This is a genomic window from Winogradskyella jejuensis (assembly GCF_900129745.1).
GTDB classification, from domain to species: domain Bacteria; phylum Bacteroidota; class Bacteroidia; order Flavobacteriales; family Flavobacteriaceae; genus Winogradskyella; species Winogradskyella jejuensis.
Map to the genome: position 1 here is coordinate 1614802 of NZ_FQWS01000001.1, position 47779 is coordinate 1662580.

42 protein-coding genes (1 of these 42 cut by a window edge) are annotated in these 47779 nt (G+C 35.1%); 25 read left to right on the plus strand and 17 right to left on the minus strand.

The window, feature by feature from the left end:
* The 7 genes in view from BUB95_RS07510 to BUB95_RS07540 are tightly spaced (at most 8 nt apart) and all read left to right on the plus strand, a layout consistent with a single transcriptional unit that may run on beyond the window.
* On the plus strand, positions 1 to 206 hold the 3' portion of the coding sequence (locus tag BUB95_RS07510; protein ID WP_073084884.1) for a 3-hydroxyacyl-CoA dehydrogenase NAD-binding domain-containing protein. Its footprint begins 949 nt before the window's first position; the window shows 206 of its 1155 coding nt (coding positions 950-1155); its start codon lies beyond the left edge, outside the window; its stop codon occupies positions 204 to 206.
* Entirely contained in the window at positions 207 to 614 is a 408-nt protein-coding gene (locus tag BUB95_RS07515; protein WP_073084886.1) for a PaaI family thioesterase, read from the plus strand. It begins immediately after the preceding gene.
* A gap of 8 nt (positions 615 to 622) precedes the next feature.
* Positions 623 to 1831 (plus strand): 3-oxoadipyl-CoA thiolase, encoded by a 1209-nt coding sequence (gene pcaF, locus BUB95_RS07520; protein ID WP_073085150.1) that lies wholly within the window; start codon positions 623 to 625, stop codon positions 1829 to 1831.
* 2 nt (positions 1832 to 1833) lie between these two features.
* A complete protein-coding gene (paaZ, locus tag BUB95_RS07525; protein ID WP_073084888.1) occupies positions 1834 to 4371 on the plus strand; it encodes a phenylacetic acid degradation bifunctional protein PaaZ in 2538 nt (845 codons plus the stop codon).
* Between the two features lie 2 nt (positions 4372 to 4373).
* The gene (locus tag BUB95_RS07530) at positions 4374 to 5132 is read left to right on the plus strand and encodes an enoyl-CoA hydratase/isomerase family protein (RefSeq protein ID WP_073084890.1); all 759 of its coding nucleotides are present in this window, start codon (positions 4374 to 4376) and stop codon (positions 5130 to 5132) included.
* A gap of 3 nt (positions 5133 to 5135) precedes the next feature.
* Positions 5136 to 5732, plus strand: a complete 597-nt coding sequence (locus BUB95_RS07535; RefSeq protein ID WP_073084893.1) for an acyltransferase — start codon at positions 5136 to 5138, stop codon at positions 5730 to 5732.
* Between the two features lie 7 nt (positions 5733 to 5739).
* Positions 5740 to 6438, plus strand: coding sequence for a hypothetical protein (locus tag BUB95_RS07540; protein WP_073084895.1), 699 nt, complete (start codon positions 5740 to 5742; stop codon positions 6436 to 6438).
* On the opposite strand, the gene BUB95_RS07545 is transcribed toward BUB95_RS07540, so the two are convergent.
* The gene (locus tag BUB95_RS07545; protein ID WP_073084897.1) at positions 6435 to 6908 is read right to left on the minus strand and encodes an Lrp/AsnC family transcriptional regulator; all 474 of its coding nucleotides are present in this window, start codon (positions 6906 to 6908) and stop codon (positions 6435 to 6437) included. The two genes, BUB95_RS07540 and BUB95_RS07545, sit on opposite strands and share 4 nt — an antisense overlap.
* Before the next feature lie 202 nt (positions 6909 to 7110).
* Here BUB95_RS07545 and BUB95_RS07550 point away from each other — a divergent pair, with 202 nt between their 5' ends.
* The 4 genes from BUB95_RS07550 to BUB95_RS07565 all read left to right on the plus strand — a co-directional run bounded on the left by BUB95_RS07550 (position 7111) and on the right by BUB95_RS07565 (position 12881).
* Complete coding sequence (locus BUB95_RS07550; protein WP_083573331.1) at positions 7111 to 8412, plus strand: dihydrolipoamide acetyltransferase family protein; 1302 nt, start codon at positions 7111 to 7113, stop codon at positions 8410 to 8412.
* 234 nt (positions 8413 to 8646) lie between these two features.
* The gene (locus tag BUB95_RS07555; protein ID WP_073084901.1) at positions 8647 to 9714 is read left to right on the plus strand and encodes a branched-chain amino acid aminotransferase; all 1068 of its coding nucleotides are present in this window, start codon (positions 8647 to 8649) and stop codon (positions 9712 to 9714) included.
* Positions 9715 to 11763: an alpha-ketoacid dehydrogenase subunit alpha/beta gene (locus BUB95_RS07560; RefSeq protein ID WP_073084903.1), complete on the plus strand. Its 2049-nt coding sequence runs from the start codon at positions 9715 to 9717 to the stop codon at positions 11761 to 11763.
* 56 nt (positions 11764 to 11819) lie between these two features.
* Positions 11820 to 12881: a bestrophin family protein gene (locus BUB95_RS07565; RefSeq protein ID WP_073084905.1), complete on the plus strand. Its 1062-nt coding sequence runs from the start codon at positions 11820 to 11822 to the stop codon at positions 12879 to 12881.
* Positions 12882 to 12942: 61 nt separating this feature from the next.
* Here the strand turns inward: BUB95_RS07565 and BUB95_RS07570 are convergent, their stop codons facing one another.
* The 5 genes from BUB95_RS07570 to BUB95_RS14290 form a co-directional block, all read right to left on the minus strand.
* A complete protein-coding gene (locus BUB95_RS07570; RefSeq protein WP_073084907.1) occupies positions 12943 to 13134 on the minus strand; it encodes a cold-shock protein in 192 nt (63 codons plus the stop codon).
* A gap of 136 nt (positions 13135 to 13270) precedes the next feature.
* Entirely contained in the window at positions 13271 to 14914 is a 1644-nt protein-coding gene (locus BUB95_RS07575; RefSeq protein WP_073084909.1) for a SulP family inorganic anion transporter, read from the minus strand.
* 120 nt (positions 14915 to 15034) lie between these two features.
* Positions 15035 to 15619, minus strand: coding sequence for a DUF4136 domain-containing protein (locus tag BUB95_RS07580; protein WP_073084911.1), 585 nt, complete (start codon positions 15617 to 15619; stop codon positions 15035 to 15037).
* Between the two features lie 8 nt (positions 15620 to 15627).
* Entirely contained in the window at positions 15628 to 17631 is a 2004-nt protein-coding gene (locus BUB95_RS07585) for a urocanate hydratase (protein ID WP_073085152.1), read from the minus strand.
* Between the two features lie 14 nt (positions 17632 to 17645).
* Positions 17646 to 17807 (minus strand): C1orf53 family protein, encoded by a 162-nt coding sequence (locus BUB95_RS14290; RefSeq protein ID WP_158281916.1) that lies wholly within the window; start codon positions 17805 to 17807, stop codon positions 17646 to 17648.
* 49 nt (positions 17808 to 17856) lie between these two features.
* Between BUB95_RS14290 and BUB95_RS07590 the strand changes: the two genes are divergently transcribed.
* From BUB95_RS07590 to hemL, 4 genes are read left to right on the plus strand one after another with little or no spacing between them, the layout of a single operon-like run.
* A complete protein-coding gene (locus tag BUB95_RS07590) occupies positions 17857 to 18180 on the plus strand; it encodes a hypothetical protein (RefSeq protein ID WP_073084913.1) in 324 nt (107 codons plus the stop codon).
* Between the two features lie 7 nt (positions 18181 to 18187).
* Positions 18188 to 19087, plus strand: coding sequence for a 1-aminocyclopropane-1-carboxylate deaminase/D-cysteine desulfhydrase (locus tag BUB95_RS07595; RefSeq protein ID WP_073084915.1), 900 nt, complete (start codon positions 18188 to 18190; stop codon positions 19085 to 19087).
* Positions 19088 to 19888 carry a glucosaminidase domain-containing protein gene (locus tag BUB95_RS07600; RefSeq protein ID WP_073084918.1) on the plus strand — a complete coding sequence of 267 codons (801 nt, stop codon included), beginning with the start codon at positions 19088 to 19090 and terminating at the stop codon, positions 19886 to 19888. It abuts the gene before it with no gap.
* A 9-nt stretch (positions 19889 to 19897) separates the two neighbouring features.
* Positions 19898 to 21184, plus strand: a complete 1287-nt coding sequence (gene hemL, locus BUB95_RS07605; protein ID WP_073084920.1) for a glutamate-1-semialdehyde 2,1-aminomutase — start codon at positions 19898 to 19900, stop codon at positions 21182 to 21184.
* Positions 21185 to 21233: 49 nt separating this feature from the next.
* Here hemL and BUB95_RS07610 read toward each other — a convergent pair whose 3' ends face one another.
* Positions 21234 to 21671 carry a magnesium transporter CorA family protein gene (locus BUB95_RS07610; RefSeq protein WP_073084922.1) on the minus strand — a complete coding sequence of 146 codons (438 nt, stop codon included), beginning with the start codon at positions 21669 to 21671 and terminating at the stop codon, positions 21234 to 21236.
* A 235-nt stretch (positions 21672 to 21906) separates the two neighbouring features.
* On the opposite strand from BUB95_RS07610, the gene BUB95_RS07615 reads away from it, so the two are divergent.
* Together BUB95_RS07615 and BUB95_RS07620 are read left to right on the plus strand one after the other, a co-directional pair.
* Positions 21907 to 22785, plus strand: a complete 879-nt coding sequence (locus BUB95_RS07615; protein ID WP_073084924.1) for an alpha/beta hydrolase — start codon at positions 21907 to 21909, stop codon at positions 22783 to 22785.
* 34 nt (positions 22786 to 22819) lie between these two features.
* The gene (locus BUB95_RS07620; RefSeq protein WP_073084926.1) at positions 22820 to 23566 is read left to right on the plus strand and encodes an alpha/beta hydrolase; all 747 of its coding nucleotides are present in this window, start codon (positions 22820 to 22822) and stop codon (positions 23564 to 23566) included.
* A gap of 6 nt (positions 23567 to 23572) precedes the next feature.
* Here the strand turns inward: BUB95_RS07620 and BUB95_RS07625 are convergent, their stop codons facing one another.
* The 5 genes from BUB95_RS07625 to BUB95_RS07645 form a co-directional block, all read right to left on the minus strand.
* Positions 23573 to 24790, minus strand: coding sequence for a hypothetical protein (locus BUB95_RS07625; protein WP_143185568.1), 1218 nt, complete (start codon positions 24788 to 24790; stop codon positions 23573 to 23575).
* Between the two features lie 90 nt (positions 24791 to 24880).
* Complete coding sequence (locus BUB95_RS07630; RefSeq protein ID WP_394333621.1) at positions 24881 to 27328, minus strand: zinc-dependent metalloprotease; 2448 nt, start codon at positions 27326 to 27328, stop codon at positions 24881 to 24883.
* Between the two features lie 212 nt (positions 27329 to 27540).
* Positions 27541 to 29232: a lysine--tRNA ligase gene (lysS, locus tag BUB95_RS07635; RefSeq protein ID WP_073084933.1), complete on the minus strand. Its 1692-nt coding sequence runs from the start codon at positions 29230 to 29232 to the stop codon at positions 27541 to 27543.
* A 77-nt stretch (positions 29233 to 29309) separates the two neighbouring features.
* Entirely contained in the window at positions 29310 to 29885 is a 576-nt protein-coding gene (locus BUB95_RS07640; RefSeq protein ID WP_073084936.1) for a thioredoxin family protein, read from the minus strand.
* A 105-nt stretch (positions 29886 to 29990) separates the two neighbouring features.
* Complete coding sequence (locus BUB95_RS07645; RefSeq protein WP_073084938.1) at positions 29991 to 31049, minus strand: helix-turn-helix domain-containing protein; 1059 nt, start codon at positions 31047 to 31049, stop codon at positions 29991 to 29993.
* A 102-nt stretch (positions 31050 to 31151) separates the two neighbouring features.
* On the opposite strand from BUB95_RS07645, the gene BUB95_RS07650 reads away from it, so the two are divergent.
* The 4 genes from BUB95_RS07650 (at position 31152) to lipB (ending at position 33302) form a co-directional block, all read left to right on the plus strand.
* Complete coding sequence (locus BUB95_RS07650; RefSeq protein ID WP_073084941.1) at positions 31152 to 31310, plus strand: YqaE/Pmp3 family membrane protein; 159 nt, start codon at positions 31152 to 31154, stop codon at positions 31308 to 31310.
* A gap of 51 nt (positions 31311 to 31361) precedes the next feature.
* Positions 31362 to 31724 (plus strand): nuclear transport factor 2 family protein, encoded by a 363-nt coding sequence (locus BUB95_RS07655; RefSeq protein WP_073084943.1) that lies wholly within the window; start codon positions 31362 to 31364, stop codon positions 31722 to 31724.
* A gap of 95 nt (positions 31725 to 31819) precedes the next feature.
* Positions 31820 to 32611: a hypothetical protein gene (locus tag BUB95_RS07660; RefSeq protein ID WP_073084945.1), complete on the plus strand. Its 792-nt coding sequence runs from the start codon at positions 31820 to 31822 to the stop codon at positions 32609 to 32611.
* Entirely contained in the window at positions 32604 to 33302 is a 699-nt protein-coding gene (gene lipB, locus BUB95_RS07665; RefSeq protein WP_073084947.1) for a lipoyl(octanoyl) transferase LipB, read from the plus strand. Before BUB95_RS07660 ends, lipB begins: the two co-directional genes overlap by 8 nt.
* Positions 33303 to 33311: 9 nt before the next feature.
* On the opposite strand, the gene BUB95_RS07670 is transcribed toward lipB, so the two are convergent.
* The 5 genes from BUB95_RS07670 to BUB95_RS07690 form a co-directional block, all read right to left on the minus strand.
* Positions 33312 to 33896 (minus strand): hypothetical protein, encoded by a 585-nt coding sequence (locus BUB95_RS07670; protein ID WP_073084950.1) that lies wholly within the window; start codon positions 33894 to 33896, stop codon positions 33312 to 33314.
* Between the two features lie 221 nt (positions 33897 to 34117).
* Positions 34118 to 35167 carry a nucleoid-associated protein gene (locus tag BUB95_RS07675; protein ID WP_073084952.1) on the minus strand — a complete coding sequence of 350 codons (1050 nt, stop codon included), beginning with the start codon at positions 35165 to 35167 and terminating at the stop codon, positions 34118 to 34120.
* Between the two features lie 95 nt (positions 35168 to 35262).
* Complete coding sequence (locus tag BUB95_RS07680; protein ID WP_073084954.1) at positions 35263 to 36816, minus strand: OmpA family protein; 1554 nt, start codon at positions 36814 to 36816, stop codon at positions 35263 to 35265.
* A gap of 80 nt (positions 36817 to 36896) precedes the next feature.
* Complete coding sequence (locus BUB95_RS07685; protein ID WP_073084956.1) at positions 36897 to 39239, minus strand: hypothetical protein; 2343 nt, start codon at positions 39237 to 39239, stop codon at positions 36897 to 36899.
* A gap of 31 nt (positions 39240 to 39270) precedes the next feature.
* A complete protein-coding gene (locus BUB95_RS07690; protein WP_073084958.1) occupies positions 39271 to 39873 on the minus strand; it encodes a ribonuclease HII in 603 nt (200 codons plus the stop codon).
* A gap of 204 nt (positions 39874 to 40077) precedes the next feature.
* Here BUB95_RS07690 and BUB95_RS07695 point away from each other — a divergent pair, with 204 nt between their 5' ends.
* The 4 genes from BUB95_RS07695 (at position 40078) to BUB95_RS07710 (ending at position 47492) form a co-directional block, all read left to right on the plus strand.
* On the plus strand, positions 40078 to 43155 hold the full coding sequence (locus BUB95_RS07695; RefSeq protein ID WP_073084961.1) for a SusC/RagA family TonB-linked outer membrane protein: 3078 nt from the start codon (positions 40078 to 40080) through the stop codon (positions 43153 to 43155).
* A gap of 13 nt (positions 43156 to 43168) precedes the next feature.
* Positions 43169 to 44686: a RagB/SusD family nutrient uptake outer membrane protein gene (locus tag BUB95_RS07700; protein WP_083573332.1), complete on the plus strand. Its 1518-nt coding sequence runs from the start codon at positions 43169 to 43171 to the stop codon at positions 44684 to 44686.
* Positions 44687 to 44704: 18 nt separating this feature from the next.
* Positions 44705 to 45427, plus strand: coding sequence for a hypothetical protein (locus BUB95_RS07705; RefSeq protein ID WP_073084965.1), 723 nt, complete (start codon positions 44705 to 44707; stop codon positions 45425 to 45427).
* 166 nt (positions 45428 to 45593) lie between these two features.
* Complete coding sequence (locus BUB95_RS07710) at positions 45594 to 47492, plus strand: putative porin (RefSeq protein WP_234969244.1); 1899 nt, start codon at positions 45594 to 45596, stop codon at positions 47490 to 47492.
* Positions 47493 to 47779 lie beyond the last annotated feature (287 nt).

Consider the following 47779-nt stretch of genomic DNA (forward strand, 5'->3'; position numbering starts at 1 on the left):
TAAATATTGCCTCAGCTCAAGATATTGATAATGCTATGACCAAGGGCGTGAATTACCCTAAAGGCTTATTAGCTTGGGCAGACGAAAAAGGAATCGATTGGTGCGTTTCAGAATTAGACGCATTATATAACGACTATCATGAAGATAGATACCGATGCAGTCCGTTATTGCGTAAAATGAATAGAGAACATAAAACATTCTTTTAATTGAAAGACGAAGAAATTCCATATAAAATGCTATCACAAGATGCCTTTAGCCAATGGTTGGGTATTGAGATTTTAGAATGTGAAATCGGGCGTTGTAAACTTGGTATGACCATAAGAAAGGATATGCTTAACAGTATGAACAAAGCTCATGGCGGAATAAGCTATGCGTTAGCAGATACAGCGTTTGGTTTTGCCGCAAATACACATGGTAAATATGCAGTTTCCATTGAAACTAGTATTAACCATATCGAAGCATTAAATGAAGGTGATGAGTTGGTGGCGGAATCTGTAATTGAAAAAGTAAATAATAAACTCGGCTTCAATATCATTGAAGTCAAAAGAGGTGAAGAATTAGTGGCGCTTTTTAAAGGTGTCGTATATAGAACACAAAAAGATTGGGAACAATAAAACAAGAAATGAAAGAAGCATATATCATAGACGGCATAAGAACTCCAATAGGAAATTACAAAGGCACCTTATCTGCAGTTCGCACAGACGATTTGGGAGCATTGGTGATTGCAGAAGTTGTGAAGCGAAATCCAAACATCCCAAAAGATGCCTATGACGATGTGATTATGGGTTGCGCTAATCAAGCCGGTGAAGATAATCGTAACGTAGCACGTATGTCATCATTATTGGCAGGATTGCCATTTACGGTGCCAGGAGAAACTGTAAACCGTCTATGTAGTTCAGGATTATCAGCAATCATTCATGCCAATCGCGCTATAAAAGCAGGAGATGGTGATATTTTTATTTCAGGTGGTGTGGAGAATATGACGCGCGGACCGTATGTTATGGCAAAACCAAGTTCAGCATATGGAGGAGATTCTAAACTATATGATTCTACTTTTGGATGGCGTTTTATCAATCCGAAAATGCATGAGATGTATGGAACCGATGGTATGGGAAATACTGCTGAAAACTTAGTGGAGAAGTATAATATTTCAAGAGAAGACCAAGACAAGTTTGCCTATTGGAGCCAGATGAAAGCATCCAAAGCACAAGAAAATGGACGTTTAGCAAAGGAGATTGTAACGGTAGAAATTCAGCAACGTAAAAAAGACCCAATTCAGTTTTCGAAAGACGAATTTGTAAAACCAAATACCTCACTTGAAGTATTAGGAAAACTTCGTCCAGCATTCAAAAAAGAAGGTGGAAGTGTTACTGCAGGGAATTCTTCTGGATTAAACGATGGAGCTGCGGCGACAATAATTGCATCTGAAGATGCAGTGAAAAAATATAGTTTAAAGCCATTAGCACGAATTGTAAGTTCTGCAGTGGTTGGAGTAGAACCAAGAATCATGGGAATTGGTCCAGTTAAAGCCTCAAACAAAGCATTAGAAAAAGCAGGATTGACCATGAACAATATGGATGTTATTGAGCTTAATGAAGCTTTTGCGGCGCAGGCTTTGGCTTGCACAAGAGCTTGGGGATTGGCAGATGATGACCCAAGATTAAATCCAAATGGAGGTTCAATTGCAATTGGTCATCCTTTAGGAGTGACAGGAGCAAGAATAGCCTATTCCGCAGCCTTGGAATTACAAGAACAGAAGAAGAGATATGCATTAATTACCATGTGCATTGGCGTTGGTCAAGGTTATGCTGCGATAATTGAACGCGTTTAATTATGGAAAAAATACAACATTACGTCCAAGGATACTGGACAACAGGAAAAGAAGAAGGAACGCCAATCCTTGACGCGGTTACAGGTGAAGCATTCACAAGCGTCGCTGTCGAAGGCTTAGATATCCCCGAAATTCTTAATTACGGAAGAACTAAAGGAGGCGAAGTACTTCGTAAAATGACGTTTCAAGAGCGTGGGAATATGCTTAAAAAATTAGCATTATACCTCACAAAACGAAAAGATGCGTTTTATGAATTAAGCTATAGAACAGGAGCCACCAAAGTCGATAGTTGGATAGATATCGAAGGAGGGTTCGGAAACTTATTCGCCAATGCATCTTTAAGAAAGCTATTTCCTAATCAGTCTTACCATGTGGAAGGAGATCCCATTGATTTATCTCGTGGCGGACGCTTTATGGCACATCATATCATGGTACCTAAAAAAGGAGTAGCAGTGCATATTAATGCGTTTAATTTCCCGGTTTGGGGAATGTTAGAAAAGTGTGCTGTTAATTGGATGGCAGGTGTTCCAGCAGTGGTATTACCAGCGCCTTCATCATCCTATTTAGCAGAGGCCGTAGCTAGAACAATAATTGATTCTGGTATTTTACCTGAAGGTGCACTACAGATAATCAATGGAACAGTTAAGACTATTTTGGATACCGTAGAATCTCAAGATGTAGTGACCTTTACAGGTTCGGCGCAAACAGGCCGATTGCTAAAGGCACATCCACGATTGATTCAAGAATCTGTGCCATTCACCATGGAAGCGGATTCATTAAACGCTTCTATTTTAGGAGAAGATGCTGTTCCTGGAACACCAGAATTCGACCTGTTTATCAAAGAGGTCCGTAAAGAAATGACGGTTAAAGCTGGACAAAAATGTACAGCGATAAGGCGGATTATTGTTCCAGAGAATTTAGTTGAAGATGTTCAAATGGCTTTAGGCAAAGCACTAGACAAGGTCACTATTGGGGACCCAAGACTCAAAGAAGTTAGAATGGGTTCTCTGGTAAGTAAACAGCAAGTTCAGGCTGTCAAAGATTCAGTAAATGATTTAGCTAAAGAAGCTCAAATTGTTTATGGTGATTTAGATAAAATTGAGACGATAGGAGCAGATGCCAAAAAAGGCGCTTTTATAAGTCCAATCGTATTACGAGCAGACCATCCATTTCAAAATTCAATCATTCACGAGCGTGAAGCCTTTGGTCCAGTAAGTACCATTATGCCTTATAAAAATTTAGATGAAGCGATTACATTGGCTCAAATGGGTAAAGGTTCATTAGTGTCTTCAATTGCGACTAATGACGATAAAATTGCTAAAGAGTATGTGGTAAATGCAGCATCTCATCATGGACGTATTTTAGTATTAAATAGAGAAAGTGCCAAAGAAAGTACAGGTCACGGTTCACCGTTACCTTATTTGGTACATGGTGGACCAGGACGTGCAGGCGGTGGCGAAGAAATGGGCGGCATGCGCGGCATCAAACATTATTTGCAGCGTACAGCCATTCAAGGTTCGCCAACAACAATTACGGAGATTACGGGTATTTATCAGCAAAATGCAAAATATACCGTAGCCGAACAGCATCCATTCAAATACCACTGGGAAGACATCCATCCAGGTATGTCACTTAAAACCCATAACCGTACAATTACGGATACGGATATCATGAATTTCGCCAATCTAACGTGGGACCATTTCTACGCACATACCGACATTACGTCTTTAGATGGAAGTATTTTCGAGAAAAGAACTGCTCACGGTTATTTCATTATATCTGCAGCGGCGGGCTTATTTGTATATCCTAACAAAGGGCCAGTTGCGGCTAATTACGGTTTAGATAGTATCCGTTTTTTACGACCATTATATCATAATGACACCATTAATGTACGCTTAACGTGTAAAGAAAAAGTAGATAGAGATGTAGCTTCTGCCGAACATCCGAGTGGCATCGTAAAATGGCACGTTGAGGTGTTTGATGCTAATTTTGAAAATCGACCAAAAAGTCAAAAAACAGATAAGGATAGTCCGCTAGTTGCAGTAGCAACCATATTAACTATGGTTGAGAAAAAGCAAGAAACTTTCGTGGAGATGACAGATGAAATGATAGATGAATGTTTATCAAAACTTTCTGAGGATACAAAGCCAAAATGGGGAATCATGAGACCACAACACATGATTGAGCATTTGGAATACACCTATAAAATTGCGGCTGGCGAAATTCAAGATTTTGAAATTTCAACACCAGAAAAGATTTTAGAAAAGGTGAAAAACAGTCTTTGGAATTATGATAAATTCCCAAAAAACAGTCAATTTCCATTACTGGAAAAGGACACGCTTGATGATTTAAAATATGAAAATTTAGCAACGGCAATCGGAAAGTTTAAGTCACAACGTGAGAAATATTTAGAATACTTCAAAGAAAATCCAGATGCCACGTTACGTAACATGGTATTTGGAGAATTAAATAGATACGAGTGGTATTTATTAGAGCGTAAGCATTTAAATCATCATTTTGAACAATTTGGATTAATATAATTATGGCAGAGCAACAACCATACGTAAAACAAACCATAGAAAACGAAGTAGGATATATCGAATTTTTTCATCCTGCGCACAACTCACTTCCTGGAGATGTTTTAACTGAATTAGCAAATACAATTACAGAAGCTGGGAAAAACGATGCCATTAAAGTAATCGTTCTTAAAAGCGGAGGTGACCGTACCTTTTGTGCTGGAGCAAGCTTTAATGAGTTGATTAACATTAATGATGCGGCGACAGGAAAAGTATTCTTTTCAGGTTTTGCCAATGTCATCAATGCCATGCGTAAATGTCCCAAATTTATTATTGGACGTATTCAAGGTAAAACCGTTGGCGGAGGTGTGGGTCTTGCGGCCTCAACGGATTACTGTATGGCTACTAAATTTGCCGCTATAAAGTTGAGTGAACTCAATATTGGTATTGGACCTTTTGTCGTTGGCCCAGCTATTGAGCGTAAGATAGGATTAAGCGCAATGTCACAAATTGCAATTGATGCCAATTCATTTTATCCCGCAGAATGGGCAAAACAAAAAGGCTTATTTACACATGTTTTTGAAAGTACAGAAGCACTAGATGAAGCGGTTAAGAAAACAGCTGAACATTTATGCACTTATAACACCGAGGCCATGCTAGAAATGAAAAAAGTATTCTGGAAGGGCACAGATGATTGGGATGAACTATTGGCAGAACGTGCAGCAACTAGTGGTCGATTAGTCTTATCGGATTTTACAAAAGAGAAATTAAAAGAATTTAAATAAAAAATGATTTATTCATTTAAAGGCTTCACACCGGTCGTTCATGAATCTAGTTTTGTGCATCCTTTGGCGGCTGTGACAGGTAACGTTATCATTGGTAAAAACTGTTATATAGGCCCAGGAGCTGCTATTCGTGGTGATTGGGGGCAAATTATTTTAGAAGATGGTGTCAATGTACAAGAAAACTGTACCGTGCATATGTTTCCTGGTAAGTCAATTACCCTAAAAGAAAGTGCTCATGTTGGCCATGGTGCCATTATACATGGTGCGAATTTGGGGAGGAATTGTTTAATTGGTATGAATGCTGTGATTATGGATGATGCCGAAATAGGCGATGAATCTATTGTAGGTGCAATGGCATTTGTAAAGGCCGAAACTATAATTCCTAAACGAAGCTTGGTCGTCGGAAATCCTGCAAAAGTAATTAAGCAAGTTTCTGATGAAATGATAGCTTGGAAAACAAAAGGCACGGAACTTTATCAGCAATTACCAACGGATTGTCATGAGTCTTTAAAAGAAGTTGAGCCACTTCGAGAAGTGGCTAAAGATTTACCGACTCAGGAAGAAGCGTACAAGACTTTACGTGAAGCTTTTAAGAAATGATTAAAGTTTGAAACACGAGGAAAATATTGCAAAAGACTTTTTTGAGTTTATAGGATATGATGACATTAAATTCGAGCCTAAAGGTAATAGGACACCAGATTTTGTTTTGGATGGTAAAATAGCTGTTGAGGTCAGAAGGCTAAATAGATTCTATAATAATGAACCTTTGGAAAAAGTAGCCTTTAATTTTTTTCCCAAGATTTTAAATCAAATTGAAAATTTCAAAACAGAAAAAATAACAAATATTTCATCTTTTGTAAGTGTTAGTTATATTAGACCAATAAAGTATAACAAGGATATCAAGAAAAGAATTAACGATGTATTAGAAACTCATCTAGAAGAAATAGGTGAGTCAAAAAAATATATTATTAATGAAAGTTTAACCCTAGACTTCATCCCATCTGAAAAGTGGCTTGGTAAAATTTATAATTTCGGAATGTATTCGGATTTAAATGATTTTGGATTTATAGTTTCGGATATCGTCGAAAGTTTAAAAATCATTATCCCTGAAAAAACAGCAAAAGTTGAAAATTACAAATCAGAATATAAAGTTTGGTGGCTGGCACTTATTGACAATGTTGGATATGGTTTGAGTAAAAATGAAATTATACAGTTAAAATCTTTAATCGACTTTGATTTATATTTTGATGATATAGTTTTTATTTCTCCCTTGAATTTTGAAAATGGAAAATTTCTTAAAACTTAGACTCTACTCAAATCAATCTCATTGGTTTCTTTCCCTGTAGATAGTGTAATCAAACTTTGCACATTGCCTAAGTAGGGAAGTAATGTCAATTTTGAAATTATAAAATGCTCATAAGCTTCAATATCTTCAACGACAAGCTTCAATAAATAATCAAAGTTACCGCTTACCCGATGACATTCTACAATTTCTGGAAAGTTATTGATTTCTGTAACAAACTTTTCAAGATAACTTCTGGTATGGCCTTGAAGCGTGATTCCGATAAAAACAGTAAGTTTTAAGCCTATTTTTTTATTATCTAAAACAGCCACATATTTTTTAATGTAGCCTTCTTTTTCAAGTTTTTTAATGCGTTCAAAAATAGGAGATGTGGTCATTCCAAGTTCGTCTGCAATGCTTTTTGTAGTGCGGTTACTATTGTTTTGAAGCATTGCTAATATTTGTGTGTCGATATGGTCTAAAGTGTACGCCATCAGAAAAAAAATAGAATATTTTATTGTTTTTACTATTGTAAAAGTATAAAATTCTTATTTAATATCTATTTTAAGAATATAATTCTGTTTAATTATAATTTAAAAGTTTTTAACATCTTAAAAAGGTGTTTGTATTTATATTTAATACTTTAAAAAATATAAATATTTTCTATTGGAAAAGTTTGATTTAAAAATGCCCAAAATGGGTGAAAGCATCACCGAAGGAACCATTATTAATTGGTTGGTCAACGAGGGCGACTCTTTTGATGAAGGTGATATTTTATTAGAAGTTGCCACAGATAAAGTTGATAACGAAGTTCCAGCTCCAGCTTCAGGAACATTAGTGAAAACGTTGTTTGCGCCAAAGGATGTTGTTCCAGTTGGCGAGGTTATAGCAATTTTAGAAGTTTCTGAAGAGAAGAAATTGAATTCGAACTCGAACCTTAAATCGAAAGAAAATTTCACACTGAGCGCAGTCGAAGTACCACAAAAAGAAAAATTAAGGAATAAAAATAAAAACCAATCTGCTCCACAATATTCAGTACCGAGTTTTTCTTCCCCTTTGGGGAAGACAGATGGGGCTTCTTTTTTTTCACCATTAATCATTTCCATAGCCAAAGAACATCATATCAGTTTTGAAGAACTAGCGCGAATTCCTGCAACAGGAAATGAGGGGCGATTACGCAAAAGCGATTTGTTTCGATATATCGAAGATGGAAGACCGTACAAATTTGCGCAACCTGTTCAACAAGACTCAACGGCGTATAGAATTCCACAATTATCTTTCGACAAAGGCAAAGGTAAAATCATTGAGATGGATCGCATGCGTCAGATGATTGCAGACCACATGGTTTATTCCAAGCATACGTCGCCACACGTAACTGCTTATGTTGAGGCGGACATGACTAACATGGTGAATTGGCGTAATGCTAATAAAAAAGCCTTTCAAGAAAAGTACGGTGAGCGTTTAACCTTTACACCATTATTTGTCGAAGCAGTTGCAAAAGCAATAAAAGACTTTCCGAATATTAATGCTTCGGTTGATGGTAATAATATTATTGTAAAAGAGGATATAAACATTGGTATGGCAACGGCATTACCTAGTGGAAATCTTATCGTTCCTGTGGTCAAAAATGCGGACACAAAAGATTTAAAGGTTTTAGCTTCTAACGTTAATGAATTGGCTGCAAAGGCAAGAGATAATAAACTTGGTGGAGATGATATTAAGGGAAGTACGTTTACAATTTCTAACGTAGGAACCTTTGGCAGTGTTATGGGAACACCTATCATTAATCAGCCAGAAGTCGCCATACTCGCACTTGGCATCATAAAAAAACGTCCTGAAGTCATTGAGACGGAAAGCGGTGATGAAATCGCGATTAGAAGCATGATGTATCTGTCGCTGTCATTCGACCATCGCGTAGTTGATGGCTTCTTGGGCGGAAGTTTTGTACGTCGCGTGGCAGATTATTTTGAACAGTTTGATATTAATAGAGACATCTAGAATATAGAGATTAGACCGCTTCGCTTTTAGATATAATCAATGCGAAGCATTGAAATAAATGTTGAAATGCCGAATATAAAAATCAAATCGTTAAGAATTCAGGAAGCCTTGGACTGAATTTAGATTTTATTTTTGGTTTTCAATCTGTGAAACAAGATTGAAAAATTCCTTATTTCAACTTGAATTTTTGGTTCGTTTTGTTTCAAGACAAAATGAACTATAAAACAAAAGATTATGAACTACAACATATCAATTACAAAAGTTGAAAAATCGCAAGTCGACGACTTAGATTTCAACAACATCCCTTTAGGAACCACTTTCACAGACCACATGTTTATCTGTGACTATGAAAATGGAGAATGGACTAACCCAAGAATTGAACCTCTAAAGCCTATTCCAACGCATCCTGCAGCAATGGCATTACATTATGGCCAAGCTATTTTTGAAGGTATGAAAGCCTACAAAGACGCAGATGGCGAGCCAATGTTGTTTAGACCTGCTCAAAATGCATCTCGATTAAACAAAAGTGCTGACCGTATGGGCATGCCTCACGTACCGGAAGATTTATTTGTTCAGGGATTAAAAGAGTTAGTGAGTTTAGAGCATAATTGGATTCCGCCACAGCAAGGCAGTGCGTTATACTTAAGACCATTTATGTATGCCGATGAGCCTTTTATAGGCATGCGTGCAGCCACCCACTATAAGTTTATTATTATGGCTTCACCTGCAGGTCCATTTTTTAGTAAGCGTATTAAACTTTGGGCAGAGAAGCAATATATTAGGGCAGCTCATGGCGGAACAGGAGAAGCAAAGGCAGCTGGAAATTATGCCGCAGCAATTAGACCTACGGAACTGGCAAAAGCCAAAGGATATGATCAAGTCTTGTGGTTAGATGCAGTGGAGCATAAATATATTCAGGAAGTTGGGACTATGAATATTTTCTTTAAAATCAATGGTGAATTTATTACACCAGAATTAGATGGTTCCGTGCTACATGGTATTACTCGAGCTAGTGTTATAGATATGCTTCGTGCGATGAATTATTCAGTTACAGAACGAAAAATTACTATCGACGAAATTATTGAAGCTTCCAAAAACGGAACACTCGAAGAAGCTTTCGGAACAGGAACAGCCGTTGGCATAGCCTACATTCAAGAGATTGGACTAAAAGGCGAAACAATTCATGTTTCAGACGAAAGTCCTGTAGGACTGGAAGTTAACGATACATTAAATGCAATCAAAACAGGACAACTCGAAGATAGATTTGGTTGGATGGTTAAAACAAGAAAGCAATTCGCTTAGATGAAAAAAGATATACTTAAAAAAGGATTTTCTAAACTCTGCACCGCTAAGGCTATGGCTGAGTTGTATGAAGAGAATTTCAAGCAAGTTTCAAAATACGTACATGCAACTTCTAGAGGTCATGAGGCTATTCAAGTGGCTATAGGCATACAATTATTACCTCAAGATTATGCATTTCCTTATTATAGAGATGATGCGATGTTATTGTCATTTGGTTTAGAGCCTTATGATTTAATGCTGCAGCTTTTAGCTAAAAAGGATGATCCATTTTCTGGTGGTAGAACCTACTATTCGCATCCAAGTTTAAAAGATGATGATAAACCAAAAATTCCACATCAATCTTCAGCAACAGGAATGCAGGCGATTCCGGCAACAGGTGTTGCTATGGGAATGCAATATAAAGAATTACAAGGTCTGAATGATTCGTCTATTGAGAATCCAATTTCAGTATGCTCTTTAGGAGATGCCTCAGTCACCGAAGGTGAAATAGCCGAAGCGTTTCAAATGGCAGCATTAAAGCAAATGCCAATCCTGTATTTAGTACAGGATAATGGATGGGATATTTCTGCAAATGAAGCCGAAACCAGAGCGCAAAACGCAGCAGAATATGCAGCAGGATTTCATGGTTTAGAAGCTATTAGTATAGACGGCGCTAACTTTATTGAAAGCTACGAAGCTATTGAAAAAGTCATTGCGACTATCCGAAAAGAGCGTCGTCCGTTTTTGGTTCATGCTAAAGTTCCGTTATTAAATCACCACACATCAGGTGTACGTATGGAATGGTACCGAGATGATTTAGACGAAGCGCGTTCGCGTGACCCTTATCCGGTATTAAGACAGCAACTTTTGGATAATGGTTTTACAGAAAAGGAAGTCGATGAGATTGAGAATAAAGCAAAAGAGAAAGTGGCTTCAGATTTTCAAAAAGCATTGAAGGCTGAAGACCCAAAACCAGAAGATTTATTTACTAACGATTTTGTGCCAACTCCAATCACTGAAGAAAAAGGAACACGTTCTCCCGAAGGCGCAGATAAAGTAGTGATGGTTGATTGTGCCTTGTTTGCAGTTGAAGAACTCATGAGAGAACACAAAGAGTGTTTATTGTACGGGCAAGATGTTGGCGGAAGACTTGGCGGCGTATTTAGGGAAGCTGCGACATTAGCTCAGAAGTTCGGAGACGACAGAGTCTTTAATACTCCAATCCAAGAAGCCTTTATTGTGGGTTCAACAGTAGGTATGTCTGCGGTTGGCTTAAAGCCAATTGTTGAGGTCCAGTTTGCAGACTATATTTGGCCAGGACTCAATCAGCTCTTTACAGAAGTAAGCCGCAGTTGTTACTTGTCTAATGGAAAATGGCCAGTGAGTATGATACTTCGCGTTCCTATCGGCGCTTATGGTAGTGGCGGTCCTTATCATTCATCTTCTGTGGAAAGTGTAATAACTAACATTCGTGGAATTAAAATTGCTTATCCGAGTAATGGGGCTGATTTAAAAGGGTTGATGAAAGCCGCTTATCACGACCCAAACCCAGTTGTGATTTTAGAACACAAAGGTTTGTATTGGTCTAAGGTGCCTGGAACTCAAGGCGCAACTTCTGTCGAGCCAAGTGAAGATTATATTTTACCATTCGGAAAGGCTTGGGTGCTTCAAGAAATTTGGAAACAAGAATCGGTTGAGACGCTGACTATAGTCACTTACGGAATGGGTGTGCATTGGGCAATGAATGCTTCAGAAGAATTAGGAATGCAAGATCAAATTGAAGTCATTGATTTACGAACGCTCTATCCTTTGGATGAAGATACTGTAATGAAATCGGTCAAAAAAACAGGCAAGTGTTTAGTAGTCACAGAGGAGCCTTCAAACAACAGTTTTGCAAGAGCTTTAGCTGGAAAAATTCAAGAAGAATGTTTTAAATATTTAGATGCGCCCGTTATGACTATTGGGAGTGAGAACATGCCTGCAATTCCTTTAAATTCAACTCTAGAGCAAACCATGATTCCGTCAACTGAAAAAGTGAAAGCTAAAATTGAAGAGCTTCTTGATTATTAATCGAATTAGTTTGGTGTAAGATTTTCTGTATCTTAGGTTCAACTAAACGCAATTAAATGCTTACCAAAAAAAGATACTCGGTCAAAGACATGGTCTTATGGACTAGAGGAGAAACCTTAATCTATCTGCTCTATGCAGGAATCATCACTGTTCTTTACAAGGTATTTGGATTTACTTTTTTAAATGTTCCATGGACTCCAGTAGCTTTAATTGGTACTGCGGTTGCATTTTTGGTGGGTTTTCAAAACAATTCAGCATATGGTCGTATTTGGGAAGCCCGAATGATTTGGGGAGCTATAGTAAATACATCGAGAACTTGGGGCATGAAGGTGCAAGATATGGTAACTAATGACCATAGAGAAAATCCAGTATCCAAAGAAGAACTTAAAAAAGAAAAAAAGATTTTAATATACAGGCACATTGCATGGATGACTGCTTTAAGATATGCTATGCGAACTAGAAAATCTTGGGAAACACAGCATACGTCTAGAACCAATAGGGAATGGCGGAATATGATTCATATTCCAGAAGAAGTCTCTTCGTTAGACGATAATCTTAAATGTTATTTATCGGATGAAGAACGGCATTACGTAATGAGTAAATCTAATAAACAAACAGCTTTACTTTATCTTCAATCTGCACATATACGCAAATTAAAAGAAGTTGGATTAATTTGGGAATTTGCTTTCTTAGAGTTGGAAAATGTTTTAGAAACTTTGTTCACACATCAAGGTAAATCTGAACGAATAAAGAATTTTCCTTATCCACGACAGTATGCAAGTTTATCGCTCTACCTCACAAGAGTATTCGCTATTTTATTGCCATTTGGCTTAATACCAGAATTTGCAGATATAGGAGAATCTATGGTTGATAGCTTTTATTTAGTTGGTAAATATTTCATCTGGGTAGCAGTACCGTTTTGCGCTGTGGTATCTTGGGCGTTTCATACTATGGAGCGGATGGCAAGAGTTGGCGAAAACCCTTTTGAAGGCAATCCAAACGATGTTCCCATTTCTACAATTTCTAGAAGTATAGAGATTAATTTACGAGAGATGTTAGACGAAAATCCTGATGATATTCCGACTCAGTTTCCTGAAGATAAAAATGTACAGATGTAAATAAAAAAGCCTATCGTAATTACGATAGGCTCTGTCTTTAAAAAGATTGTAAGGTATATAATTATATAACTTTTACATTAACTGCGTTTAACCCTTTTTTTCCTTCGGCTAAATCGAATTCTACATTATCTCCTTCTCTAATCTCATCGACTAAACCAGAAACGTGTACAAAATGCTCTTTCTCTTGTCCTTCTTCTGTTATGAATCCAAAACCTTTAGAGTCATTAAAAAATTTTACTGTACCAGTACTCATATTAAAATATATTAAATTAAAGCAGCAAGGTAGTCTAATTAATTGATAATCAGTTATTTTTACTGTTAATTTAGAAAAAACATATAGATTAGTGTAAAAGGCTAAGGCTTAAGTTAATAACCAGCAAAAAAATGTTTTATATGTTGTATTCTGAAAGTGGTTTGGTAAATTTTTCAGGGTCAGCAGCTAAATGATACCTCGGGTCGTCAATATCTTCAACAATAACTTCTTTGAATTTCGGACTTGCTTTGTACATCAAGTTTTTACAGTCTGTACTTAAATGCTTAAGCTTTATGTCTTTACCGGCAGCTTCATATTTATTAACCAAATTGAAAATAGCTTCCATAGCCGAGTGGTCACTGACGCGAGATTCAACAAAATCGATTTCAACGTTATCTGGGTCATTTTTTACATCAAATTTTGAATTGAAATTCTGAATAGAGCCAAAAAATAAAGGCCCCCAAATTTCATAAGTCTTTGTGCCATCTGCCTGAATGCGTTTTCTAGCGCGAATCATCGTTGCATTTTTCCAGGCAAATACCAATGCCGAAATAATTACACCTGCAATCACAGCAACAGCTAAATCTTTCCAAACAGTAATCGCAGAAACAGCAATTAAAACTATAGCATCGGATAGCGGAATTTTTCTAATAATTCTGAAACTGGACCAGGCAAATGTTCCGATTACGACCATAAACATAACGCCAACAAGCGCGGCAATTGGGATTTGTTCTATTAAAGGTGCACCAAATAATACAAAGCACAGTAGTGCAATAGCAGCTACTGCACCAGATAATCGTCCGCGTCCTCCAGAGTCTACATTGATAATAGACTGGCCAATCATAGCACAACCACCCATTCCGCCAAATAATCCATTTAATATGTTCGCGCCACCTTGAGCAATACACTCTCGGTTTCCATTTCCACGAGTTTCTGTTATTTCATCAACAAGATTAAGCGTCATTAACGACTCTATTAAACCAACAGCAGCTAAAATAAAAGCGGTAGAAAGAATTAAATCCCAATGACCTTGAAGGGTAGAGAATAATCCAAATATTTGGTCTTGAAATGTAGGCAAACCGCCTTGTAATCCTTCGCCTCCGCCGTCTCTAATAAAAGAGCCAACGGTGCTCACATCTAATTTCCCTAGAATTGTTATTGCTGCAACGATAATTATTGCTGTTAAGGCTGCAGGAATCTTTTTAGTTAATTTTGGTAAACCGTACATAATAGCCATTGTTAATGCTATTAATCCAAGCATGGTCCAAAGCGCAACACCAGTCATAAATACTTTTTCGCCATTAACAGTTTCTTTAAAAAGTCCTAATTGCGATAAGAAAATTACGATTGCTAATCCATTAACAAAGCCCATCATTACGGGATGAGGAATTAATCTTACAAACTTTCCGAGTTTAAAAACACCAGCTAATATCTGAATACCACCAACAAATAATAGTGTTATAAATAGCCACTGTAATCCTAGATTATCAATAGGCGTTTCTAAAGCTAAACCTACTTCGTTTCCTTTACTTATAAGGTGAACCATAACAACAGCCATGGCTCCAGTTGCTCCAGATATCATTCCTGGACGTCCACCAAAAAGAGCAGTAACGATACCCATCATAAATGCCCCGTAAAGACCAACTAATGGATCTACACCGGCAACGAATGCAAATGCTACAGCTTCAGGTACCAATGCTAATGCAACGGTTAATCCTGAAAGAATATCATTCTTTGGGTTTTGTGTAAAATTTTTTCGAGTGGTTTGACCTAAAATCATAATGCTTTGCCTTAAAAGTGGGCAAAGATACACTTTTATAAAACATCACATTTTTTAAGTTTGGGAAAAAAAAGAGCATTCAGAAATGAATACTCTTCTTTATGTAAAATTGAAATTCTTCTATTTAGTATCTTTCTCTGGTGGATATTTTGTCATCATTTCAGAGACAAATTCATTTATTCGGGCTTCTTTCTTTTCAACATTTCTTGTAACTAAGTAACCAGTTCCGGAACCTTGCCAGATGAGTTGCTTTTTATTAGCATCAATAAAATCTACAAAAAGTATACCTTCTGTTCTGGTAGAAACATTATTTCCGCCCCAGCCAAAACCAGGTCCCCAAGCACCCCATCCAGGTCCCCAGCCCCAACGTCCAAATCCACCCCAGCCCCAGGCACCAACACCCCAGGCATTATTGTAAATATCCACACGTTGGTTTGATTTTGTAAATATACTAACAAGCATATCTGGATTTTCGGATTTTGTCATCCCTTTAGCCATAAGTTCGGATTCTATAGCTCTAAGAATTCTGCGTTTGTCAATATCACTAATCTCTGCTTTGTCTATACCAGGTTTAAAAAAAGCAAAGGTTTTGTAATTGTTAAATTCAGTCTCTTTATCGTAATCTGAAGCGACACGTACAGAGCTACATGAAGTCAATATAATGGCAATGAATGCCAGCGGTAAAAGTTTTAAAATTGTTTTCATAGCTTAATTTATTTGAGTTCGAGTCCGTTTAATAATTTATCATCAACCATATTTGGTAAAGTCACTTTCAAGTTAGGTTCACTTTCCATGGCGCGTTTTATAGCGAAAATGGCGCCTTTATTTCTAGCCCAACTTCGCCTTGAAATACCATTGTTTACATCCCAAAATAACATCTGTTTCAGACGTTTAGATGCTTCTTTAGTACCATCAAGAACCATACCAAAACCTCCATTTATCACTTCGCCCCAACCAACACCACCACCATTATGTATACTTACCCAAGTTGCGCCTCTAAAACTATCGCCAATTACATTGTGTATAGCCATATCTGCTGTGAATCTTGAGCCGTCATAAATATTGCTAGTTTCTCTATATGGTGAATCTGTTCCAGAAACGTCATGATGGTCTCGCCCTAGAATTACATAGCCAATTTCGCCTTTTTCAATAGCATTATTGAAGGCTTTAGCAATTTTCATACGGCCTTCAGCATCAGCGTAGAGAATTCTTGCCTGTGAGCCTACAACTAATTTGTTCTCTTGAGCACCTTTAATCCACTGAATATTATCCGCCATTTGTTGTTGAATTTCAGCAGGAGCTACTTTCATCAAATCCTCAAGTACTTTGCAAGCAATTTCATCGGTTTTTTGTAAGTCTTCAGGTTTTCCAGAAGCACAAACCCAACGGAAAGGTCCAAATCCATAATCGAAACACATTGGTCCCATGATATCTTGGACGTAGCTCGAGTATCTAAATTCCCGACCTAGCGTTGGATTTTTGTTCATAATGTCAGCACCAGCACGTGATGCTTCTAATAAAAAGGCGTTGCCATAATCAAAGAAATAGGTGCCTTTTGCGGTATGTTTATTAATGGCTTCAGCATGTCTTCTTAAGCTTTCCTGAACTTTTTTCTTAAATAATTCAGGCTTTTCGGCCATCATAATATTAGCCTCTTCGAAAGATAAATCAACGGGATAATAGCCTCCGGCCCATGGGTTATGAAGTGATGTTTGGTCACTCCCTAAGTCTACATGGATATTTTCTTCATCAAATTTCTCCCAAACGTCAACCACATTACCTAAATAAGCGATAGAAATAGTTTCTTTATCAGCTTTTGCTTTATTTACTCGATAAACAAGCTTATCTAAATCCGTGATTTTTTCATCTATCCAGCCTTGGTCTAAGCGCACCTGTGTTATTTTTGGATTTACTTCAGCACAAACTGTAATACATCCCGCTATATTTCCTGCTTTTGGTTGTGCCCCAGACATCCCGCCTAAACCAGATGTAACAAAAAGATTGCCTTTAGTTGATTTTCCTATTTTTCTAAAGCCATTTAAAACTGTAATTGTGGTACCGTGGACAATGCCTTGAGGGCCAATGTACATATAGCTACCTGCAGTCATTTGACCGTATTGCGTAACCCCAAGCGCATTAAATTTTTCCCAATCATCAGGTTGTGAATAATTAGGAATCATCATCCCATTGGTCACTACAACACGAGGCGCTTCTTTATGGCTAGGGAATAGGCCCATTGGGTGCCCAGAATACATAACCAGTGTTTGCTCATCAGTCATTTCGGCTAAGTACTTCATGGTTAGCCTATATTGCGCCCAGTTAGAAAACACACCACCGTTTCCACCATAGGTAATCAACTCATGTGGATGTTGCGCTACGGCATAATCTAGATTATTCTGAATCATGAGCATTATTGCTGCCGCCTGTTTTGATTTTGCAAGATATTCATCAATCGGTCGAGCGTACATTTTGTAGTCTGGTCTAAATCTGTACATGTAAATTCGACCATAAGTTTCGAGCTCGGTTTTATATTCTTCAACTAAGACTTTATGATGTTTTTTGTCGAAGTATCGTAATGCATTCTGAAGTGCTAATTTTTTTTCTTCCTTTGATAAAATATCCTTACGTATTGGTGCGTGATTTATAGAAGGGTCATAAGGTTTTGGCTGAGGTAATTCAGAGGGAATTCCTTCTAAAATCTGTTCAGCAAATGACATTTGCGTAGCTTGCATTATTTTGTTTTTTGTTTGTCTTTATTAAATCCGTAAGGGCAATGTCTACAGCCGCTTTCGCAACAATAACCGCGTTTAAGATGGTATTGTTCTGTAAAACAGCGATAGCCTTCTGGCGTTAAATAGTAATCACCATCTTCGATTGGGACGTATTTTTTCATATAACACAAAGATAGCTTATTTTGGATTGATTTTTGAAAGAAGATATCTATGATAATAGTTTCAAAATACATTGTTCCAAAGGGTTATTTTGGTTTGACTCTGTTTCCGTTTATAGTTTTAAAGCGAAAAGAATTGTTGTTTAATAAAATCTTAGTCAATCACGAAAAAATTCATTTAAGACAGCAGCTTGAGCTTTTAATTATTCCTTTTTATCTGTTATATTTTATTGAATTTATAATTAGATATGCGAAACTTAAGGATTGGCAACAAACCTACAGGTCTATTTCTTTTGAAAGAGAAGCTTATATTAATGAGCAAGATTCTAAGTTTTTAAAAAAGCGACCATTTTGGAATTTTATAAACTATTTTTGAAACCGAAATGCAATCTCCAATAGAGCAAATTCATATTAAAAACGATAAAAATATTCAGCTTTTTATTAAGCGCGAAGATTTATTGCATCCTTTTATTTCGGGGAATAAATTTAGAAAACTAAAGTATAATTTACTTGAGGCAAAAAAGCAAAATCAAGATACGATTTTGACTTTTGGTGGTGCTTTTTCAAATCATATAGCTGCGACGGCTTATGCGGCAAATAGTAATGGATTTAAGTCTGCTGGTGTAATTAGAGGAGAGGAATTACAATCTCAAATAGTAGCTAATCCTACTTTAAAATTTGCTCAAGAACAAGGTATGCAGTTTTATTTTGTATCGCGTAAAGCTTACAGAAACAAGAATTCAGAATCTTTTCTTGAAGAATTAAGGAATGAATTTGGAGCGTTTTATTTGGTACCCGAAGGCGGAACAAATGATTTGGCTATAAAAGGTTGTGAGGAAATTTTGAATGAAGAAACCTCTCATTTTGACTATATCTGTACTTGTGTTGGTACTGGCGGAACTATTTCGGGATTGATAAATGCTTCAAAAAATCATCAAAAGATATTAGGTTTTCCTGCACTGAAAGGTGATTTTTTACAGGATGAAATTCGTAAATTTGCAAAGCAAAATAATTGGGATTTAATTACTAATTATCACTTTGGAGGTTATGCAAAAATAAATGAGCAACTAATAACGTTCATTAATGATTTTAAATCAGAATTCAAGGTGTTATTAGACCCTGTTTATACCGGCAAAATGATCTTTGGACTTTTGGACATGATTTCTAAAGGGCAGTTTGAAGAAAATGCAAAAATATTAGCTATCCATACCGGAGGGCTTCAAGGCATAGCTGGTATGAACCAGCGATTAAAATCTAAGTCCATGCCTTTAATAAACATATAAATGAAATTAAGATTATTCATTATAATTCTTTCACTTTTAGTGGTTTCGTGCGGCTCTAAAAAAGGTGTAGTTACTAAAAAGGAAAAATCTAAAACTAAAACAGAAGAGGTTATTATTAAGGATAAGCCTGTTGAGGAAAAACCAACTGCTCCTGTGACTAAGTCATCAAGAAAACGAACTTCAGTCGATGTTTATATTGATACCTATTCTGCTATCGCTATGTCAGAAATGCGTACTTCAAAAATTCCGGCAAGTATAACTTTAGCACAAGGGATTTTAGAGTCTGGCTCAGGAAATGGGCGTTTAGCAAAAGAAGCAAATAACCATTTTGGAATAAAATGTCATGGATGGAAAGGCGAAAAAATCTATCACGATGATGATCGCTCTCAAGAATGTTTTAGAAAATATAAAGAAGCTTCTACTTCTTATAAAGACCATTCAGATTTTTTAGTCGGAAGAAAGCGCTATGCAGGCTTATTCAATCTAAAACCTGATGACTATAAAGGTTGGGCTAGAGGTTTGCGAGCTGCAGGCTATGCTACAGATAGGAAATATCCAGAAAAATTAATAAGTCTTATTGAACGTTATGAGTTGTATAAATATGACGCTCAAGTTTTAGATAAATCTCAAGATTTTGGTGAGCCAATTAAGGTAGCTAAAGAGGTTATGCATACAATAGTGAAAGGAGATACATTGTATTCATTGAGTAGAAAATACGGTATTCCCGTTGAAGAAATAAAGAGAAAGAATAATTTAAAATCAAACAATTTGTCGATAGGACAAATTTTAAAAATAAACTAAGTTTAACTTATGTTATATCAAAGAAGTAGCGCGCTTTTTAAAGAAGCGCAAAGCGTAATTCCTGGTGGTGTAAACTCACCTGTGCGAGCCTTTAAAGGTGTTGGAGGTACTCCTATTTTTGCAAAATCGGCCAAAGGAGCATACGTGTATGATGAAGATGGAAATAGATATATAGATTATATAAATTCTTGGGGTCCGATGTTGTTGGGGCATGCTTTTGAGCCAGTTGTAGAAGCTGTTAAAGCCAAAGCTGAATCCGGGACGTCTTTTGGGATGCCCACCGCCTTAGAAACTGAAATTGCACAATTAGCTGTTTCTATGGTGCCTAATATTGATAAAATTCGTTTTGTAAATTCTGGTACAGAAGCATGTATGAGTGCCATTCGTTTGGCTCGTGGATTTACAAAAAGAGACAAGATTATTAAGTTTTCTGGTTGTTATCATGGGCATAGTGATGCTTTTTTAATTGCAGCCGGAAGTGGTGGCGCTACTTTTGGAACACCAAATAGTCCTGGTGTTACACAAGGTACTGCTAAAGATACTTTACTAGCAGGTTACAATAATCTTTTAAATGTTGAAGAGCTCATTGCAGCCAATCCTGATGAAATCGCGGCTATAATTATTGAACCAGTCGCTGGAAATATGGGATGTATTCCGCCACAAGAAGGATTTTTAGAAGGACTACGAAACTTGTGTGATACGAATGGGATTTTACTCATTTTTGATGAGGTTATGACTGGCTTTCGTTTAGCTAAAGGTGCTGCACAAGAATTATATAATGTCAATGCAGATATTGTTTGTTTTGGGAAAGTTATTGGTGGCGGATTGCCTGTTGGTGCTTTTGCTGCTAGAAACGAAATTATGGACTATCTCGCCCCTAATGGACCAGTTTATCAAGCAGGAACACTTAGTGGAAATCCACTTGCAATGGCTGCAGGATTGGCTATGTTAAAAGCTATTAATTCTGATGAAGGATTGTTTAAACGACTAGAAGAAAAAACTGCTTATCTACAGAAAGGTATGGCAAAAGTACTTTCTCGCTACAATGTTGAACATACGATTAATAGAGTTGGTAGTATGATATCTGTTCATTTTCATAAAGACCCCGTTTATGATTTTGAAACAGCTGCAAATGGAAATAACGATACCTTTAAAGCTTTTTTTCATAGCATGCTTAATCAAGGAATTTATATTGCACCTAGTGCATTTGAAACCTGGTTTATCACAGATGCATTATCGTATAAAGACTTAGATGAAACTATTTCGGCTGTCGAAAAGTTTGCAAAAAGTTTATGAATTAAAAAAGAGCGCAATTAGCGCTCTTTTTTGTTTCTAGAACTATTAATTAATTTCTCTTTCCTTTCATTCCTGGGCCTCCACGTCTTTTCATTTGGCGTTCCATCATCTGAGAATATTTGGCATACTGCTCATCATTTAAAATGTCTTTCATTTTAGCTTTAAGCGCAATTTGTGCATCAAGCCGTTCAGTTTGCATTTTGTGACGGTCATCATCACTCATTTCTTTTCTATTCTTTTTATTTGCATCTATTTTACCCTCTCCTTCAGCATAGTGAGATGTTAGTATGTCTAGCACTTGTGTTTGCTGTTGTTCGCTTAAATCAAGTTTTAAGGTTAACTGCTTAGCTTGAATTTCGGCACGTTCTTGTGGTGTCCTGCTTTTGGTTAAACGCTCCATTAGCGCTTTTTTCTTTTCTGGATTGTTCTGTTGTGCAAAGCCTAAAAATGTGCAAAGACTTAACGCTAGAATTAATAATTTTTTCATGGTTTTAGATTTTATTGTTTTTTAATTGATTGAGATTTAGATAGAACCTATCTTCTCAAGTTTTAAATTCTCTTTTTGGACTTTAAAAATTTCAAAGCGTTTAAAAGTAACACTTTTTTTAACACAAGATTTAACAATTAACGGTTTTAGGTCATAATTGTAGATTATGGAAGATTCTAGTTACTCAGTTTAGATTGATATTTAGTATATTAGTGTTTAAACCGCTTTAGATTAGATGCAGTACTGGGTTTCAACCATCTTATTAATTTTGGGAATTTATATCGCCATAAGTATTGCGTTATATTACATCCAGGATTATGTGTTGTTTAAGCCTGAAAAGCTTCCAAAAGACTTTCAGTTCGATTACGAGAATCAAGAAACCAAAGAATATAATTTAGAGACGCGAGATGGTGCTATAATTAATGGTCTTCGGTTTTTTCCAAAAGGCGAAAGTAAAGGTGTAGTTATCTATCTTAAAGGAAATTCAAAGAGTATAAAAGGTTGGGGAAAGTTTGCTGTAGATTTTACAAGGCATGGTTATAATGTATTGATGGTAGATTATCGAGGGTTTGGAAAAAGCACAGGAAAGCGCTCTCAAAAAGCTATAAAACGCGATTTACAAGTGGTTTATAATAAAGTGAAGGAGAAAACCACTGAAGACAGAATAATACTTTATGGACGCTCTCTAGGCTCTGGCTTTGCTACAAAGCTTGCGTCTATGAACAACCCCAAAATGCTTATTCTTGATGCGCCTTACTACAGTTTAACCAAAGTCACGGGACGTTACATGCCTTTTATGCCCTTATCAATTTTGCTTAAGTATCCGTTGCCGACTTATAAATGGTTAAAATATGTCCAATGTCCTATACACATTATTCATGGCACACATGATAAGTTAATACCATATAAGTCGAGTGTAAAATTATCTCAGATAAATGCCAAGTTAACTAAACTACACACTGTTATAGGTGGTGGACATAAAAACCTAAATAATTTTGAATCCTATCACAAAATGCTTGATGATATCTTAAATAGAGAGCCAAAAACAATTGATTTAGAAACCACAAGTATTAACGTTATCCATAGTGCAAAAAAGACTAAAAAGAAGGCTTAAAAGAACACTATATGTTCTTTTAGCGTTGTATCTCATGATTGGAGCAGCCCTATATTTTTTTCAAGAAAAGTTAATGTTCTTTCCTACTAAACTAGAGCAAAATTATGAGTTTCAGTTTGGTCACTCTTATGAAGAATTGTTTTTTAAAACTGAAGAAAATGCCTTAATAAATGCACTACACTTTAAAACAGAAAATCCCAAGGGTGTTATCTTGTATTTTCATGGTAATGCAGGCGATTTGAGTCGTTGGGGAACAATTACAGAATACTTTGTTGAGAAGAGCTATGATGTTTTGGTTATGGATTATAGAACTTACGGTAAGAGTATAGGTGAATTAAGTGAAGCTGCATTCTACACAGATGCTCAGTTTTGTTATAATTATCTCTTGAACCACTATACTGAAGATGAAATAACACTCTACGGACGCTCTTTAGGCACGGGAATAGCATCTTATTTAGCTGCGGAAAATAACCCGAAGCAATTAATCCTTGAGACACCATATTATAGTATTGAAGATGTAGCCAAAAGTAGGTTTCCCATTTTTCCCGTTAAACATTTATTGAAGTACAAGTTTCCAACATATCAGTTTTTACCAAAAGCAGATTGCCCAATAACAATTATTCATGGGACAGATGATGCTGTTGTGCCATATGATTCTTCAATCAAGCTTCGTAAATTAGATATTAGAAATCTAGACTATATTACTGTCAAAGGAGGAAATCATAACAATCTCGTTGAGTTTGAAGAGTATCACAAGGCTATTAATAGAGTTTTAAAATAACGACTTTTAATCCTTAGTAAGAGGAGCACTAATATTAATTCCCGTTTGAATATCTGGAGCATTATTAACCGAAAAATCTTGCTTCACATACAAAGATAGTTTGAAGTTTTTACGTCCATAGGTGTATATAATAGACCAATTAGAGAGTGGGACATATAAACGTGTAACACCGTTATGCCATCCGGCATTTATAGCACTAAAATCCCCTAATAATCTATAATATTCTGTTTCTTCTTTTTTGTTGTAACGTGATTGAATCTGGTAATTTAGGCCAAAAGCGTTGTAGTTACCTTTTTGTGTATATTTAGTATATTCAACATCAGCTTCAAGGCTAGCAATAAATGAATTGTTGCCTAAATCTATAACTTCATCAAAATCTATTATATTTTTCCTTAAAAGGCTAGCTCCTGCAGCAATGTCAAGTTCATTTTTATTTTTGAACTTAATTTGCTTCAATGCATTTGCTGAAATTCCTATGTCTACAGAAGGATTAAATTTTGACATATTTATACCTATATGACTTCCGAAATTAAAGTATAAGTTTCGTGTTTTGTTGAATTCAAAAGTAGGGTAGTAATGATGATTAATTTCCAATCCTCCTATAAAAAAATCATTTTTATCTAGCCGAAGTGTGTTTCCGTTTCTGTCAGTGTAACTAAAGTTTACTTCGTTTAAACCATAAAAACGCCTTCCAAAAGGGTCTTCGCCTCCAGCAATATTGCTATGAAACCATTCTATAGTTTCATCGCTAGTGAAAAATGAAAATGGATAGCTCCCATCAGTAATTAAATAAGACCTTAGATTTATCCCTAACTCATGTTTTTTTGCAATAGGAAATGTAAGGTCTATCCTAAATTCTTTAATCACTGCATCAATAACAATATTATAGTAGTCAGCAGGTGTTGTCTCTTGGTCAATAAAATCGAAACGTCTTTGAAACCATATTACTTGACTTAACTCTTCTCTAACAGCAGGGTCTCTTGGTAAATGTGTTTCTACAAAAGGCTGAAAATTATTACCACTAGCGTAATTAAAAGAGATTCTTGTTTTATTAAGCGATTCTCTTTTAAAGTTTTGTTGAATACGTGAGCTAAAAATTCCGAAATGATGCGTTGTTTGCATGTTAGGATTATCTATACCATTTTTTATAAATAAACTGTCTTTAGATTGAGAAATAGCTATAATTGGAATAACTAATAAAAGACTACGTAGAATTTTTTGCATGCGCAAAAATAACATTTGATTTAAATATCCAAATAAAAAAGCCCCAAACTTAGTTTGGAGCTTTTTTAAAAATAATATGTTGTTCTTAGGTTATTTTGGGTCTAAGATATTATTTACGCGTTCTAGAGCATCTGCAATATGTATTCTACTCATAGAGTCAGCACCACGAGCGTTTCTTAACTGAGAACGAAGCGATTTTAACTCTGCTCTTACAACAGCTCTAATATCCGATTGGCTCACATCTACTGAAGTACCACCAAAGAAACGTCTAAATTGAGCAGGAACAGCTGGTTGTTCATTTTTCATAATATATTCCATACGCTCAATATATGCACGTTGAAGATTACGTCTGTAAATGTCTATTTTCTTACCAGTACGTAACTCGCTAAATAAACCACGACGCAAACCTTTCATCATGTCGTATAGTCCATAAGCACTATCACCATTTATAGATTCGTTTTCTAAAAGACGTTGCATTCTTCCAAAATCCATCATATTATTCAATGTGCGTGTTTGGATACCTCTTACACGCTCTATATGTCCAGCACTTTCAATTTTATTAAAGATATTGTTATCTAACATCCAATCTGGCGTTGTAAATAATTGGTCTTGTAAAAATTGCATTGCTTTTTTCTGATGGTCGTCTGCAACATGTGTATACACAGCACCTTCTTGGTCATATGTTTTATAGTATTCGTAAACACCACCAATATTAGCTGCAACGTGTCCCATGTAACGATTAAACTGCCCTAAAACTTGGCCGTACATCGTTTCTAAATCATCATAGTTTTTGCCATCTTCTGCAGTCCATTCGATTAGGTTTGGTACGATGCGCTTAAGATTTTTAATACCGTACTCACTTGCTAAAACCGCATCATCTCCTAAATCTTCAGTTTGTGAGCTTGGGTCTATAACACCAAATTGCTGTCTTCCAAAACGGTACATTGGATCGCCAGCTTTTTCTAAAATCCAGCTATCTAACGTTTTCTTTTCGTCCTCTGCAGTTTCTGCATCTAAGATTGGTTTATAACCCCACATTATTGCATACTTATCGTAAGGTCCAATGTTTGGCATTAAGGCAACACCTTCGTCACCAGGTTGTGCTACGTAATTAAAACGCGCATAATCCATAATAGATGGAGCCGTACCGTATTTCTGAGTAAACGCTGGGTCACGTAACTTTTCAACAGGATAAGCAACACTACTTCCCATATTATGTGGTAAACCTAATGTGTGTCCAACCTCGTGAGCAGATACAAAACGGATTAAACGTCCCATAACTTCGTCTTTAAAGGCTACACCACGAGCATCTGGGTTAATTGCTGCTGTTTGCACAAAGAACCAGTTACGTAATAAGGTCATTACATTGTGATACCAGTTGATATCACTCTCTAAAATTTCTCCTGAACGCGGATCACTCACGTGAGGTCCATTTGCGTTAGGTATTGGAGACGCCAAATAACGAACCACAGAATAGCGAACATCCTCTGGTGACCATTCTGGGTCTTCTTCAACACTTGGAGGGTCTTTTGCTATAATTGCGTTTTTAAATCCAGCAGCTTCAAAAGCCACTTGCCAATCTTCAATACCTTGTTTTATGTACTTGCGCCATTGTTCTGGCGTGGCTCTGTCTATGTAGTAAACAATCGGTTTTTTTGGTTCTACCAATTCACCACGCTTAAATTTTTCTATGTCTTCATCTTTAACCTCTAGTCTCCAACGGTCTAAATAACGTACTGTTTTACTTTCTTGAGCATCTAAACCATAATCTGTTTGACCTCTACCAAACCATCCTACGCGCTGATCGAACATACGACGCTTCATTGGAACTTTTGGTAATAGAATCATTGAGTTATTAATCTCTAAAGAAATGGTTCCTGTGCTAGAATTTGAAGGAGGACGTCCAGCTGCATATGTTTTTACATGACGTGCTTCAATATTTTGAGGGTAACTTTTCAATGACTCAATGAAAGACTTTTCAGAATCTAATCTAGTTATTCTGTAAGATTGACGTCTGCTTTGTGGAAAACCTAATGCCTTTACATCTTTTTCAAACATTGGTGTTACATCTATAACCGTCTTTGTAGAATCTTTACTGAATGCTTTAATAGGAAAGGTGTATAAAATTGGCTCAAAATTAGAGTTAACTACAGCTTCATGTACTGGAAGTGAGTCCGCTGCGACAACTTGATGAGAAACCACTCTTAGTAAGACTTTTTTGTCTTTCTTTTGCCAACGTAAAACTTGGGTGTTCTGTTTTCCGCCTCCAAAACCAATACCGTTAGCAGTTTTAGCAATACGTGTTACCATTAGCATTTCTCTTTCGAAAAGAGAGTCTGGTATTTCGTAAAAGAATTTATCGTCGATTTTATGAACATCGAAAAGGCCTTCGTCAGTTTTAGCCTCTTTAGTTATGACTTTGCTGTAAGGTTGAATTGCCCCTTTTTTAGGCTTTTTTGCGGGTGCTTTAGCAGTTGTAGCAGCACTTCCCTTTTTTGATTTACTTGCCTTTTTTGCGGTGTCACAAGAGAACACCATTAAAGCACAAGCTACAAATAGAAGTTTGATTTTTAAGTGTTTCACAATAAGTTGGGTTTTAAAATTTCGCATGAAAATACATATTGAGAGTGGTTTCTCTATGTGTAAAAGCGTTATTTAGTATTTATTTAACGCGTTTTTATTTAGAGTCAATAAAAAAGCACATCTTAAATTTAAGATGTGCTTTTAAGTATAGAGAGTAATATATATTTTTAGACTAGCTCAACAAATAAGCCGTCGTCAGTCTTTTCAACTTTAGTGACACCAAGCTTTCCTAGACCTTTAATCCCTTTATCCCAAGCTTTATTGCTAAGTCCTGATTTAGATTTTAAATCGTTTAAATCCATTCGGTTTTCAGATTTCAAAATCTCGAAAATTGCTTTTTCGTTATCATTCATTTCTACAGCTTTTTTCTCTGGTTTCATCTGCGGAAAGAATAACACTTCTTGAATACTTTGGTTGTTGGTTAAGAACATAATTAATCGGTCCATACCAATACCCATACCAGATGTTGGTGGCATTCCGTATTCTAAAGCTCTTAAGAAGTCGTAATCAATAGTTCCTGTTGCTTCGTCGTCACCTTTTTTAGCTAATTCTAGTTGGTGTTCAAAACGCTCACGTTGGTCAATTGGGTCATTAAGTTCTGAGTATGCGTTTGCTATTTCTTTACCACAAACCATGAGCTCAAAACGTTCTGTTAATTCAGGATTTTCACGGTGTTCTTTGCAAAGTGGACTCATCTCTTTTGGGTAGTCTGTGATAAACGTTGGTTGTATGTAATTACCTTCGCATTTTTCACCAAAAATTTCATCAATGAGCTTCCCTTTACCCATGGTTGCATCCACTTCTATACCCATATCTTTACACGCTTGACGAATCTCGTCTTCGGATTTATTATTGATGTCAAAACCTGTAAATTCTAATATAGAATCGCGCATCGTTATGCGCTTATACGGTGCTTTAAAGTCGACTTTGTGCTCTCCGAAAGTAGCTTCAGTTGTTCCATTTACAGCGATGGCACAATGCTCTAATAATTTCTCGCAGAAATCCATCATCCAGTTGTAATCTTTGTAAGCTACATAGATTTCCATAGCCGTAAATTCTGGATTGTGTGTGCGGTCCATGCCTTCGTTACGGAAATTTTTAGAAAACTCATAAACACCATCAAATCCACCAACAATCAAGCGTTTTAAATACAGCTCATTAGCAATACGCATGTACAACGGAATGTCCAGGCTATTGTGATGCGTGATAAATGGACGTGCTGCTGCACCACCTGGAATTGGTTGCAAGATTGGCGTTTCAACTTCAAAATAACCAGCATCATTGAAGAAGTTTCGCATTGCGTTAAATAGCTTTGTACGCTTTACAAAAACTTCTTTTACATGCGGGTTTACCGCTAAATCTGCGTAACGCTGACGGTAACGCATCTCTGGGTCGTTGAACTTATCGTACGTGTTCCCTTCAGCATCTTGCTTTGGTAGAGGCAATGGTTTTAAAGCTTTGCTTAACAGTTTAAAGTTTTTTACCAAAACTGTTTTTTCACCAACTTGAGTTGTAAATAATTCGCCTTCGATACCAATAAAATCGCCAATATCTAAAAGCTTTTTGTAAACATCGTTGTATAGTGTTTTGTCCTCACCAGTACAGATTTCATCACGATTAAAATACACTTGAATACGACCTTCAGAATCTTGTAACTCGGCAAAAGAGGCTTTTCCTTGAATACGGCGAGACATTAAACGACCAGCAATAATAACCTGTTTACCTTCACTAAAATCTTTTTTAATTTGTTTTGAAGTGTGATTTACCGGGTATAAATCTGCCGGATATGGATTAATATCTAGTGCTCTTAATTTTGCTAATTTTTCGCGTCTTACTAATTCTTGTTCTGAAAGCTGCATTTTTTGTGTTTTAAAAGTGCAAAATTACACTATTTACAAAAATTAGGGCTTAACTTTTAGAATCAATTTAGAGTCTACTATTTCTTGGTGGTTTTTGGTTTTCGTTTAACACCAAAATAATTTGGTTTATAATCGTTTGACGTAATGATTTTTAAAATATCTTTTTCTAAAGTTTCAATTGGTCGCTCAATTATTCTATTGACTTCTTTACCGTTTTTAAAGAAGATAAAAGTAGGTACGCGCACAATGTTAAGTCCAGCTTCTTCATGCTGTGGACTTTCTTTATAAGTTTCTTTTTCGCGGCTCAAAGCAACTGAAGTTAGCTGTTTCATTGGGTAATCTGCGGCTTCTAAAATCTTGAAAAATTTGGGTACTTCGCGTTTACTGTCGCCACACCATGTGCCCATAAAAAGTTTAATTTTATAGTCGTTTAGATTTTGTTTGAGCACTTCAATAATTTGTGCGTTTGGATTGTAGTTTTCGTAATTGGTATTAAACCACTTGCTGTAGGTTTCGTTCTCAAATCCCGATTTATCTATTTTACCGAGTAGGTAAGGTGCTTTGCCTTCGGGTTGAAATTCGGCATTTAGTTTTTGTGATTTACAAGAATAAAGGCAGAGCATTAAAAATGCAATTGTACATAGTTGTTTCATAATTTAGATTTTGAGTGATTAGGTCTCAAAAATCAAAAAATGAAAGACTGTTCTGTAAAATTGAAGGTTGGAAATCGGTACTAGTACCAGGTTGTAATTTTTTAACTAACTAAAAAATAGACTTTTAGCATCTTCTCGAGATTGTACATTAAGCTTTTTGTAAATGTTGTTAGTGTGCGTTTTTACTGTGCTAACACTTAGAAAAAGTGTTTCGGCGATATCTTTGTTGGTTTTATCTTGAAGCAATAAGTCTAAAACAACACGCTCTTGTTTGGATAATTTGTCCTTTAAGCGTTGCTTAGATTGTTTTTTGGCGTTGCGTTTCTGTAAAATAAAATAAATATTTCCTACTAAAGACAAACCTAAAATAGCGTAAAGCAAATACCTCCAATACATGCTAGAGTTAGTTTTATCAGAAGTGGAAATCATAAACTTGTCTGAAGCCAATTCATTTGTATATTGTTTAGTGTAAGTAGACTCTGGGTAGGCAAGTAGAAGCTTTGTCTTTAAATCATCATAGTAGTTGTTTTTAGATAAATCTTCGACATAATAATTATGCAAATCACTTGTTCTATCAGATAAATAAGCATAAATATAGAGCTCAGCTAGTGGTTCATTTAGAGATTTTCCAAAGTCTTGAAGCGTTTTAAACCATTTTCTGTTGTTTAATTTTCGGTTGGTTTCACTTCTAAATTCACCATAGGCAAACTTCATATCTTGTTTTAAAGAATCAATTTTTACAAAAGCATTGGCCTTTGGATTAGTAGAAATGATATTGCAAAAGACCTCGTTATCAAAAGAAAAAGGAAGTTCTAAATTGTCGTTGTTATTTGCAATAAAAATCAGCGCTTTGCTATCGCTACAATGTCCGTTGAAATGATTAGAATCTTGAAGATTTTCGGAACATTTATCTACATGGATTCTGTAGATGCGGTTTGCTTCGTCTAGCATATTCCCAGTAAATTTAAAATAGCCATCAGCATCGGCAATAGTCTTGGCAATAATTTGCTCAGAATATACACCATCTATTTTTCTATAATCTTCTACCAAGGATAAATAGACTGTACTTTGCCATTCCTCGGCATCTACATATCCTGAGAAAGAATATTGTGCTTTGCAAACGGAACAAACAAATAGAAAAAGAATGACAAGACTAATTCTCATAAAACGAATCTAATCATTTTTTTAGAAACACAGCGATTGTCGGTTTGTAACAATATTGTAGAATTTACGTCATACCATTACATCAAATCAAAAAATAAAATTATGAGTTTCTGGAGAGTCCTTCTCGCAATTATTTTTCCACCTTTATCCGTCATAGGTAAAGGTTGTGGGTCTATATTAATCGTTTTTTTACTTTGGCTTTGCGGCTGGGTACCAGGTGTTATTGCGGCATTAGTAATTCTTAATAATCCTGAAAATTAAATAAGAAAATGATTAAATTACATATCTAAATTTTAATTAAATCAATAATTTATGACTACTCAAGAAATCGCCGACAAATTGGTAAGCTATTGTCGGAATGGCCAAGAAGCAAAGGCTTACGAAGAATTATACAGCCCAAATATTACTAGTGTAGAAATGCAAGAGCCAATGAAAGAAGTTCATGGTTTTGAAGGCATACAGAAAAAGGGTCAATGGTGGGAAGAAAATTTTGAGGTACATGGTACAAAAGTATCAGAACCTCTGGTGGCCGATAATCATTTTACCGTAAGATTTTGGATGGATACCACACACAAACCAAGCGGTTATCGGTCTCAGATGAATGAACTTGCCGTTTACCAAGTGAAAGATGGCAAAATCTGGAGAGAGCAATTTTTCTATGATGTGGAAGCGTAATTTTTCTAGATAATTAAATTGAAAGCCCAACAGAAATATAATGTTGGGCTTTTCTTATTTAAGGCTATCTTTGTAATGTTAAATATCGATACACTATGAAAAAACTTATTGTAATTCTATCTTTTTTAAGCTTTCTAACAAGCTGTGATGTTACCGAAACTATTGTGTTTAACCAAGACGGTTCGGGTGAATTTATTTCCACTTTTGACATGGGAGAAATGATGGCTCAAATGAAGGCAATGGGCGGTGATACAGAGAATAAAGAAAAGGGGAAAGTTATGGATACGACTATGATTTTTGCTGACATGATGGAGACTTATAAAGATAGTATTGCTGCTTTACCAGAAGATAAACAAGCAACTTTCGAAGCCATTAAGGATATGTACATGACCATGAAAATGGATGAAGACTCTGGCGAAATGAATATGGGTATTGGGATGAAGTTTAAGTCTATAGAAGACTTAAAGGGAATTCAAGAAAAAATTAAAAAAGCGCAGAGTATAAATCAGCAAGCCGACCAAGTAGACATGATGAAAAATCAGTCACCATTAGGTGCTCTAGAAGGTGGAAATAATAAGGTAGATTACAATATGACAGCTAAGGGCTTCAGCCGAAAAACTACAGTAGCTGAAAAAACTGAAGAACAAATAGATGAGCTAAATAGTCTTTTAAGTGAAGAGGTTGATGAAATGAGTAAAGAGTTCTTAAAGTATTTTGAAGCTTCTAAATACACCGTAAAGTTAGTATTCCCTAAAAAAGTAAAATCCGTTAGCGTTGAAGGTGCTGAAATTTCTAATGGTGGAAAAACAGTTACCTATGTTGCTAGTTGGATGGATTATATAAAAAATCCTGAATTACTTGATGTAGACGTTACTTTTTATGAATAAAACCATAAAATTTGAAGATTTAGGTTCTAAAGATTTCAAAGAAACTTGGGATTATCAAGAGCAACTTTTTAAAGCTATTTTAGATACCAAAATAAAGAACAGAAGAGAAGATGCTGGCTTAGAAACAGATAATCATTTTCTCTTTGTAGAGCATCCTCATGTTTACACTTTAGGTAAGAGTGGAGACCTGTCTAATCTTTTGCTTTCTGAGGAACAGTTAAGAGAAAAAGGTGCAACGTTCTATAAAATCAATCGAGGAGGTGATATTACTTACCACGGTCCCGGACAAATTGTGGGTTACCCCATTTTAGACTTAGATAATTTTTTTACAGATATACACAAGTATCTTCGTTTTCTAGAGGAATGTATTATCCTAACGTTAGCAGAATATGGATTGGAGTGCGGGCGCAGTCCAGGCGAAACAGGAGTTTGGCTTGATGTGGGCACACCTTTTGCACGAAAGATTTGTGCCATGGGCGTGAGAGCAAGTCGTTGGGTAACAATGCACGGTTTTGCCTTAAACGTAAATGCTGATTTAGGTTATTTTGATAATATTATTCCTTGCGGCATTAGAGGTAAGGCTGTGACTTCACTTAACGTAGAATTGGGAAATGAAAAGGTTGACGAAACAGAAGTTAAATCTAAAATTTTAAAGCACTTTAAAATTCTTTTTGAAGCAAAGCTGGTATAAATTTCTATTTTAGTTACAAGAATTATTGTAAAAATCTATTGCTAATACTATGTCTTCTTTGTGTTTAAAATCGTCTTTCATTCGCTCAACGAGTTCTGGACAATTCACAAAGTGATTGGTAGTAAAATCTTTGTATTTTTTCTCAAATAGGTATTTGTTTAAATTTAGTTGACTTACGATGTCATTTCTTCCGTTTCCAATATAATAGAGTTCAGTGTCAAAAAACAAATAGGGATTAAACGTTTTGTCTTTATAACCATATCTGTTTCTTATCCTCAAAGGGATTATATTTTGCACTTCTGCTGTAGATAGTGAGGTATTTTTATTGCCTTTTTTTGTAGTATTAGATATTAAGTAAACATCAATTTTTCCAGAGCTTACAAGCCTTAAAAGTCTTTTTCTTTGTTTCCCTTTTCTTAGGTATCTATAATCGAAATGGACAATTTTACCATTTTCTCTCATGTCTAAAGATGTGACATCTTTATCGTTGTAGATTTTTGTGTGTTTATCCCCAATCCTTGTGAAGTAAATATCATTGTCAACAATGTATCCCATACCTCTATAAGAATTTCCATTATTAAGCGTTATAATCATCTGAGTTTTTTTAGCGTCTATTTCTTTTAGAAAATTATTGTTTGATTGACATAAAGCAATAGTTTGAAAACTACAGACAAGTAATATTAAGAGATATCTCAATGAAGGATTCATAAGTGTTAATAATGAATTAATTACAGAATATGAAAGTAGTTAATTTATAGATGTTAAAAAAAACAAAATAGTTAAGAAGCGTATTTTTGGGATAATCTAAGATGTAGTTAGCCTTCTGCATTAAAAAACACCTTGTAAAAATACATTTTTTTATCCTCATCATAACCGCGCTCTAAATACTCAGCAGAAGCATCAGGAGCATCCACGTCCAGTTTTATTTGAATATTTGTATCCAGCTTTATCTCTGTTTTAATTTTTTGTTTTTGCTTTTTTAGGGCAATCTCAGAGACATCAAATTGATTTCTTATAAGAACACTATTCTCAGCTTCGTAGGTTTTTTTGTAGTCTTCAAATTGTTTTATTTGGTCTTCAGTTTCAAAGATTTCTTCTTTAAACGTCTTAACATTTACAATTTCATTTTCTTTAAAGAAATCAACTGTTTTTGCTAAGAAATTACTTTGCTCTTGACCTCCAAAATTAGGCTGTAAAACTTCCTTGGAAAATTCGCGACAAAGCTCAATGTAGTTTTTGGTGTGTTGGTTACTATCGTCAGGATATTTTATGTTCAGAAAGCTCTTAATCCAATATTGCGTATCGTAATTATTGTTGTCTACGCTTAGCACAATTTTGCCCTCCATATCTGAAGTATTAAGAATTAAACACCCTTTATCTACTTTTTTTGCTTGTATGCCTTTTTGTACTAAAATATCGTAGCTATTTTGCTCTAAATACGTCTGAAAAAATTCTGTTTTATTTTCAATTTTAAATATGCCAATGGCGTCAGTAAAATAGTCTTGGTATTGAATATTTTCAAAATGGCAAACTATTACATCTCCAGTTTTTATTTGAGCCGAATTACTTTGTTCAAAAAGATGCGTGACTATGTGCTTAGAGATATCTAAAAAATCACCCTCTTCTGAAAATAGTTGCTTAGAGTATGTGTTAATTTCATTGAGGTTTACGTCTGAATGGTGATTAAAACGATAGGTTTCAGCAACACTAACAAATGGTTTTAATAAGTAGGGTAAAATAAGCTGATAAGTAGCTTCATCAAAATGAACTGTTGCATCTGAAAACGCATTTTTGGTAGCATTAAATTTGTTTCCAACTTTATGGATTATCAAGTCTTTTATTGAAGCTTTTTGGCGTTTTATCATAGGTGCAATTCGTATTTAAATTTACGAATTGCAATAGTACAAAATGATGTATGAAAACTTTAAAAAGATGACTCAAATTTTAAAGTATTGTATTATCAAGTCTTTATAAATTCTACACGTCTGTTTTGCGATTTCCCATTTGTGGTATTATTATCTGCAACAGGTTCTGCTTCTCCTTTTCCCTCTGTAGACAAACGGTCTTCAGAAATTTTATATATGTTTATTAATGCGTCTTTAACTGCCTCCGATCTAGCTTTGGATAATTTTAGGTTAGCCTCATCAGACCCATCAGAGTCTGTGTGCCCAACAATTTTAAGTTTTATACTCTCATCTTGAGTCAAAACTTGAGATATTTGTCTAATAATTCCAAGCGATTGTGGTTGAAGATTTGCAGAACCAGAGTCGAATAAAATTCCGTTAGTTGATACTTTTCCTTCAGAAATTAATTTTCTTCTTAAGTCGACACCTCCTTCAGCGATTTTTAGATTTCTTATAAAAATACGTTCCTCTCCATCTTTAAAGCCATTAATATGGAATTTCACAAAGTTTAAAGCATTAGCCACTTCTATAAATCTAGGGATGTCTACATATTTAGTTTCATTAACCCAGAGTCTATATCGCTTTTTTGTTACAGATATGGATATATGGGGCTGATTTTTAACAGCTTTTCTGATGTCTGCTTTAATAGATGAGTTTATTTTTCCGCCAGTTCTATTGAAATAGTTGTTTGTTTTAATATCAAATGCTCCAAACTGACCAAATGGTAAGGAGGCTTTCGCATGATGCTCTTTACCCTCATAAAATTCGTCATTATCACTTAAAATTATCTCTAATCTGGATGTCGACGAAGTGTTTTGGGAAAGTCCGAAGGCTAATATATCGAACTCAATTGTATAATCTTCAGGGAGCGTGTTTATGTCTGGGATGTAATAAATACCATATCCAGATTTTAGCTCAAACCAATTGCCTTCTACTTTGTTTGTTCTTATGATTTCTCCAGAACCATTGGTGTTCCATTTAGATGGAAAATCTCCAATAAAATCCTGGGAGAAATCATCAAAAAATAGTACTTTATCTCCAGGGACAAAATCATATTTACTGTAGGCTTCTAATCCATCAGAAACATCCAACGGTTCTTTTTTGTCCTCCGATTCATTTTTTACGTCTTTATTATCATCTTGTTCTTTATCACTATTAGAATTATCATCCTTTTCTTCTCTGTCTTCTTTATCTTTTGGTTTTCGTTGACCTAATAAAAGCTCTTTTGCTGTTTTAATACAGTATTTTAAAGCCTTTTTTGCTCTATTTACTTGTAATGTTGCTTTACCCTGTTTAAGTACTCCAACACCATCTAAATCACCAATAATATCTGGTGCACTCTCACTAAGGCGAGTTACGTCCTCTAGGGCATCTTCAAGAACATCAATATCCTCATCTTCAAGGGGTTTGCCAGACTGTACATAGCTGTCGTATTTGTAAACCTTGTCATATAAGTCAAATGACTCTTGTACAAAATTGTCAACACTAGAAATCCCTACTCTATTTTTAGGGCGTTTTAATTTTTTTGTTTGGGCTTCTGTATAGTTTCCTAAAAAAAATAGTGAGCAAAATAAAATTAAAATCTGATGTAAAGATGTCTGTATTTTCATTTTAACTGATTGATTAATAGTTGTCTAAATGTGGTAATAACTCAAAAATATAAAATAAAAAATACAGCTAGTCGAAAAAATTAGTTCATTTTGTAAACAATAATAGTACTGCTGTCACCTAATGTAATGAGTTCGGGATTACGTTTATTGTCTAGATTATCTATAACCGCTGTGGATGTTCCGTAAACGGGAAAGTTAGGTAAAAGTTTAGCTTGGCTATCAAAAACATAGACTTTCTTTGTTTGTAAATCTGTGGTCGTGATGTAAATTTTGTCTTGTAAATAAAAGATTTTTGGAGTTGTATAATTTCCGTAATCTAAGTCTAGAACTCTACTTTTTATTTTTAGTTTGTTCTCGGTCAAAGCTACAAGCGTTTTGTTTGTAGTTGTTATCTCCGTATCTGCGTTTAAGCCTAAATTTTTGAGATTTATTTGTCCTTTGGTGTCAACTTGAGCAAGCTCTCCTCTTTTTGTTAGTGTAGTAAATTTATTTTGATAATCATAAATTTCGTTGCTTGAAAAATCAATACTTCCTTTTGTGCTGATGCGTTCTTTTCCTTGACGATTAAGAATTTCTAATTTACTGCCTTGAGAGAATACAATATAATCTTTGCTGCTAATTCTGAAATGTTTTGGTTGAGAACTTATGCTTTCTTTAGCACCGTTGTATTTAAAACCACCAACGCGTTTAGCCTTTGTGTCATACATTAAAAGAGATTTGTCCTGTGTTACGAGTAGTCTATAATTCTTTTGATTGTCGTAATCAAAAACTGAAAGCGGTTGCGTGATTTTATCACTAAACTTCAAAGGAAATGGGCCTACATCTTTCCCATTCCTATCAATGACATAGACGTTGTTTGGTGTTGCAAAAGCAAGTTGTAGTCTGTTGTTTCTATAAATATCAATCTGTTTTATTTCACCCAAGACAGGTCCGTTAAGTTGCTTTTTCCAAAGTATTTTTCCGCTATTAGAAATTAAGTAAAGTCTGTTGTTAATGTCTTGAACAACGATTTCGTTGGTCTTATTTCTATGATTTTTAACTGTTTGCGGTTGTAATAATATTTCTGAAGATAGGTTTACTGTAAAATCTTCTGTTACAGTTTTTGCGGCTGCTTGTTTTTTAAATTTTGAAAACACACCATTAATATGCGCAAAGTCATTATCGTATGTGTATTGTACGATGTTTGCGTTGTAATCCGTTGTGTTTGTATTTAGAAAATGTGATAGAGTTTCTTCATTTTTATAAATAAGATATGAAGACTCATCAACTAAATTTTCACTGAGAGTCTCATACTTTTCAGAACTAGAAAAAACTTGATTATTCAGCTTACTTGAAATAATATTTTTCAGTGTTTCTAATTTGTCCGAAAAGACAACAAAATTTTCGGTTATAAAAAAGTAAGAGACTTTGTCAACTTCTATAAATGGTTTAAAGTATTCGCTAAAAACAGTTTGGTTTTGAAATCTGAAAATAGAAACACCTTTGTAGTCTTCTGCTTTGTTGTCTAGACCTAATTCATCTGTTATCAATTCTATGTCAAGAGTATTTATTGCTATTGCACTTTCAGAATTTGATAAATCGATTTGTGCAATCTCATTAACATAATTAAGAAAGTTAGGAATAGAATCAAAAGAGGTTTTATGTATCGTTTGAAGGTTATCCCTAAATACAGAAAAATCATCAAAAGCAATGCGCTCTATTGATTTAATATTAGCAGGAATTATTTTAGCAATATTAAATTCTTGAGGCTTAGTGTTTTTGAATGTATCTAAATAAAATAAACTGTCTTTTCCTTTAGTTGTTCCATTGATGTAGATACTTCTTGCATCAAAATTAATATCAATTAAGTCATTTGAATTATGATAGATAGAATCTACTTCACTTAATAGTAAGTTGTTTTTCTTTTTGTTGATTATTGTAATAGCTGCCTTAGGGTTAGAAGCGTTTAGTAGGTTTCTTAGTTCTGTGTTTTTTTGTTTTTTAATTTTTCTGAGCGCTGATAGATTTTTTGAGCCCATAAAGAAACTGTCAATTACTTTAAGGTAAATAGTATCTTTATTAAAGACGGTCTTATAGATTTCGCTTTTTGGGAGTTTGGTAGTTTCAATATCTAATGTGGAATCTTTTAAAATTAAGTCTTTTGATTTTTCAGTAAAAAAAACCGAAGCATTATCAACTATACCTATATATTGAGATTCTCCAAAATTTAAAGATTGTAAGCTTTTTAATAGAGAATCATTTTTTAAATCATCAAGCAGAAGTTCTTTGTGAGTTGATTTTGAGAGATTGTTAAGAGCGTTTATTTTAATTATAATTTCACAAGATTGAGGAAATAAATCAGAAACTTCCGTTTTGGTCTCATAGCGGCCAGAACAAGAAGAAAAAATGAAGGTTAAAAATATATAAGGAAAAAGATTTTTCATCCCAGGATTAATTTTTGCAAATATATAAGACTCATAAATCTAATTGATATTGTTCAGGAAGCAATCTAAAGGATTTACGATGGTATTTTGTGACACCATACTTTTTTATTGCAGCTCGATGCTCTTTTGTTGGGTAACCTTTATTTTTTTTCCAATTGTACATGGGGAACTCTTTGTGGATTGTCTCCATATATAAATCACGATACGTTTTTGCTAAAATAGAGGCTGCTGCTATGCTAAGATATTTACTATCGCCTTTAATAATGGTTTGGTGTGGTATATCAATATATGGTTTGAATTTGTTTCCGTCTACAATAATAAAGCCTGGTTTAATATCAAGCTTGCTTATTGATTTGTGCATGGCTTTTATAGATGCATTCAATATATTAATGGTGTCAATCTCTTGTTCATATATATGTGCTACCCCAAAAGTAATTGCTTTGGATTCAACAATCGGTTTAAGAAGCATTCGTTTCTTTTCGGAGAGTTGTTTAGAATCATTAAGTATTGAATTCTTAAAATTAGTATCTAAAATTACTGCCGCTGCGGTAACAGGACCAGCTAGGCATCCTCTCCCAGCCTCGTCTGTACCACATTCAAATTTGTTGTTAGAAAATGTATTTATTAAAGTCATAATTATAAGGGTAGAAAAATACATTCAATTATTAAAATATCAATATTTCCATATGGAATATTTCGATAATGCAAATGAATAAATTGAATATTGATGTATTATTAAGTTTTATAGGTCTTCCTTTAACATTTTTTTATGCTATTCCCTTGCATTTTTAATATTTTATTATGATGTTTGCGGAAGACTAACTCAAATAATTGTTTTATGAAATTAAAGTTAACATGGTTATTAACGCTTTTTATGGCGTTTGTAATGCAGCTTTCTTTTGGACAAGAGAAAGACATTACGGGTACAGTTACAGCAGCTTCGGACGGTTTACCGTTGCCAGGAGTTAATGTGATTGTTAAAGGTACCGCAAGAGGTACGCAAACAGACTTTGATGGGAAGTATTCTATCAAAGCAAAAGCAGGAGATATTCTTGTCTTCTCATTCGTTAGTATGAAAACTACCGAAAAAACAGTTGGAGCTGCTAGTGTCATAGATTTATCAATGGCAGATGATGTAGCTTCTCTTGATGAAGTAGTTATTACTGGTTACAGTACAACTACCAAAACTAAATCTAGTGTATCTTCTGTTAGAGTGTCAAGTGAGACTATTGAAAACAGACCGAATGCGAGTTTTGTTCAAACACTATCTGGTCAAGTGCCAGGTTTGAATATAACAACAAGTACTGGTCAGCCTGGAGGGAACTCTTTAGTGCAACTTCGTGGTGTTGGCTCGATTAATGGTAATACCGAACCTTTATTTATTATTGATGGTGCTCCAGTGGATGAAGATAATTTCCGTTCATTGAATCCACAGGAAATTGCATCTATTGATGTGTTAAAGGATGCTGGTGCAACTGCTATTTATGGTAATAGAGGTGCAAATGGAGTTATTGTTATTAAAACCCGTCAAGGAAGTTATAATCAGGGTCTAAAAGTTAATTACAATGGTTTTGTGTCTTACAGTGCAATCCAAGGTAATGATTACAATCTTATGAACTCACAACAGTTGTTGACTTATGAAAGAGATAAAGGTAGAGGAGCTGGAGCTGGTGCAACAGCTAATAAAGGTTTTAGACCAGTGCGTGATTTTTTAACACCTGGGTTTCCTGCTATTCCTGAAAACCAAGTGCCAATGACAGATGCAGAAATTGCTGCTGCTCCAAACTTTGATTGGTTTGATTATTTCTTCAGAACAGCTGTAACTCAGAATCACACAGTATCATTATCTAGTGGTGGTGAAAATTCTACTCAGTTTACTTCTATTGGTTTTTCTGATACTCAAGGTATCTTAGTGCAGAGTAACCTTACTAGATTCAATGTAAGAAGTAATGTTACGGGTAAGAGTAGTAATGATAAGTTTAACTATGGTTTAAATTTGTCTATGAACTACTCTAAAAGTGATGAGCCAAACAACATAGGTTCAGGTGCTGTAAATAGAAACTACGTATTAGGTTCTTTATTATCTTTTCCTTACAATACTCCAGATCAGTTTGGTATAGCTAAACCAGGTGTTATTGCGGCGCCAAGTGTAGTTGATACACCATTCTTCTTAATTGATAGACTTCAAGAGTTTACTCGTTTCGAAGAAGAAGTTAAAATTGTGGCTAGTGTTAATGCTAATTACAAATTTACTGACTACTTGAGTGCTAACGTTGTTGCTTCTATGGATTACCAGAACGAAGTTTTGACCTTTGGTCAGTTTCCAAACTCCATTAATGCACAGATTTTTGGTGGAAATAACGAGCGTATAACGCAAGACACTGATAGAGTGTTTACATATAATCAGGTTACTTCTTTAAATTATAATGATACTTTTGGTAAGCATACAATAAATTTAGGTGCTTACACGGAATATTTTAAGGCTCATAGGAGATTCTTTGGCTTTTTATCTAGAGGTTTAAATGTGTTAACATTTGCACCAGGCGATGGAGCTGGTTTTATCGATGATGGACCAAATGACGATATATTTGTTGATGATGTTTTTGCAACAAAACGTGATGCAGGTTTATTCTCATATTTTGGTTCATTGGATTATGATTATGATTCAAAGTACGGTTTTGCTGCTACAGTTCGTAGAGACGCATCTTATCGCTTTGCTGATTCGAACAGATGGGCTACATTCTGGTCTGTAGCAGGTCGTTGGAATATATCTAATGAAGCATTTATGGACGGTTCTGTTTTTAACAACTTAAAATTAAGAGCGTCTTATGGTACCGCGGGTAATCAGGATATTACTGGTGCGGGGCCTTTCTCTGCTTTTGCCGAGACATTGGATTTATTTACTACAGATACTGGTTATATTAGTAACCAAGCTATATTTCTAGAGCAAGTCGGTAATAGAGACTTAAAGTGGGAGACTATTGCTCAACTAAATATTGGTGTTGATTTTGGAGTGTGGAACAATAGACTTCGTGGTTCTGTAGATTATTACAAACGTAATACAACAGATTTATTCCAATCAATTAACTTATCTGCTACAACTGGTTTTACTCAACAATTCGCTAATATCGGTGAATTAGAAAACAGAGGTGTTGATTTCCAATTAGATTACGATATTTTTAGGGCTAACCAACCAGGAGATTTTTCTATGTCTGTTGGTGTTGTTGGTAACTACAACGTAAATGAATTAATAGATTTACCAGTAGATGAATTGCCTGGCACAGGAAGAGTAGGTGGTCCTTTGGGAGAGTATTTTTTAATTAGATACGTTGGCGTTAATCCAGCAAATGGTAATCTTTTATATTTAGATGCTAATGATAATGTTACTGAAACACCAACAACTGATGATCAGGTTTGGACAGGGAAAAATATTCTGCCAGACTGGAATGGTGGTGTTACATTTAATCTTGATTATAAAGGATTTTTCTTAACGACACAATGGAACTATGTCCTAGGAGTTGATAGATTCGATTCTGATTATGCTGGTTTTGTTGATGTTGATAATACAGGTTCTTTTCAATTATCGGCTGATATATTAAGAGAATGGACTCAGCCAGGTGATATTACAGATATACCTTCACCAACTGCATTTAACAGAAACTCTTTTACCGCTATCGATGATAACTTCTTATACAGTGGTGATTATTTAAGGTTACGTTTTGCTAGTTTTGGTTACAATTTTAATCAAGACATTTTGGAAGGTACTGGTTTTACTAAAGCTAGAGTTTTCTTTAATGCTGAAAATGCTATAACTTTCACAAAATGGAGAGGTTTTGATGTAGAAACTCGTGATAACGGTGGTGCTGAGTATCCAACACCAGCAACGTTCTCTGTAGGGTTAGAGTTAGGCTTTTAATAAAAAAAATAATATGATGAAAAAAATTAAATATTTAATTATGAGTCTTGTGGCAGTTTTATTAGTAAACTGTAACGATGCTATAGACATAAGACAGGTTGGGTTATTAGATCCAGTAAACGCTTTTAGGACTGTTGACGATTTAGAAGCTGGTTTGTTTGGGTTGTACTCGAGAAACGGAGGTATTCCTAATACATTTGGTTTTGATATTACACCAGAGATTGCATTATCATCAAATTTTTGTGATGAGATATCTATAGGTGCTGGTACTGGTGGACAAGGTTTTGCTTTGTATGATTTTGTACTAAATCCTACTTCTGCTGCATCAAGTAACTTTTGGATTAGAAATCTTTCTCAAAATAATAGAGCTACTGTTTTGTTAGAAGCAGCACAAGTGATTGAAGTTGATCCGGCAGATCAAGCAAGATTTAACCAACTATTAGGTGAAATTCATACTATCAGAGCTTACGCAAATTTCGAATTACTTAACATGTATTCTGTAGATGTAAGAAATGATGCTTCTCTTGGAATACCTGTGGTAGACTTTGTACCGCCTTTAACATTTCAGCCATTAAGAAACACCGTAGGTGAAGGTTGGGATTACATTAACAGCGACATAGCTGCTGCGGAAGGTTTATTAGGTCCTGCGACTTCTACGGACAGAATTTCTATTGATGTTGTAAGAGCTTTAAAAGCGCGTACACTTGCAACAAGAGGACAATACGGAGAAGCTTTAACACTAGCGAATAATTTATTAGCAAGCTATCCAATAGCAGATAGGACTGCTCATAGAGATATGTTCTTAGACAACTCTGATGAAGGAATAATTTTTAAACTACAACGTGTAAGAAATGGACCTTTCGATAGACAAGGTGCAACAGGTTCTGTTAATGCAGGTGGATGGCCAGGTGCTGTTTATACTTTCGCAGACATTCTATCAGATTCTTACTTTGAAATGGATAGAAAGGTTTTCAATATGTTAGATCCAAATGATGTAAGATTTGATATTAATGTTTCGCCAGCTAGTACTATAGATCCAAATTACATGACTAATCCAAATTCATTTGCTACTGACAAAATCATTCCTGCAAAGTATCCTGGTTCTGAAAATCAGCCTCTGATGAATGATTTAAAAGTGTTTAGATCTGCAGAGATGTTACTCATTGCAGCTGAGGCAAGAGTTGGTGCTAATAATGATTTAGCTGGTGCAGCTCAATTGATTAAGCAATTAAGAGATGCAAGATTTGGTTCTTCACAGCCTTTACCTGTCTACAATTCAGCACAAGAAGCTTATGGTGCTATCCTTGATGAACGTAGAGTTGAATTTTTATTTGAAGGTCATCGCTATCGTGATTTAAAAAGATTAGGTGTTGCTGGTAACAGAGGTATTGATAGAGATTTAACAGATTGTAACAGACAAAGCGGAGCTTGTACGTTAGCTGCTAACGATTTCAGGTTTACACTGCCAATCCCTCTTTCAGAGATTAATGCTAATCCAGCGATTGGAGAACAGCAAAATCCTGGATATTAATTAATACAACAATTCATTATGAAAAATTTATATAAACTAATAGCATTATTATTCTGCATCGGGACTCTTAGTAGTTGTGATAACGAACAAATATTTTTTGATGGAGGCAAAACTTCTGTAGCCTTTGAGCAGACCTCTTTTAACATCCAAGTTCCTCTTGAGGATTTAACTTTAGAGATACCCGTAAGTAGTACAACTACATCGCCTACTGATAGAACAATTGGTGTTACTGTAGATGCTGATGCAACTACGCCTGGTACATCTTCTGAGTACTCTATAGGAAGTATCAATATTCCAGCAAATGAATATGTTGGTACTTTAGCAATTGATTTTACTTTCGCTAATATAGGTGGTATGGATGGTGATATTAAGAATTTGGTATTCTCAATAGATGCGCCAGATGGTACATTTGCCTTTAGAGAAACTGTTTCAATTGTTTATTTTAGAGAAATTGTTTGTAACGATGTTGTTGTTACTATCAACCCTGATAATTATCCTGGTGAAACATCTTGGGAGATAACAGATGCTGATGATATGGTTGTAGCAAGTGGTGGCTCTACAGGAGCTACTGTTAATCTAGCTGACGGTTGTTACACATTTACAATCTTTGATTCTTTTGGAGATGGTATATGTTGTGCATATGGTAATGGTAGCTACAGTGTAGACTGTTCTATTATTAACCATGCATCGGGAGCTAGTTTTGGAGCATCTGAATCAACTGATTTCTGTGTTAATCCATAAGCGATTAACGATATTATATTTAAAAGCGACTCTTTTAAGAGTCGCTTTTTTTATACCCTTTATTATATTTGTTTAACTTTACTGACTTAAATAGTTATAAGTTTTAATGAATAAATATCTTCTAGCGCCTTTATTTTTTTTCACTTGTTTTTGTATTCAAGCCCAGGTGAAACCCAAACCAAAGACTAAAATTTTAACTGATACTTCTAGGGTCAAAACTAACAATCCAATAAAATCAAATAAAGCTAGTGTAGCAACTATTTATGCCTACAAAATCATTTCAAAAGACAGCGATACAACTTACGTTGATACAACACTCACAATAAAAAAGGAGTACAAGTATAATTACCTAAGGAAAGACAACTTTAATCGTATACAATTTGCAAACACAGGTCAAACTTATAATTCGCTAAGTTTTGATAATTCTTCAAGAAATATTATGCCTTTGTTTTCTGCTCAAGCAAGACATTTTAATTATATGGAAGTTGATGATATTAATTATTACCATGTACCTACACCATTAACAGAGTTGTATTACAAAACAGTGTTCTCTCAAGGACAAACATTAGATGCATTTTTTACAGTAAATACCTCAAAACGGTTTAATTTCTCAATAGCATACAAGGGGCTTAGGTCTTTAGGAAATTACCAAAATGCCTTAACCAGCACAGGTAATTTTAGATTCACAACTAATTACCAAACCAGAAATGGTCGCTATAAGATGCGAGGACATATAGCGATGCAAGATTTACTAAATCAAGAAAATGGAGGGTTAACAGAGGATGATGTACAGCGATTCATTAATGACGAAGAAGAGATTCAAGACCGTTCAGTATTTGACCCCAATTTTCAAAATGCTGAAAATAATCTCGAGGGTAAACGCTTTCATCTAGAACATTCTTATGATATTATTTCAAAGAAGGATAGCTTAACAGATAATAAGCTGTCAATAAATAACACGGTTTCATTTCAAGATAAGTTTTACGAGTATAACCAAACATCAGCAGACAACTCCTTTTTTGGCACATCATTTAATAATGTAATTCAGGACAAAGTTACTTTAGAAGACTTTTATTCAGATTTAGGTTTGTCGTTTCGTAATAAATTACTCGGTAATATATCTTTCAAAATTAATTATACCAATATCAATTATGGGTATAACAGTTTGGTATCGTTAAATAATCAAACTATAACTAACAGAATCAAAGAAGATTTCTTTGGCTTTCTTGGAGCATATAAAAACAAAATAGGAAGGTTTAATCTAAATGGAAGTGTTGGAGCAAATCTATCCGATAAAATAAAAGGTAATTTCCTAGACGCAAAAGTAGCCTATCAATTTTCCGAAGATTTAAACATAGTTGGAGGCTTAAATATTAATAATAGGTTGCCAAACTATAATCATCTGCTATATCAAAGTGATTACACAAACTATAATTGGGATAATCAAGATAGTTTTGATACTGTTAAATCTCAACAATTGTCATTTGGTATTGAATCAGAGAAGTATGTCAATGCTAGTGTCGATGTTTCAAATATAGATAACTACACCTATTTTAATTTAGAATCTGTTCAGAACGATGTTAAAGTTATAAAACCAACGCAGTACAGTAAATCAATACAGTATTTGCGAGTAAAAGTCCAAAAAGAGTTGCGCTTAGGTAAATTTGCTTTAGACAACACAATAATGTATCAAAATGTCACTAGTGATGATGATGTATTCAACGTACCAGCATTTATAACACGGAATACACTCTATTATACAGACGAAGTTTTTAAAAAAGCCCTTAAGTTTCAAACAGGAATAATCTTTAACTATTTCTCAGAGTATAATGCAAACGGATATGACCCGTTACTAGCAGAATTCTACACGCAAAACCAAACCAAAATAGGAGGTTTTCCAAGACTAGATTTCTTTATTAACGCAAAAGTCAGACAAACACGTATTTATCTAAAGGCAGAACACTTCAATTCATCCTTTACAGGTACAGACTATTTCTCCGCACCCAATTATCCATACCGAGACTTCACAGTACGTTTTGGTCTTGTTTGGAATTTCTTTTTGTAGCAGGGCGTTTCTAGACCAAGTCTAGACCGGGCTATCATCAGTCGCTTCCAGATGGTAAACATCTGGAGAACTCCAACAAAGACTCTATCCCGAACGTAAAAAAAAAATACGTCCATTACTCCCTGTAAACAAGTTATTTATGGATTTTAAAAAAATAGATTAGAAATTAATTTAGGAAAGTAGTTGTGGGAATAAAAAAGGGTTTTATATTTGCACGCTCGAAACGGCGAAAAGTTGTTTTGTGGAGTTCTTAAAAAGGTATTGAATTGGGGTTAAAAAATAAAGTC

Bases quoted from the DNA above. Each gene is read 5' to 3' on its own strand.
- pcaF (WP_073085150.1), top strand. From the start codon at position 623: ATGAAAGAAGCATATATCATAGACGGCATAAGAACTCCAATAGGAAAT.
- paaZ (WP_073084888.1), top strand. From the start codon at position 1,834: ATGGAAAAAATACAACATTACGTCCAAGGATACTGGACAACAGGAAAA.
- BUB95_RS07530 (WP_073084890.1), top strand. From the start codon at position 4,374: ATGGCAGAGCAACAACCATACGTAAAACAAACCATAGAAAACGAAGTA.
- BUB95_RS07535 (WP_073084893.1), top strand. From the start codon at position 5,136: ATGATTTATTCATTTAAAGGCTTCACACCGGTCGTTCATGAATCTAGT.
- BUB95_RS07545 (WP_073084897.1), bottom strand. From the start codon at position 6,908: ATGGCGTACACTTTAGACCATATCGACACACAAATATTAGCAATGCTT.
- BUB95_RS07550 (WP_083573331.1), top strand. From the start codon at position 7,111: ATGGGTGAAAGCATCACCGAAGGAACCATTATTAATTGGTTGGTCAAC.
- BUB95_RS07555 (WP_073084901.1), top strand. From the start codon at position 8,647: ATGAACTACAACATATCAATTACAAAAGTTGAAAAATCGCAAGTCGAC.
- BUB95_RS07560 (WP_073084903.1), top strand. From the start codon at position 9,715: ATGAAAAAAGATATACTTAAAAAAGGATTTTCTAAACTCTGCACCGCT.
- BUB95_RS07565 (WP_073084905.1), top strand. From the start codon at position 11,820: ATGCTTACCAAAAAAAGATACTCGGTCAAAGACATGGTCTTATGGACT.
- BUB95_RS07570 (WP_073084907.1), bottom strand. From the start codon at position 13,134: ATGAGTACTGGTACAGTAAAATTTTTTAATGACTCTAAAGGTTTTGGA.
- BUB95_RS07575 (WP_073084909.1), bottom strand. From the start codon at position 14,914: ATGATTTTAGGTCAAACCACTCGAAAAAATTTTACACAAAACCCAAAG.
- BUB95_RS07580 (WP_073084911.1), bottom strand. From the start codon at position 15,619: ATGAAAACAATTTTAAAACTTTTACCGCTGGCATTCATTGCCATTATA.
- BUB95_RS07585 (WP_073085152.1), bottom strand. From the start codon at position 17,631: ATGTCATTTGCTGAACAGATTTTAGAAGGAATTCCCTCTGAATTACCT.
- BUB95_RS14290 (WP_158281916.1), bottom strand. From the start codon at position 17,807: ATGAAAAAATACGTCCCAATCGAAGATGGTGATTACTATTTAACGCCA.
- BUB95_RS07590 (WP_073084913.1), top strand. From the start codon at position 17,857: ATGATAATAGTTTCAAAATACATTGTTCCAAAGGGTTATTTTGGTTTG.
- BUB95_RS07595 (WP_073084915.1), top strand. From the start codon at position 18,188: ATGCAATCTCCAATAGAGCAAATTCATATTAAAAACGATAAAAATATT.
- BUB95_RS07600 (WP_073084918.1), top strand. From the start codon at position 19,088: ATGAAATTAAGATTATTCATTATAATTCTTTCACTTTTAGTGGTTTCG.
- hemL (WP_073084920.1), top strand. From the start codon at position 19,898: ATGTTATATCAAAGAAGTAGCGCGCTTTTTAAAGAAGCGCAAAGCGTA.
- BUB95_RS07610 (WP_073084922.1), bottom strand. From the start codon at position 21,671: ATGAAAAAATTATTAATTCTAGCGTTAAGTCTTTGCACATTTTTAGGC.
- BUB95_RS07615 (WP_073084924.1), top strand. From the start codon at position 21,907: ATGCAGTACTGGGTTTCAACCATCTTATTAATTTTGGGAATTTATATC.
- BUB95_RS07620 (WP_073084926.1), top strand. From the start codon at position 22,820: ATGATTGGAGCAGCCCTATATTTTTTTCAAGAAAAGTTAATGTTCTTT.
- BUB95_RS07625 (WP_143185568.1), bottom strand. From the start codon at position 24,790: ATGCAAAAAATTCTACGTAGTCTTTTATTAGTTATTCCAATTATAGCT.
- BUB95_RS07630 (WP_394333621.1), bottom strand. From the start codon at position 27,328: ATGGTGTTCTCTTGTGACACCGCAAAAAAGGCAAGTAAATCAAAAAAG.
- lysS (WP_073084933.1), bottom strand. From the start codon at position 29,232: ATGCAGCTTTCAGAACAAGAATTAGTAAGACGCGAAAAATTAGCAAAA.
- BUB95_RS07640 (WP_073084936.1), bottom strand. From the start codon at position 29,885: ATGAAACAACTATGTACAATTGCATTTTTAATGCTCTGCCTTTATTCT.
- BUB95_RS07645 (WP_073084938.1), bottom strand. From the start codon at position 31,049: ATGAGAATTAGTCTTGTCATTCTTTTTCTATTTGTTTGTTCCGTTTGC.
- BUB95_RS07650 (WP_073084941.1), top strand. From the start codon at position 31,152: ATGAGTTTCTGGAGAGTCCTTCTCGCAATTATTTTTCCACCTTTATCC.
- BUB95_RS07655 (WP_073084943.1), top strand. From the start codon at position 31,362: ATGACTACTCAAGAAATCGCCGACAAATTGGTAAGCTATTGTCGGAAT.
- BUB95_RS07660 (WP_073084945.1), top strand. From the start codon at position 31,820: ATGAAAAAACTTATTGTAATTCTATCTTTTTTAAGCTTTCTAACAAGC.
- lipB (WP_073084947.1), top strand. From the start codon at position 32,604: ATGAATAAAACCATAAAATTTGAAGATTTAGGTTCTAAAGATTTCAAA.
- BUB95_RS07670 (WP_073084950.1), bottom strand. From the start codon at position 33,896: ATGATTATAACGCTTAATAATGGAAATTCTTATAGAGGTATGGGATAC.
- BUB95_RS07675 (WP_073084952.1), bottom strand. From the start codon at position 35,167: ATGATAAAACGCCAAAAAGCTTCAATAAAAGACTTGATAATCCATAAA.
- BUB95_RS07680 (WP_073084954.1), bottom strand. From the start codon at position 36,816: ATGAAAATACAGACATCTTTACATCAGATTTTAATTTTATTTTGCTCA.
- BUB95_RS07685 (WP_073084956.1), bottom strand. From the start codon at position 39,239: ATGAAAAATCTTTTTCCTTATATATTTTTAACCTTCATTTTTTCTTCT.
- BUB95_RS07690 (WP_073084958.1), bottom strand. From the start codon at position 39,873: ATGACTTTAATAAATACATTTTCTAACAACAAATTTGAATGTGGTACA.
- BUB95_RS07695 (WP_073084961.1), top strand. From the start codon at position 40,078: ATGAAATTAAAGTTAACATGGTTATTAACGCTTTTTATGGCGTTTGTA.
- BUB95_RS07700 (WP_083573332.1), top strand. From the start codon at position 43,169: ATGATGAAAAAAATTAAATATTTAATTATGAGTCTTGTGGCAGTTTTA.
- BUB95_RS07705 (WP_073084965.1), top strand. From the start codon at position 44,705: ATGAAAAATTTATATAAACTAATAGCATTATTATTCTGCATCGGGACT.